The organism is Chitinophaga sp. W3I9 (assembly GCF_050434025.1).
Lineage (GTDB): Bacteria > Bacteroidota > Bacteroidia > Chitinophagales > Chitinophagaceae > Chitinophaga.
This window is the reverse complement of record NZ_JBNPWC010000001.1, coordinates 3,770,769-3,828,439: the sequence shown is the minus strand read 5'-3', so window position 1 is coordinate 3,828,439 and position 57,671 is coordinate 3,770,769. Positions and strand designations below refer to the sequence as shown.

Annotated in this window: 44 protein-coding genes and 1 pseudogene (2 of these 45 cut by a window edge); 4 read left to right on the top strand and 41 right to left on the bottom strand. The window is 47.2% G+C overall.

The window, feature by feature from the left end:
* The 3 genes from QFZ51_RS15820 to xylA all read right to left on the bottom strand — a co-directional run.
* Positions 1–2,971: the 5' portion of a SusC/RagA family TonB-linked outer membrane protein gene (locus tag QFZ51_RS15820; RefSeq protein ID WP_429047075.1), read on the bottom strand. It extends 167 nt beyond the left edge of the window; only the first 2,971 of its 3,138 coding nucleotides appear in the window; its start codon is at positions 2,969–2,971; its stop codon lies off the left edge, out of view.
* 416 nt (positions 2,972–3,387) lie between these two features.
* Positions 3,388–5,364: a family 43 glycosylhydrolase gene (locus tag QFZ51_RS15815; protein WP_429047072.1), complete on the bottom strand. Its 1,977-nt coding sequence runs from the start codon at positions 5,362–5,364 to the stop codon at positions 3,388–3,390.
* Positions 5,365–5,542: 178 nt separating this feature from the next.
* Positions 5,543–6,871, bottom strand: coding sequence for a xylose isomerase (gene xylA / locus QFZ51_RS15810; protein WP_370912973.1), 1,329 nt, complete (start codon positions 6,869–6,871; stop codon positions 5,543–5,545).
* 137 nt (positions 6,872–7,008) lie between these two features.
* Here xylA and QFZ51_RS15805 point away from each other — a divergent pair, with 137 nt between their 5' ends.
* On the top strand, positions 7,009–7,848 hold the full coding sequence (locus tag QFZ51_RS15805; protein ID WP_429047069.1) for an AraC family transcriptional regulator: 840 nt from the start codon (positions 7,009–7,011) through the stop codon (positions 7,846–7,848).
* A gap of 5 nt (positions 7,849–7,853) precedes the next feature.
* Here QFZ51_RS15805 and QFZ51_RS15800 read toward each other — a convergent pair whose 3' ends face one another.
* Positions 7,854–8,609: an SDR family oxidoreductase gene (locus QFZ51_RS15800; RefSeq protein ID WP_429047067.1), complete on the bottom strand. Its 756-nt coding sequence runs from the start codon at positions 8,607–8,609 to the stop codon at positions 7,854–7,856.
* 71 nt (positions 8,610–8,680) lie between these two features.
* Positions 8,681–9,061 carry a helix-turn-helix domain-containing protein gene (locus QFZ51_RS15795; protein WP_429047065.1) on the bottom strand — a complete coding sequence of 127 codons (381 nt, stop codon included), beginning with the start codon at positions 9,059–9,061 and terminating at the stop codon, positions 8,681–8,683.
* 142 nt (positions 9,062–9,203) lie between these two features.
* Between QFZ51_RS15795 and QFZ51_RS15790 the strand changes: the two genes are divergently transcribed.
* Positions 9,204–10,694: a hypothetical protein gene (locus tag QFZ51_RS15790; protein ID WP_429047064.1), complete on the top strand. Its 1,491-nt coding sequence runs from the start codon at positions 9,204–9,206 to the stop codon at positions 10,692–10,694.
* A 144-nt stretch (positions 10,695–10,838) separates the two neighbouring features.
* Here QFZ51_RS15790 and QFZ51_RS15785 read toward each other — a convergent pair whose 3' ends face one another.
* From QFZ51_RS15785 to QFZ51_RS15725, 13 genes and pseudogenes are all read right to left on the bottom strand, one after another.
* The gene (locus QFZ51_RS15785) at positions 10,839–11,315 is read right to left on the bottom strand and encodes a hypothetical protein (RefSeq protein ID WP_429047062.1); all 477 of its coding nucleotides are present in this window, start codon (positions 11,313–11,315) and stop codon (positions 10,839–10,841) included.
* 104 nt (positions 11,316–11,419) lie between these two features.
* On the bottom strand, positions 11,420–12,034 hold the full coding sequence (locus tag QFZ51_RS15780) for an alpha/beta hydrolase (protein ID WP_429047060.1): 615 nt from the start codon (positions 12,032–12,034) through the stop codon (positions 11,420–11,422).
* A 2-nt stretch (positions 12,035–12,036) separates the two neighbouring features.
* Positions 12,037–12,999 carry a ring-cleaving dioxygenase gene (locus tag QFZ51_RS15775; protein ID WP_429047058.1) on the bottom strand — a complete coding sequence of 321 codons (963 nt, stop codon included), beginning with the start codon at positions 12,997–12,999 and terminating at the stop codon, positions 12,037–12,039.
* Between the two features lie 99 nt (positions 13,000–13,098).
* A complete protein-coding gene (locus QFZ51_RS15770; RefSeq protein ID WP_429047057.1) occupies positions 13,099–14,496 on the bottom strand; it encodes a RagB/SusD family nutrient uptake outer membrane protein in 1,398 nt (465 codons plus the stop codon).
* A gap of 11 nt (positions 14,497–14,507) precedes the next feature.
* Positions 14,508–18,128 (bottom strand): SusC/RagA family TonB-linked outer membrane protein, encoded by a 3,621-nt coding sequence (locus tag QFZ51_RS15765; RefSeq protein WP_429047055.1) that lies wholly within the window; start codon positions 18,126–18,128, stop codon positions 14,508–14,510.
* Positions 18,129–18,307: 179 nt separating this feature from the next.
* On the bottom strand, positions 18,308–19,429 hold the full coding sequence (locus QFZ51_RS15760) for a FecR family protein (RefSeq protein ID WP_429047053.1): 1,122 nt from the start codon (positions 19,427–19,429) through the stop codon (positions 18,308–18,310).
* Positions 19,430–19,483: 54 nt separating this feature from the next.
* Complete coding sequence (locus tag QFZ51_RS15755; protein ID WP_429047051.1) at positions 19,484–21,760, bottom strand: Gldg family protein; 2,277 nt, start codon at positions 21,758–21,760, stop codon at positions 19,484–19,486.
* A 7-nt stretch (positions 21,761–21,767) separates the two neighbouring features.
* On the bottom strand, positions 21,768–22,694 hold the full coding sequence (locus QFZ51_RS15750; protein WP_429047050.1) for an ABC transporter ATP-binding protein: 927 nt from the start codon (positions 22,692–22,694) through the stop codon (positions 21,768–21,770).
* Positions 22,695–22,801: 107 nt separating this feature from the next.
* Positions 22,802–23,386: an RNA polymerase sigma factor gene (locus tag QFZ51_RS15745; protein WP_429047049.1), complete on the bottom strand. Its 585-nt coding sequence runs from the start codon at positions 23,384–23,386 to the stop codon at positions 22,802–22,804.
* A gap of 145 nt (positions 23,387–23,531) precedes the next feature.
* Positions 23,532–24,116 (bottom strand): annotated as a pseudogene (locus tag QFZ51_RS15740) (alpha/beta fold hydrolase); the annotation flags it as partial.
* 15 nt (positions 24,117–24,131) lie between these two features.
* Positions 24,132–24,824, bottom strand: a complete 693-nt coding sequence (locus tag QFZ51_RS15735; protein WP_429047047.1) for an alpha/beta hydrolase — start codon at positions 24,822–24,824, stop codon at positions 24,132–24,134.
* Between the two features lie 44 nt (positions 24,825–24,868).
* The gene (locus QFZ51_RS15730) at positions 24,869–25,429 is read right to left on the bottom strand and encodes an alpha/beta hydrolase (RefSeq protein WP_429047045.1); all 561 of its coding nucleotides are present in this window, start codon (positions 25,427–25,429) and stop codon (positions 24,869–24,871) included.
* A complete protein-coding gene (locus QFZ51_RS15725) occupies positions 25,392–25,868 on the bottom strand; it encodes an alpha/beta hydrolase (protein WP_429047043.1) in 477 nt (158 codons plus the stop codon). The genes QFZ51_RS15730 and QFZ51_RS15725 overlap by 38 nt, the downstream gene beginning before the upstream one ends.
* A 160-nt stretch (positions 25,869–26,028) precedes the next feature.
* Here QFZ51_RS15725 and QFZ51_RS15720 point away from each other — a divergent pair, with 160 nt between their 5' ends.
* A complete protein-coding gene (locus QFZ51_RS15720) occupies positions 26,029–27,711 on the top strand; it encodes a sigma-54-dependent Fis family transcriptional regulator (protein ID WP_429047041.1) in 1,683 nt (560 codons plus the stop codon).
* Positions 27,712–27,713: 2 nt separating this feature from the next.
* Here QFZ51_RS15720 and QFZ51_RS15715 read toward each other — a convergent pair whose 3' ends face one another.
* The 18 genes from QFZ51_RS15715 to QFZ51_RS15630 all read right to left on the bottom strand — a co-directional run bounded on the left by QFZ51_RS15715 (position 27,714) and on the right by QFZ51_RS15630 (position 51,515).
* Positions 27,714–28,331, bottom strand: a complete 618-nt coding sequence (locus tag QFZ51_RS15715; RefSeq protein WP_370912954.1) for a TMEM175 family protein — start codon at positions 28,329–28,331, stop codon at positions 27,714–27,716.
* 23 nt (positions 28,332–28,354) lie between these two features.
* A complete protein-coding gene (locus QFZ51_RS15710; RefSeq protein WP_429047039.1) occupies positions 28,355–29,719 on the bottom strand; it encodes a sigma 54-interacting transcriptional regulator in 1,365 nt (454 codons plus the stop codon).
* A gap of 12 nt (positions 29,720–29,731) precedes the next feature.
* Positions 29,732–31,990 carry a tetratricopeptide repeat-containing sensor histidine kinase gene (locus QFZ51_RS15705; RefSeq protein WP_429047037.1) on the bottom strand — a complete coding sequence of 753 codons (2,259 nt, stop codon included), beginning with the start codon at positions 31,988–31,990 and terminating at the stop codon, positions 29,732–29,734.
* Positions 31,987–32,682, bottom strand: a complete 696-nt coding sequence (locus QFZ51_RS15700) for a YoaK family protein (RefSeq protein WP_429047035.1) — start codon at positions 32,680–32,682, stop codon at positions 31,987–31,989. The genes QFZ51_RS15705 and QFZ51_RS15700 overlap by 4 nt, the downstream gene beginning before the upstream one ends.
* Before the next feature lie 33 nt (positions 32,683–32,715).
* Positions 32,716–33,189 (bottom strand): Dps family protein, encoded by a 474-nt coding sequence (locus QFZ51_RS15695; protein ID WP_429047033.1) that lies wholly within the window; start codon positions 33,187–33,189, stop codon positions 32,716–32,718.
* Positions 33,190–33,194: 5 nt separating this feature from the next.
* Positions 33,195–33,629, bottom strand: coding sequence for a DoxX family protein (locus tag QFZ51_RS15690; protein WP_429047032.1), 435 nt, complete (start codon positions 33,627–33,629; stop codon positions 33,195–33,197).
* 10 nt (positions 33,630–33,639) lie between these two features.
* Positions 33,640–35,520 carry an amidohydrolase gene (locus tag QFZ51_RS15685; protein ID WP_429047031.1) on the bottom strand — a complete coding sequence of 627 codons (1,881 nt, stop codon included), beginning with the start codon at positions 35,518–35,520 and terminating at the stop codon, positions 33,640–33,642.
* An 11-nt stretch (positions 35,521–35,531) separates the two neighbouring features.
* Positions 35,532–36,296: a M17 family peptidase N-terminal domain-containing protein gene (locus tag QFZ51_RS15680; protein ID WP_429047030.1), complete on the bottom strand. Its 765-nt coding sequence runs from the start codon at positions 36,294–36,296 to the stop codon at positions 35,532–35,534.
* 21 nt (positions 36,297–36,317) lie between these two features.
* The gene (locus tag QFZ51_RS15675) at positions 36,318–37,667 is read right to left on the bottom strand and encodes an alginate export family protein (RefSeq protein ID WP_429047028.1); all 1,350 of its coding nucleotides are present in this window, start codon (positions 37,665–37,667) and stop codon (positions 36,318–36,320) included.
* Positions 37,668–37,732: 65 nt separating this feature from the next.
* Positions 37,733–38,365 carry a hydrolase gene (locus QFZ51_RS15670; RefSeq protein WP_429047027.1) on the bottom strand — a complete coding sequence of 211 codons (633 nt, stop codon included), beginning with the start codon at positions 38,363–38,365 and terminating at the stop codon, positions 37,733–37,735.
* 132 nt (positions 38,366–38,497) lie between these two features.
* On the bottom strand, positions 38,498–39,829 hold the full coding sequence (locus tag QFZ51_RS15665) for a MutS-related protein (RefSeq protein WP_429047025.1): 1,332 nt from the start codon (positions 39,827–39,829) through the stop codon (positions 38,498–38,500).
* The gene (locus QFZ51_RS15660; RefSeq protein ID WP_429047024.1) at positions 39,826–41,175 is read right to left on the bottom strand and encodes a MutS-related protein; all 1,350 of its coding nucleotides are present in this window, start codon (positions 41,173–41,175) and stop codon (positions 39,826–39,828) included. Before QFZ51_RS15660 ends, QFZ51_RS15665 begins: the two co-directional genes overlap by 4 nt.
* A gap of 27 nt (positions 41,176–41,202) precedes the next feature.
* Entirely contained in the window at positions 41,203–43,503 is a 2,301-nt protein-coding gene (locus QFZ51_RS15655) for a Gldg family protein (RefSeq protein ID WP_429047023.1), read from the bottom strand.
* A gap of 7 nt (positions 43,504–43,510) precedes the next feature.
* Positions 43,511–44,443, bottom strand: coding sequence for an ABC transporter ATP-binding protein (locus QFZ51_RS15650; protein WP_429047022.1), 933 nt, complete (start codon positions 44,441–44,443; stop codon positions 43,511–43,513).
* A gap of 32 nt (positions 44,444–44,475) precedes the next feature.
* The gene (locus tag QFZ51_RS15645) at positions 44,476–45,858 is read right to left on the bottom strand and encodes a RagB/SusD family nutrient uptake outer membrane protein (RefSeq protein WP_429047021.1); all 1,383 of its coding nucleotides are present in this window, start codon (positions 45,856–45,858) and stop codon (positions 44,476–44,478) included.
* Between the two features lie 18 nt (positions 45,859–45,876).
* Complete coding sequence (locus QFZ51_RS15640) at positions 45,877–49,413, bottom strand: SusC/RagA family TonB-linked outer membrane protein (protein WP_429047020.1); 3,537 nt, start codon at positions 49,411–49,413, stop codon at positions 45,877–45,879.
* 213 nt (positions 49,414–49,626) lie between these two features.
* Positions 49,627–50,844: a FecR family protein gene (locus QFZ51_RS15635; protein WP_429047019.1), complete on the bottom strand. Its 1,218-nt coding sequence runs from the start codon at positions 50,842–50,844 to the stop codon at positions 49,627–49,629.
* Positions 50,845–50,909: 65 nt separating this feature from the next.
* The gene (locus QFZ51_RS15630; protein WP_429047017.1) at positions 50,910–51,515 is read right to left on the bottom strand and encodes an RNA polymerase sigma factor; all 606 of its coding nucleotides are present in this window, start codon (positions 51,513–51,515) and stop codon (positions 50,910–50,912) included.
* A gap of 722 nt (positions 51,516–52,237) precedes the next feature.
* Here QFZ51_RS15630 and QFZ51_RS15625 point away from each other — a divergent pair.
* Positions 52,238–53,191 carry a hypothetical protein gene (locus QFZ51_RS15625; RefSeq protein WP_429047016.1) on the top strand — a complete coding sequence of 318 codons (954 nt, stop codon included), beginning with the start codon at positions 52,238–52,240 and terminating at the stop codon, positions 53,189–53,191.
* Positions 53,192–53,269: 78 nt separating this feature from the next.
* On the opposite strand, the gene QFZ51_RS15620 is transcribed toward QFZ51_RS15625, so the two are convergent.
* The 5 genes in view from QFZ51_RS15620 to QFZ51_RS15600 are tightly spaced (at most 31 nt apart) and all read right to left on the bottom strand, a layout consistent with a single transcriptional unit that may run on beyond the window.
* A complete protein-coding gene (locus QFZ51_RS15620) occupies positions 53,270–54,367 on the bottom strand; it encodes an amidohydrolase family protein (protein WP_429047015.1) in 1,098 nt (365 codons plus the stop codon).
* A 15-nt stretch (positions 54,368–54,382) separates the two neighbouring features.
* Complete coding sequence (locus tag QFZ51_RS15615) at positions 54,383–55,198, bottom strand: glycoside hydrolase family 16 protein (RefSeq protein WP_429047014.1); 816 nt, start codon at positions 55,196–55,198, stop codon at positions 54,383–54,385.
* A 31-nt stretch (positions 55,199–55,229) separates the two neighbouring features.
* Complete coding sequence (locus QFZ51_RS15610; protein ID WP_429047013.1) at positions 55,230–55,949, bottom strand: carbohydrate-binding family 9-like protein; 720 nt, start codon at positions 55,947–55,949, stop codon at positions 55,230–55,232.
* Positions 55,946–57,403 (bottom strand): RagB/SusD family nutrient uptake outer membrane protein, encoded by a 1,458-nt coding sequence (locus tag QFZ51_RS15605; RefSeq protein WP_429047012.1) that lies wholly within the window; start codon positions 57,401–57,403, stop codon positions 55,946–55,948. The genes QFZ51_RS15610 and QFZ51_RS15605 overlap by 4 nt, the downstream gene beginning before the upstream one ends.
* Before the next feature lie 11 nt (positions 57,404–57,414).
* Positions 57,415–57,671: the 3' end of a SusC/RagA family TonB-linked outer membrane protein gene (locus QFZ51_RS15600; RefSeq protein ID WP_429047011.1), read on the bottom strand. 2,797 nt of this gene lie beyond the right edge of the window; the window shows 257 of its 3,054 coding nt (coding positions 2,798–3,054); the start codon falls outside the window, past its right edge — the gene reads right to left on this strand; the stop codon is at positions 57,415–57,417.

Genomic DNA, 57,671 nt, shown 5'->3' with positions numbered 1-57,671 from the left:
GTTTTATAAATCCTTTATCGAGTGTGTAGGCAATTTCAGCGTTCTTTAAGCGCAGGTAGGAACCGTCGTACATATATTGGGTACCGCGGTAATAGCCTGCTGGTGTGGATAGCCAGCGTGGCATGGGCACATCTCCGTTGGTATTGTCCTTCGACCAATAACTGCCTTCGTTATAAACCGTGTGACCCTGGGAACCTAAACTGTTGAATACCACCTGGCGGGTTACGTTATTCACCCCATAGAATTGTACAAAAGCAGTGAGCCCTTTCCAGTCCACGCCAAACGTGGCGTTGTAAGTATTGGTGGGCCATCCGCTATGACCATAGGGAATGTTATCGCTCGCGTCGATTACACCATCGCCATTATAATCCACGATGTAATAGTTGCCTGGCAGCTTCTGATTGTCGTTGGTATTATGCATGGTGCTGCCATAAAGTTCATCCCATGTGTTGTAGTAACCCTGGCTCACATAAGAGTAAGCCTGCCCGATCTGCATGCCCTCCGATTTCTGGTAAGCCGGCAGCAGCTCAGGATTGTCGGCTTCAATCACCTTATTTTTGGTATGGGTCATGTTCAGGTCTGACCACACCCGCAGCTGTTTTGTGACAGGATAACTGAAATGTAACTCCACCTCATAACCCCGCGATGTTACGCGGCCAAGATTTGCTACCGGGGGAGTGGTGCCGTAATAAGACGGCACAGACGACCTGTTGGCAAGCAATATTTTGGAACGTTTATCTTCGAAGAAATCCACTTTACCTTTTACGAAACCTTTGAATAATTCAAAGTCGGCACCAACATTCATTTTCTCCGCCTGCTCCCATTGCACATTCGGATTTCCAACGGTAGATTCACGGTACCAGTTAAACGGACTTTGCTCCGCACCTTCGCCGGTAGTTCCAAGCCGCGAGCGTCCACCATATGCCCATTCTGTCATGTACAGAAAACGGCCTGCTACGTTGTCAAAACCCGTTTGTCCATAAGAGGCACGGAACTTCAGCAGGTCCAGGAATTTTATATTTTCCATGAAGTGCTCATTGGATAAAATCCAGTTTACACCGCCCGACGAGAAGAAGGCAAACCGGTAATCAGGTGCAAACTTCTCCGAGCCATTATAGGCGCCATTGTATTCGAGGGTGTATTTGTTTTTATACGTGTAAGTGGCACGGAATACCCAATCTTCGCGGTACGAGGGTATCATGCTGCCGTTGGCGGTAACATTGCGGTTCAGCAATCCCATGGCAGTTACCTGGTGATCGTCCGCAATAGTTTTTGCATAATTTAACTGCAACTGGTAAAACAGTCGCCGTTGATTATCCGAAACCGCACCTGCTGCCGGTGTCCACTTGATGCCTTCCTGGAAATCGAAATTGGTGACCCCATCAAAGGCGCTCTTATAAAATACATTTCCTGTTGCAGGATCAATCCACTTGCGTTGTACATCGTGGTAAAGGTCATTCACTCCCCTGTCGCTTTCAAGGAAGGTATTATCCATTGAAATGGTGGCGTTGAGTTTCAGTCCGTCCACGAGCATATCCAGGTTCTGTTCTACGGTAAAGTCGGTGGTGATGCGTGTAGTGGTCTGGTATTGAATACCGCCCACTGCCAGGCTTCTGGCCGAATTCTCCGCCCGTCCCTCATTTGGCGCATAGTAGCCCCAGGAACCATCCGCATATACCGGCAGAAATACATCCGGCGCGGTAGTGTAAGCGTCGATCCAGGAACCATACTGATTACCCGAAAATCCCCAGGGACTTTTCCGCACACCATATGATCCGGAGAGATTTACCTTGAAGAGTGTAGAGGGCGTTAATTGAAAATCCAGGTTGGACCGGACATTTAATCTTGTAAAACCAAAACCGGGTTTGTATCCGCGTTTGTTATCGTATATTCTAAAGAGATCGCCTTCATGCAGAAAATCTGCGCTGGTGAAATATTTTACGAAACGGGTACCGCCGCTGATATTGAGATTAGCATTTTGCGACGTAGCATAATCCTTGAATAAGGTTTTTGCCCAGTCGACATTAGGATAACGTTCGGCTTCTTCCAGGTTGGCGGGATTCCGGTATTTATCCAGAATTGCCTGTGGGTAATAGTTATTCCAGCTTTCAGGTTTTAATGCCAGCTCATATTCTATGGCTTCGTTAACAGTACGCAAAGCGTCGTACGAATCTGCCTTTCCGGGCAGTTTGGATGGCGCTTTCACGACATTGTTCACCGTAGCCCGGATAGAAGCTTTGCCGAGCTTTCCTCTTTTTGTGGTGATGAGGATAACGCCATTGGCGCCCCGTGAACCGAATACCGCCGTTGCCGAAGCGTCTTTTAAAACCGTCACCGTTTCTACGGAGCCGATATCGACACTGGACATGGGCCGTTCCACACCATCCACTAATATTAACGGGTTACTGTTATTCCAGGTACTAAGACCGCGGATGATCAGTTGAGGATCTTCCTCACCGGGCAGGCCGGTACTTTGGGCAGTGATAAGACCCGGTACATTGCCGGTGAGGGCAGCGCCGATATTTGACACGCCTCCGGCCCTTTCCAATGTTTTACCGGTAGTTTGGGAAACGGCGGCAACAACGCTTTCCTTTTTCTGCCGCCCATAACCTACTATCACCACATCTTCAAGACCAAAAACATTGTCTTTCAGGGTAACGGCGATGGTCGACTGGTTACGGACGTTTACTTCCTGCGGCGCCTTTCCTATAAAACTGAAAATAAGAATGTGTTTGTCGGCAGGAACGCGGATGAGAAATTTACCATCATTATCTGTGCTGGTACTAATCTTCGTTTCTTTTATCTGTATGGTGGTACCGGGAACAGGCGTCTTTTTCTCATCCAGCACTACTCCCTGTACTACCCGTGTATCCTGGGCCTGTAAGGAAGCACAGGTGAGCGTACCTGACAGCATTACTGCTGTCACGACAAGCCATTTCCACGACTTTTGCGAAAGAATCATTTTAAACATGGAATTCAAAATATTTAATGTTAGGGCAATGAGGGGTTCTGACAGCCAGTACATGACTATCACGCCGGCACACCCAGCGGGAACAATGAGATGCGATAAAAAGCAGAACCCCTAAAGTAATTATCGGATGCTACCCATTAAGTGATGGAACTGAAAATGATTATATCGGGACGTGGTACCCCGGGGGACATTCAAATTTCATAAGTAATCATTTAGTGTTAAATTGACAATTTTTCATAACGGTAATGCGTAAGCCTATCAGGTGGAGCTGAAAGGAAAAGCAACAGACGAATCTACAATAGCCATGTATATATGAATGGCACGAATCTCCAAAAGGATGGAAATAATGTCTAAATAAAGCGCAGATGGCCCTGTCAGGAGCTGCGAAATCAGTTCGCTACAAAAAAACGGGATGTTTATTTTCCTGTTTTTAGCAGCCGGATACTTTTAATAAATATCTCCTGTGAGGCGCCTGCGGGAAACCAAATAAAGAGGTCGTGCTGACCGGAAATATCCTTATTCAGCAAAGGAGCATGCCCGGAAAGTTTACCTGGTTTGATGGGAACGCCTGCAATTTGCCGGCCGTTCTTCAGGTCATCTATCCATACCTTCAGTTCACCGCTTTTAGTTGCATCAGCTGTGATTTCAATCGCTTTGGCATCTCCGGCGGCGCCGAAGTCCACTCCTGATATCATCAGCCAGCCACCGTGTGCGGAAGCGTTAGTGACTACCCAATCATCTCCCCGTTTTACTTTATAGGTTCCATAGTGATTGCTGCTTCCTGCAGCTGGCAGGGCAGAAAATCCATCTTTACAAACAAAAAAGTCGAAATCAACCGGACCGCCCTCCGCAAACAAACCAATGCTGGTGCCTACCCAACTGTTATAATTAGGTTGGACTTTATCCAAAGGCACTGCACTGACAGCGGCGCCAACGGGTGTCCAGCTTTTACCATCGGAGCTGAAAAAGCCGGTCAGCTGATGTTCCAATCTTTCCAGTTTAAGCCAAACCTGGCGTCCTTTATTATAGGGCAGCTCCCTCAACGCGGAATCCAATTGAAATACAATGCGTCCGTTGGAATAGTAAAGACGGGCAAACACACTTTGGTTGCCATTGGTGAGGTAGATGCCACCATGTGCTGCCGGCTCGCCCCCGCCAATGTCCACCCGGGTGACTGCCGAGTAGAAATGGTCGGTTTCCTTTTGCAGCAGATGCGTTCTGCCGCTGTCGGGAGATAAACGGATCCAACCTTTCCGGTGCGCCAGTGAGTAGTGCGCAGCAGCAGGCTTGGTTAAAAAATGCCACCAAAGGCCCAGGCTATCAGTATTAAAATGATCGGTATGCACGCTGCGCCAGGGAGTATTATTGTTATCCAGTGCAGGCTTTACTACTGGTCCGCTTACCGGTGGGGCGCCCCAGGGGCGGTCGCCCTCCCATAATACCTGGTACAAAGAAGTTTGCCTGCCCATACCTGACCAGTCGTCGCTACCTCTTTTCTGGTAACTCTGCCCGATCGTCCACCAGGTACCATCCGCCAGTTGAACGGGCGCTGAAATATGATTAGGACGGGGAAAAGTATTGTCCGGGTCGGGACTTGGTTTGAAAAAATCCCCTAACCGCTCCCACCTGGTGGAATCAGCCGTGAGGGCCGTTGCCCGCAAAACGTACTGTCCGCCGGATACATCGCCGGCTGGGAAGTAATAATAATACCCGTTACGCTTACACATCACAGGACCTTCCGCCCAGCTGTATTGCAGGTTCGCATTGATCCAGTCGAGGTTGATCACCGAGTCTGTAAGCTGGCCATCCTGCCCCAGCGCTTGCAGCCGGTTTACCTTCTGGCCGTTTTTAATTACCATGTATGGCTTTCCGTCATCATCCACAAAAATGGAGTTATCATATCCCAGCGGCCCTGTTTCCCGGTTCTCCTTCACCCGCACGGGGGCAGTCCACGGGCCCTCCGGCGCCGATGCTTTGGAAAACCATTGTCCGCCTGAAGAAAAATAAATCCAGTACGAGCCATAAAAATAAGTGATGGCGCCCTGCCATACACCGGCGCTGGGACGATCTGCCACCATACCGGCATGTGCCGGCGGCAATACACGGCTGATCACTTTCCAATGCACCAGGTCTGTGGAGTGGTAGATGGGCAGGTAGGGATTGAAATGAAAAGAGGAGCCACAGTGATAGAAGTCGGCGCCAACTTTCAGCAGGGTTGGGTCGGGATGATCTCCCGGTAAAACAGGGTTGACATAGGTATTTACCTCCGAATAAAAACGTGTGGAATCTGTTTCAGCGGGCGGCTTCCTGCCAGGACCGCCTTGCCGGGCAAGCCCGTTTTGTATCGTCAGGCTAAAAAATAAAAAGATAAGAACAATAGATTTTAGTAACATTTGACAAACGTGGTTTTTTGTAGTGGTAAGATAATTCCGCGCTCCTCCAACCGGCAGGTACAAATGTTGAAATGAAGGGTAAAAATGTTTTGACCGGTTGTTTGTTACTCATTTGCAGGCAAAAAAAACTCCGCCGGGTAATACCGGCGGAGTCAGGAAGGTGTTTTATAAAAACGTTCTATAGATAATTATTGATAACATTTTCCAGGTACTCTTGTCTGCCGCTCTTCACTGCTGGTTCTCCCTGGGCAATTGCAAAGGCGCGCAGTTCTTCCAGGCCGGCCTGTCCTGATTCAAAAGCTTTGGCTGTATCAACATTGAAAGAGGCGTAACGATCCTGGCGTATTTTCCGGTAGTCGCTTTTCTCCAGGATAGCATCGGCAGTGATCAGTGCGCGGGCGAAGCTGTCGACGCCACCAATATGCGCATAGAAAATGTCGGCGGGATCGGTAGAGTTTCTCCGGATTTTCGCGTCGAAGTTAATGCCACCGCCTTTAAAGCCACCACCTTCGAGGATAATCAGCATGGCCTCGGTAAGTTCGTTGAGGTTGGTCGGGAACTGATCTGTATCCCAGCCATTCTGGTAGTCGCCCCTGTTGGCATCCATGCTTCCGAGTAAACCGGCGTCTATGGCTACCTGCAGTTCATGCTGGAAAGTATGGCCTGCCAGTGTTGCGTGGTTTACTTCGAGATTGAGTTTGAAGTCATTCAGCAGGTCGTACTGACGGAGGAAACCGATCACCGTTTCTGCATCATAATCATATTGGTGCTTGGTAGGTTCGCAGGGTTTAGGCTCAATAAAGAAGGTACCTGTAAAGCCATTTTTGCGTGCATAATCTCTTGACGCCTGCAGGAACCTGGCCAGGTGTTCCTTTTCCCGCTTCATGTCTGTGTTTAAGAGGCTCATATAGCCTTCACGGCCGCCCCAGAAAACATAGTTCTCTCCTCCGAGTGCGATGGTAGCATCGAGCGCGGCTTTTACCTGGGCGGCGGCGTGGCTGAGCACGTGGAAATCGGGATTGGTAGCGGCGCCGTTCATATAGCGGCGATGACTGAACAGGTTGGCGGTACCCCACAATAACTTAACGCCGCTCTCCTCCTGCTTCTGCTTCAGATACTGCGTAAGCGTTTGCAGGCGCTTTTCATTATCTGCGATGTTGTTGGTGTAATCAACCACATCTACATCATGAAAGCAATAGTAAGGCAGATTGAGTTTGGTAATCAGTTCAAAAGCGGCATCGGCCTTGTCTTTTGCGCGCTCAATGGGGTCGGCGTTTTTATCCCATTCAAAAATATGTGTTGCTTCGCCAAAGGGATCGGCGCCGGTTCCGTTAAAGGAATGCCAGTAGGCGACCGCAAAGCGCAACCACTCTTTCATGGATTTGCCGGCTACGACTTTGTTTTCATCATACCAGCGGTAAGCTAAAGGATTATCTGTACGTGGTCCTTCGTATTGCACGGCAGTAATGCCGCTAAAAAATTCTTTCTTTCCTGTAATTATTTTCATATCCGTGTTTTAATACGCAAATATTGCCTGAATTTAAAAGGTTATCAACCGTTATTTTTGAAAGAAAATATGCTATCTTATCAATAATTTGATAAATTCAGTCATTTATATGATAAGATGGGTTATCTTAAGCCTGCATGAAAACGATTCTTCAAAAAATCACCAATGACTCCAGCCAGAGTTTTGCCTGCCGTATTTATGAAACGCCGCAGTTTGAAACCAACTGGCACAAGCATCCTGAATATGAATTGATCCTGATACTAAAAGGACATGGAACCGCCATGATCGGGGACTATGTAAGCGACTACACGGTGAACGATGTATTTTTCATGGCGGGTAATCTTCCGCATTGGTTCAGGAAAAGTCATCCTAAAATGAAAGGGGCCGCCCTGGTTATACATTTCACCAGGGATTGCTGGGGAGAAGGGTTGCTGCAAATGGCAGAAATGAAAACGATCCAATCGTTGCTGCAAAAGAACAACGGCATACAATTGGAATACGCCCTGAAAAAGGACGTATCGGAAAGCATGCAGCAGATACACCACGAAAAAGGGTTTGATAAGCTGATGCTTTTACTGCAATGCCTGCATCAGATAGGTCATTCCACCCACTATAAAATACTGACAGAAGATTTCACCGACACCGGCAATGTGCTCAACCCGGTTATTGAGAAAATTATTGATTTCTCTTTTAAACACTATCTCGAAAAAGTGACCCTGGAAGAAGTGGCGGCTATTGCCAACATGAGCGTGCCTAACTTTTGCCGCTTCTTTAAGAAAAATATCAAAAAAACGTATTTCGATTTCCTGAGGGATTTACGGATCAGCCATGCCTGTAAGCTGCTGACATCCACTACGCAGCCGATACTGGATATTTGTTATGAAAGTGGTTATAAAAGCTGGGCGCATTTCAGTAAACAGTTTAAAGAAGTTAAAGAACAAACGCCCAGCGAATACCGGAGAACATATTTGTATTGATAAAATTATCGTGTCGTATAGCCACCATTCGCAAAAATGGTTTGCCCCGTAATCCACCAGCCGTCCGTAACCAGGAACTCCACCAGGGGAGCGATATCTTTGATATCGGTAAGTCCACCTAATGCGGAAGCTGATTTATGATACGCTACGGCCTCCGCGCTTTCTTGTCCGTAAAAAAACGGGGTATCCATTGGCCCGGGTGCCACCGCCGTTACTGAAATACCACGGCTGCCAAACTCTTTTGATCCGGCACGGGTGAAGTCCTCCACTGGGGCTTTCATCCCGGCATAAGTGGAATAGTATCCTGTAAATGCGGCCAGCAGAGAGGTAACGATGGTACATATCTTACCATTGGCATTCAATTTTTTACCCGCTTCCTGGATAAAGAAATAGGCTACTTTGGAGTTGATGTCGGACATGCTGTCGTATTCCGCTTCAGTAGTATCTATATAAGGTTTCTTCAATACCTTACCAACAGTATTGATGGCGATGTCTATTCCGCCAAATTTATCAATGGCTTCATCAAAGAATTTAACAATGTTATTTACATCAGTGAGGTCTGCCTGGAACAGGAATGCCTCCGCTCCCAGGGATTGTAGATCCACCAGTGTCTTTTCTGCGTCAGCCTTTGTGTTTTCGCTGTTGTAGTGAATGGCCAGTTTGGCGCCCTTTTCTGCAAAATTACGGCTTAATAGTCCGCCCAGGTTCTTCGCTCCACCTGCGATTAAAACCACTTTTCCATTTAAATCGTTTCTTGCCATATGAGTTGTTTTTAATTATGGCAAAGATCTGCAGGTCCGGCAGGTTTATCATGGTGAACTTTTCGGAACTTTCAATCCGGCAGGTTATTTTTCCGCCACTGATCAGGTGTTAACTTTACATACTTTTTGAAGAATTTTGAAAAATTAGATGGGTCGTAGGTCAGGGTGATGGCGATATGCGCAATAGACGCGTTGGTTTCCTGCAGCAGTTGTTTGGCTTTTTCAATAATTTTCTGATCGTAGAAGTGGCAGGGATGAGCCCCCATTGTTTGCCTGATGGTATCGGTCAGGTGCTTATGTGAAACGCATAACTCAGCTGCGATTTCATTCAGCTCCATCATTTCCGTCGCTCTCCCCTTCACCAGGTCATCGAGGTGCTTATCCAACAGCGTGAAGTATTGACTGGTTATTTCCTCACTCCGTTTTATCCGTTTGGTACCAATATCAGCCATTATTACTTTTTTACAAATTTACTATCTAAAGATTATAAATCCATACCTGCAACATGGTGAACTTTCGGGGAAGTATATCAAATTTTTTTTGGGCAATCCTAACTATTAAGTTAGCTTAGGTCAATACTTTCTTTTAACAACTATGAAAAAACACCTGGTTATTTTATTCGGCATCCTTTCTTTGTTTTCCCAGAGCTTTGCACAGAAAACCCAAACGCCTCCCATACAAACGCTTTCCATAAAAGACCTGGAAAGTACTTTCAATGCCGGCGAGAACGTTAAACAATACCTGGCAAAAAAAGGATTTAAAAACGCACACCTCCTGGACAATAATGATTACAACGAAGACACGGTAGTAACCAATAATGCAAAAGGTGATAAGATCCTCCTGGTGTATTATTACGGACGTGTTACCGCGTTGTTATTCCAAACTTATTCTTTCCCAACGGCAAAAGTGGTATTGAGCAGTGCTGCCTCCCGCTATCAGTTGACCGACAGCGCCGCACTGGCAAAAGGTCCTGGCAACAAAACATTCCTGCAAAAAAGATATGCTTACCTGGAGAAGCGGAACACCGCATTATCAACCACTCCGCCATCACCCTATCCGGAGGGAAGGTTTGTTTTTTGTTTTATCAATCCTTCAGAAGGAAATGAGAAGAAACAGTATACCATTCGTTTCTGGCAAACGCAAACAACGGCAACTTCCGATGTAATGATAGAGATGCCGGATCAACAGAACCGGCCAACAGCGCTCAATTCATATCAATATGACCGCTTCCAGATCGATTCACTTAAAATAGAACGGTATATACATCCTGCCAAAATCAATCCTATTGCCCCCGGTGTACCCGGCCAGATGAACGAATTTATACTTCACCATATTTTTGAAGATCATTACCTCCCCCTTCAATTCCTGGATTACGCCAACGCACAATCAATTTTTATAAGCCCGGATAATGAAAAACAACGTTCATTGGAATACCAGTTTAATACTGCCGGACAATTAACGGCTGTTTTATTAAAAAGACAACAACCTTCCGCAGAAAGGGACTGGGAGCGTTATATTCCTTTCGATGCGGAAGCATATTCAACTGTTACCATCACCGATAACAATCAGGCAAATTTCGGGTTTGATACGAGGCAGCATGCCATAACATACCAGCAGACCATTCCCGTTAAAGCAGGCAATGTGTCGCTGGACTACCATATGGATACGATCATCGCATATAGTCCCAACTGGTTAAGGGTTTATAAAATGCTTAATAAAACGTTCTTCCTGATTGAAGAATACCATCTTTCACCGGAAAGTTACCAGAAGAAAAAGTTAAATACCGGCCTTGAATTTACACTGGAAGAAAAAGATGGAAATGTATATTACTCCTGCTTCAACAAGGAAAAGGACCGCATGTTGTTTAAACGGCGCTATTCTAATACCGGTTGGCAGTTGCCCTTAACTATTACCGATTACGACGAACGAAGCGCTGCTTATGGCCGTTTATTTGAAAGCTACCAGCAAAAACAGACCGGAGAAATTATAAAAGAAACCCGTCAGCATGGAACTTATACCTACACCATAGAACATGCTCATTTGAGCGGGGTAACAGGGTGTAAGGTGATGTATAAAACGTATTAGGACATCGCAGCATAGACCCTGACGGCTGCTTGCTGATCCAATATGGCTGGTAAAATCTTAAAGCCTTACAGTAATTACTGTAAGGCTTTAAGATTTTATGATCTTTTTGGCGGCCCTACATAAACTGCTTTATGACGCCATGGTTTACTTCACTGGCTGCTTCACTTTAAAAAACTGCAGTACCAGTCCCACCACCAGTAATCCCAGCAACACCTTAATGCAGTTCTGCACAATTGAAGAAGTAGGTCCATCGGACAGCGGGTGCCCCACCGGCACACGTAGTAAGGTTTCGTTTATCGCCGGTATCAGGGAAAGGAACATGGTAAGCGTCATGCAAAGCACCTGTATCAGCAACAAACTTCTTTTGCCGGACGCTTTGCGCCCCAGCAAATAGGCCACTCCGAGTAAAATAAGTATTAGTATCCCGATACCGTGCCCGGGATTAAAGCCACCCGCTTTGGAAAGCCCAAAGGAAGTGACCGAGGCGATCACCGTCAGTATGCTATATATTTTGCCCGTATTGGAGAAAGGGTTGATGATACCTTCTTTCAGCAAGGCCGCTACAGCAAATAATAAAGCAACGATGGCGATAATGGTGTGTACAATACCTAAAATACTCATAGGAAAAGGATCTAAAGGGTAAATAAAATGATTAAACGTCTATTCCTGAATTTTGGTTCAATGGCCCTGGTTCATAAATTTAGAAAATCCTTTTTGTAATTACGTTAATCGTGAAAGATCAATTTATTTACCGCTGCTATTTCCTGGCCGCTGATGGTATGTCCCATATTTGGGTAGATGATTTCGGTTACCTTCGCTCCCATTGCTTCCAATAAGCTGGTACTTTCCTTCACCCGGCTCACCGGTACATGAAAATCCGGATCACTGCTTCCAATAAAAATGGGTGTACCATCAAAATCACCATTATAATTACGGTGGTCAACATGGTCACCAATAACCCCGCCGGTAAAAGCCACGATGCCACCAAACCTTGCTGCATTGGATGCCGCAAATTCCAGTGTCAGACATGCACCTTGTGAAAATCCCAACAGGAAGACCTGCGATTTTGAGAAACCTTTTTCTTCAAGATCTTCCACTATATCTCCCAATACCTTCAGGGAATCAGAAAGAAACGGTTCATTTCCTTCCCTTGGCGCCAAAAAAGATTGCGGGTACCAGCTATTACCTTTCGCCTGGGGAGCAATAAGTGCAAATGCCACAGTATTTAGCTCCGCCGCCAACGATAAAATATCCTCCGCTGATCCGCCGCGGCCATGTACCATGATCAGCACCTTCTCTGCCACATCAAGGCGCTTTCCTGCTGTCAATATTTCCTGCATAACTATACTAATTTTGGAAGCACTTTCTCTAAATCTCCTCTCAGATGCGCATGTTGATGAGGCAACATCAGGTGGGTACCCAGTTCATTCAAAGGTTCATCAACTGTAAAACCCGGGTTCTCTGTAGCGATTTCAAAAAGGACGCCGCCCGGCTCCCGGAAGTACAGCGAGAAGAAATAGTCCCTGTCAATTTTTGGGGTAATCTGTAAATTCCTGCTTAATACTTTTTCCCGGAGCTCCATTTGCACCTGCTCATCTTTTACACGGAAAGCCACATGATGGTTCGTTCCTGCAGCATTTATCCCTCTCTGGCCATCCGGAACTTCCAGTAGATCTATGATTGCTGCTGTGTTTACGGTGTCTGTAATGAAGCGGTACCGGTTACCCTCCTGAGAAAGAAAACGATAACCCAGGATATCGGTCAGCACTTTCGCGGTTTCGTCCATTTTCCGTAAGGTAAGCGTGGTACTGTGAAAACCCCTGGTAGCAGTATCTTTCTTAATCTCGTCCGTTACCCAGGGTACCCTGTTATCTTCCGCTTTCGGAACAATGAGGCTGAGCGACAATCCGTCCGGATCACGGAAAGAAAGAAACTGCTCACCAAAACGCTCCGCAATTTCGCTGGTCTTCACCTGCTTCTTTGCAAACCTGTCTAACCAAAACTCCAGGCTCCCGGCAGGAACCGCATACCCAATTTCAGTAGCCATTCCAACACCTTCACGTCCCTGTCCAATTCCTTCCCAAGGAAAAAATGTAAGAATCGTTCCGGCAGATCCGCTTTCATCACCATAGTAAAGATGATAAGTTCCAGGATCGTCGAAGTTGACTGTTTTCTTCACTAACCTTAAACCCAAAGCTTTGGTATAAAAATCTAAATTTCCCTGCGCACTTCCCGCAATAGCGGTGATATGGTGCAATCCTAAAATACTGTTGTTCATAATGATGTACTGGTAGTCAAGAAGCATACCACTGCATATTTCCCTTTAAATCAGCACTTTATCACAAAACCCTTTTTCAAAAAAATACTATATATCGTAAATTTATGAATTCACGTGAAGCATTAGCTAACGGATGTTTTGTGCAAGTTTGGAATTGGTGATCACTTCCTGCGGTATGAGCAACGTATAACGGGCATCATTGGCAGGCAGACTGTATACCGTTCCATTTACGGTACGGGAAAGGTTCTTTGCAAAACGGGTGTCTTTATTAAGCCTCCGCAGATCCGTCCACCGGAGTCCTCTCATCAACAATTCCTTACGCCGTTCCAAAAGGATCTTTTGAAGCGCATCAGTTGCGTTGCTTACAGTAAAGCCGGGATAAGTTCCCGTTGACCAACGGGTGGCGAGTAAGGTATTCATATCGTTCACCGCATTAGCGGTTTGCCCTGCGCGTGCGTAACATTCTGCCCGTACCAGGTACAATTCATCTACCGCAAGACCATTAAACAAAGCGGATGAACCCACTGCTCCTTCATAGTTACCGACAAAGCGATAAGTACCTGAAGGTACCGGCACATCCAGGTTCTCCTTCACCAACAATTGTTTACGAAGATCATCGTTCTGATACGCGCTGATAATCACGGGATCGATCAGCGCTTTGTTTTCATCGCCAAAACCTACTTCCAATACACTGTTTTGATAGTCAATAACTGAATGGAATATTACTTCTTTATTGAAACGCAGAAAAGGATTATAACTGCCCAACTCGAGTGTGTTATAATCAAGCAGGCCGCTTTTGAGCTTCAGCGCTGCATCGGCAGCGGATAAGGCATTGGGATAATCTTCCATCGACAAATAAACGCGGGCGAGCATGGCCAGTGCTGCTGCTTTGTTTGGCCGGGAAGATATACTGGAAGTATTGTTCAGTAAACCCGCCGCCCGGGTAAGATCATCAACGATCGCATCATAAGTTTCTTTTACGGTGCCCCTGCCGGGAACATCGTTGATATCTGAACGCTTATGGATAGGAAGGCCCGGTTCCTGCATGGTAGCGGCGCCATAAGGTTTGATATACACTTGTGCCAAAGGCCATAAAGCATAGGCACGCAGAAATAAGGCGCTGCCCTGCAGGTTATTGATCACTGCCGGCTGGTCTGTGTCCTTAATTTTTTCCAGGGCTTCCAGCACCAGGTTACAATGATAGATCTTATTGTAAGAGGCCACCCACTGAGTTGACGCGGCACGAATAGCATTGGGCTGCCAGGTATACAGCGCTTTATCTTCCAGTGTAATCGCATCTGAATTATAACGGTTATCATCCAGGTAATAATCATCAGCGGCAATCTCCCCGTCTATCGGGTAATTGATGTTGAACAGATCATAATTATCCAGTATCAGCTGGCAATCTTTTGTTGTTTCAATAAAAGACTGCGACCCACTTTTTTTGATGTCTACATATTTCTGACAAGCGGTAGCCGTAAGCACACACACTATCAAAAGAATATATTTTATATAATTTTTCATGACTCGTTCAATTAAAAGTTAGTTGAAAATCCCAGGCTGTAAGTACGCGGCAAAGGATAATCGAATACTTCCGGATCTATCCCTTTATCGTTGGCGCGCCAGATAATACCCAGGTTGCTGATGTTGGCATATACTCTTGGATCTTTAATACGGCATCCAGGCTTTACTTTCAGGGTATAAGACAGATTGATCTCCTGTAATCTTACATGATCCCCTTTCACTACATTGATGGCCGAGTAATAGTAAAAATTATCCCTGTTGGGGTTACCCGTCGACATGACGGCCGACGGCACATTAGTGCCTGTTTCATCGCCGGGGCGCTGCCACCTGTTGTTATATTCTTCCCCCTGCAAACTGTTACCGGAATACAGGTTGCCATAGTTAACCACCTGCGCTAAAGGCCGGCGTACATAGTAGCCGAGTTTGTAAAGCAGGTTGGCCGACAGCGCAAAAGAAGCGTAGGAAAATGTATTCCTGAATGACCCATAATACACAGGAACCGCGCTGCCAAAATATTTCAGGGTACCCAGCGGGGCATTCTGAATAGCTTTGTAATTGTTGTCGCCCTCGGGGGAATTAGATATGGTTACGATGTTACCATCCAGGTATCCCCGCGGATCGCCGGTTTTAGGGTCCAGGCCCGCCCACTGATATCCAAACAACCGTGACAGGTCGTAGCCTTCGTTATAGGAACCGGTGCTGTTACTCACCGCCGCGCCGGCCTGGCTGGTAGCCGTGGCAAACAGCTTCGTTACCTTAACCCGGTTGTAGGCAAACAACAGGTTGCTGTTCCATTTGAACGCCCCTGCACTTACGTTCAGCGAGTTTAGTGTGAGCTCTACCCCATGTCCCTGCAGGTTGCCTGTGTTGTAATTGATATTGGTGTATCCTGTGCTGGGATCAAGCGCGCCGCCGGCAATCAGGTCGGTCGTTTTCTTGCTGTAGTACTGGATATTACCGGAAAGCCGGTTGCCTTTAAACTGGAAGTCTACACCTATATTGAGCACGCCTGTCCGCTCCGGACGCAACTGGCTGTTAGTGATGCCGGTGCCGAAGGAAGTATACGCATACGGAAGATTATTGGTGCCATTGAGCGTGGAATAAGTGATCAGTGGCCTCGCAATAATCAGCGGGTTTACGTTTCCGTTATAACCATAAGTTGTTCTCAGGGTCAGTGAAGGCACCAGGCCCCAGTGATAAAAACTTTCGTTGTGAATATTCCAGGCGCCGCCTACAGAATAAAATGGTGTCCCTTTCTGGTTGGTGCCACGGCCAAACTCACTGGAAAGATCCTTGCGTATACTGCCTGAAAGCGTATACCTGGCGTCATACGTATAGGCAGCATTGGCATAGTAACTGAGGGTGCGCACTTTATTGTCGATAAACCCGGTTGAAAGATTAGGAATATATTCACCATTGTACCCGCTGAAGTCTTCTGCAAAAGCAATTGGTATCATGGTTTTAAAATCCAGCTTGTTATTGGTATACAAGGTGCCTTCATCATAGCCGTAGTAACCGTTGCTGGCGGCAAGACTATAAGACTGGGCCATATCAAAACCTGCAATGGCCGATAACTGGTGCTTTTCTTTCCAGGTATGGTCAAAGTTCAACTGTCCCCTGAAGGTATGATTGCCGGAGGTAGTTTGCATAATCGTGTACTGGCCTCCTAAGGGCAGTTGACGGTTATAAGGCTCCACTGGTTCCAGTGTTCTGGGATCTACAGACGCGGGCGAAGTGGTGAAATAATTGAGCAGGTTCCTCATATAAAATGAGTTTTGCCGGTAAAGGGTATTATCATTATTTCTGCCGGTGTTATAATTATACGTCAGCTGTGCGGTAAGCCCGTTTGATATCCTGTAATTGGCGTTGATGCCCAGGTTCAGGTTCTGCGATTTCAGCTTGTTGTATCCTTCATTGATATCGTTCAGCGGCACATAGCGGTAGCTTAAAAATTTATCGGCATATTCCTTTTCCACCGCAGCGGCAAAGCCCTGGCGGTAAAGTTTGGCAAGTTCCAGGTAGTTACCCTGGTCATCGGCTAAGCGTGAGTAAGGATAAAAGTTGGCATCAGTAGCGCCGGTGATCCTGTTTTGCGGGGCTTGTTCGTTGTATTGCTGAACATTGTAAGAAATATTTCCCTGTAGTTCGAGTTTTTTGAGCGGTTTAACGGACATGGAATAACCGAGTGCGATCCGGTCGTAGTCCGAATTTTTTGTATTGTTGATGGTCTTGTCCCATCCGCCAGACAAGCGGTAGTTAAAGCGTTCGCCGCCACCATCTACTCCTAAGGAATAACTTTGGGTAACTGCATTTCTCAGAAAATATTTATCATAATCTTTCCTGATGTCATTGTTCCTTAAAGCATCCAGTTGCGCGTTGGCCTGCGCGTCGGTCAGTGTATGTTTAAACTTCCAGGCATCTACAATTTCTGCTACCGGTGATTTTATTTCCTGCCCGTATAAGTGGGAGATGCTCAGATCCGGCAATGGCCGGTTCTGCTGTTCAAAATAAGCTGCCTGTGCGTCGATGTAATCAGAAACGCTCATTGTTTTATTGTAGAACAGGTCCACCTTTTCGGTGACATTAATATTGCTGTTAAAGGTTACCCGTGGTGCGCGGTTATATCCCCCACGTTTTGTTTTAATAACAATAACGCCGTTGGCAGCGCGGGAGCCCCAGATAGAAGCGGCGGCGGCATCTTTCAGGATGGTTACGCTCTCTACATCATTAGGGTTCACCCGGTCGATGGAGTACGGACTGGCAATACCATCGATCACCACCAGCACCTGTCCGCTGTAGTTACCGTTCAGGTCTGCATTCACTGCGTCATTCAGGGTATTTTTACCACGGATGGTAAGGTTGGCCAATGGAGACTGCCTGGCATTAGGCGAAGCTGAATTGATAGGACGAAGATCGTTACGAAAATCCAGCGAGGTGGTAATCCCTTCCAACCGCCGGATCAGGTTGGGATTGGTGGTGTGTTGAAGCTGCTCCTTAGAAATGACTTCAAAAGATCCCGTGGCTCTTTCTCTTGGCAATTCCTGCAAACCGGTTGAAACGATGGCCACACCCTTCATTTCAATGGATGCTTGCTTCAGCAACACATTGATGGCTGTTCTGCCCTTTACGGCAATAGTATCGGACTGGTAACCGACATAAGAGAATATCAGGCGGCCATCGTCGGGTACTCTGAGTATTTTGTACAGACCGCCCTGGTCGGTTGCCACTGATATGGGAGTCCCTGACAACCGGATGGTGGCCCCGGGAAGGCCCACGCCCTGGTCGTTGGAAACGAATCCCATAATATCAACGAAATTGATCGCCGGCGCGACGGCGCCTACCGGCTTTTCTCTTAGTATAATGGTATTATCATCGATAGTATAGGACAGTGGCTGGTCTTTTAAAACCAGGTCCAATACGGTTCTGATATCAGCCGCTTTTATATTGATACTTACTTTGTGGGTATTTTCCAATAGCTGGGTAGTGTACACAAATTCATAATTGCTCTGCTGCCGGATCTTTGTAATAATCACCCGGATAGCCACCTCTTTTTCCTTGAGTGATATCTGCTGGGCAAAGGCTGCCGACACGCTGAAGAGCATGATGAACAGTAAGCAGGACGTTAATCGCATGATCCGCCGGATTTTACGGACATACAAATGATGCATGCCGGATTTCATCGCATAATTTTTATACATTTGTCTTGTTTGGTTGATAGTTGATACAATCAGGAATTTTATTGACAATACTGCCAGGCGCCAGCCAGTTGTGTGCAACCACATCTGGCTATTTTTCGCCCTTCAGTAACTTATTATTTGGTGACGATAATTGTTCTTCCCACAATTTTAAAATGCACTTTATTGGTCAGTTCCAGTTTTCTTAATACCTGTGAAACGTAGGCACGGCTGCTTACGCGGCCGCCAAAATCATCGGTTGGCAATGTTCCTTCATACACCACTTCCATATCGTACCAGCGGCTTATTTTACGCATGATCGACTGGATCTTTTCATCCTGGAAAACGATATAATTGTTTTTCCAGCCGATGGCTTCCTCTGTATCTACCAGGATGGTTTTAATTCCGGCGTCACTTTTCTGCGCCTGCTCTCCTGGTTTCAATACTACATTACCGATACGGATACTGCCTTCCAGCAGGGTTGTTTTGGTGATCGACTCATCGGTATAGCTGCTGATATTGAAATGTGTTCCCAGCACTTCCACTTTTTGCCCACGGCTTTTTACGACAAAGGGTTGCGCTTTATTTTTTGCCACTTCGAAGTAACCTTCTCCCTGCAGCTCAACTTCCCGCTGTTGTTGTCCACCAAAGCTGGAAGGAAAAACCAGGCGCGAAGCTGCATTGAGCCAAACGACAGAGCTGTCGGGCAATACCAGCCGGTACGTACCTCCTTTAGGCGTTTGCAAGGTCAGCATCCGGATACCATCGCTTAAAGCGGCATCCCCCTTGAGCTTTGTATTATCATCATACCTTACATCGCCGCTGTTCACCACTATGCCCGTCCTGGAAGAATCCAGCACCATCGTACCACTGCCGGCAACAGACAAGGTTGCTTTGTTTGTGGCGGGAGGAATATCATTCTTACTCTCCGCCAGTTGGTTGACAGAAATTGCCGGTGTATGCGCCGGGCGGTAAAGAAAATAAGCGCCTATCCCGATCATGAAAGCTGCAACAGCTGCTGCGGCCACCAGGTTACGCCGCCATCCAAACAGGCGTTTGACCGGACGGTATTCATTTTCCAGCCGCTCCCATACCTGGTCAACGGCAGCAAGCCGCGCTATCATATCAGGCGCGGCCGCCCCTTCTTCCCGGTAGCTTAAGTACCATGACTCCAGCAACGCCAATTCCTCCGGGGTGGCCTCTCCCAGCCTGTAATGCTCCAGCATCTCCCGGATTTGTTGTTCAGTTAGTTCGCTCATAACCCGCGTATATTATGTAAGACAATCAACACCTCCCCAGGAGGTATATTTTTTTTATTTTCTTTTCCTGCTGATCAAAAGCGCTGCTGCACAGGCGATCATTAATGCAGGTATTCCCCATAATGTTCCTGACCGGTAAACCGATAATTGCTTTCTGCTGGTTAAAATGGCATCGTCCTGCGGCGCCGGGCGGCTCACCTTCACCGGGAACCGGCCATCGCTGAACCATCTAAAGATGCCATTAATAAATGGGAAATTGTATGCCTGCGGAATGGAATTATTACTCATAAAATCGGCATCTCCGCTGATCAGGATCTTTTGCTCCCTGTTGGCTATTTTACGTTTGAGCATCAGGACCAGCGGTTTGCTTCCCTTCAGATCTCCCAGCTCGGGCTGGTAGGATACCGACGACGATGAAGGATCAAATCCATTCTTCCTGTTCCAGCCCAGGGCGCTGCTTTGCAGCACGGTATCCGCGGTGAAAACACTGTCTGTTACCTCCAGCATGGCCGCAGAAGGCATGGCCACAGCCGCATTCATGTACATCAGCTGATCCAGGTATTCGTTATTTTCTGTGGCAATGCGCCCCTGGATAAGATCGGCAGGCGCATTTTTATCGGGGTTCACCATCATGCCCGGGGACAGCTGCACACCAAACTGACGCAGGAATGGATTGATCACCTCCCGGTGCGAAGGTTCTGCTGTAATCAGCATATCGCCTCCCGTAGCTATATAACGGCGCACACTGGAGTCGGCACGGTGGCTCAATGGCTTGGCCGGATCTGCCAGTATAAGCAGGGTTGTGCTTTCCGGCACATCCGCTACATCCAGGTTTACGCTTACTACATCAAAGCCCTGGTTGATCAGCGACTTCCTGGTTTTCCTGGCGTTACTGAACAAATTGTAACTCCGGTCCCCTTTTATCCGGATACTGCGTTCATCATCTCCTTCTATAAAAACAATCTGCTGGCGTGGCGCCATCAGCCTCTTTATAGCAGCCGTAATTTCCGCTTCTTCCGGGAACTGGTTATTTTCATTATACAGCCGGAGAAAGCTGGTGTTGCCGCGGTAGCTGAGCTGCCGGACAAATGTATTTTCCTCTGGCGCCAGGTCAATAATTTGATGGATCTGGTCAGGCGTTAAAAAATCGTCAAGGTCAACTCCTATATTGTCCGCCACTTTTTCAGCCACTTGCTTTGTATTCAAACCGGTAATATCTCCCTGGTAAATCATATTTGGATTACTGGCGAGATCGGTAGCATCATAATAATAAACATAGTTCATTTTGATACCAGGTATAAACCTGCGGAAATCTTCAAAACGCGACAGATCCGTGTTTCGTGATACCGGCAGCCCGGCGTATACATGCTGATCCAGGAGGTTTACGTAAGTGGTGATTATGAGGGGGCCTTCCATCTGTTTGGCAACAGCCTGGCTGGCCGGTGTCAGCGTCTGGGACTTTTGCGCGGTAACATCCAGGTAGAAGATACCGGAGGGTCTTGCACTTAAATATCCTGCCAGCAAAACAAATGCAAGGAGCGCAACATACTTGCCTGCCTGTATGGCCAATGGTTTAGACTCACGGCTCACCTTAAACCGCAGCATCGTAAGACCCAGGAAAAGTAAAATAATGAGCAGGTAATAGATGATATCCCTGGAGGTAATCAGGCCATTCAAAATACTTTCCGTTCGTCCTGATAAAGACAGAAAATAGGTAAGGTCTCTTACAAAATCAATGCTTTGTCCTACCGTTCCAATATACTTCAGCACCGCAAATACAGCAAGGGTACTGATGGCAGCAACCACCTGGTACCCGGTAAGGCTCGACATGAACAGGCCAATAGCCGCGTAGGTGGCTGTTAACAGGAACAAAGACAACAATCCAGCGCCGATCAATCCAGCATCCGCATCTTTAATTACACACATACCAATCAAACAGTAAATGCCTAAAATAGCCATCAGCATCAGCGCGTAATAAATCATGGCGAGGTATTTACCCAAAATGATTTCACTGATTTTTACCGGCGACGATAGTAATAATTTGATAGAACCGCTGCTGATTTCCCGGCTTATCAGTCCCATGGTAAGCAGCGGGATATATAAATAAAGATTTTGCAACACTTTGTCGAACAGCCCATTGGTAGCGGGAAAGAGAAGCTGCGTTAAATTATCTGCTTTTTCTCCCATCATAAACAACTCCTGGAAACTGCCCAGCATTCCAAAGAAACCCATCCCTGATTGCACCATAAAAATCACCAGCACGAGCCAGGCTACAGGGGAATAAAAAAGTACGCTGAGCTCCAGCTTAGCTATTTTAAATATTTTAGTCATAACAGGTTCAGGAAGTTTTGTTTGATAACTGTGCAAAAATTTCGTCCAGGCTGCTTTTCTCCAGCATGATCTCTGTGAGCTGCCAGTTATCGTCAACGGCGAGTTGAATAATAGTAGAAGACACCAATGAAGTAGTGTCAAAATGCATCCTGAAACCACCATCATTCAGCAGTTCTACATGGGTGATCCCGGGGATGGCCGCCATTGTTTCAATTGGCGGCGGATTGTTCATATAAACACGCAGGGAATTTGGCAAAATGTAATTATTGAAAGCCTTCATGGTATCCGCAAATACCATTCTTCCGCCTTCAATCATGCGTACATCATCGCAGGTGGCCTGCACTTCCGATAAAACATGAGAAGAAAAGATAACGGCCCTTTCCGTGGCGATTTCTTTGATCAGCTTGCGCACTTCCAGTATCTGGTTAGGATCCAGTCCGTTTGTTGGCTCATCCAGCACAACAAGTTTGGGCCGGTGTATGATGCTTTGAGCGATGCCCACCCGCTGCCGGTAGCCGCCACTGAGGTTGTTGATAAGCCTTTTGCGGAAATGGGCAACCCCGCATTTTTCCATCGCCGACGCTACTGCCACCTTTACATGCCGTTTATCGATGTTGCGCAGGTAAGCGCAATACGTTAAGTATTCACTAACCGTCAGATCAAGGTGCAGCGGGGCGTTCTGAGGGAGGAAGCCTATCCTCATTTTGGCTGCTTCCGGCTGCTGCCGGATATCAATCCCATCTATCTCCACGGTACCTTCTGTCTGGCTCAGTACCCCGCACAGGATGTTCATGGTGGTTGATTTGCCGGCGCCGTTTGAACCCAGTAAGCCCAGTACGCCCAGCTTGCTGATTTCAAGGTTGATATCGCGTATGGCCCAGTCCCGGCTGTATTTATGAGACAGGTGTGATACTTTTACAATGCTGTTGTCCAATTTTCTGATGATTAGCTTTAAAAAAGTGCTTTATACATCATAAGACAGGCAGGAAGACTATAAGTGGTATAGCCGGGAGAAAAATATTTTAAGCGGACCATCCCCACCTAGTGCTTTAGCATCCAGAGCAGGTAGAGATAAGCAAAGAAACCTATTTTTTTACGGAGATGTTTTAAGGCATTAGACATTTGCTTTTTCACCGTTTGCTCGGTAGTGCCCATGATTTCAGCGATCTGTTTATGGCTCAGGTGCTGTTTCCGGCTTAACTCAAACACTTCCCGCATTCTTGGCGGAAGGTCGGCTATTTCTTTCTCAATTGCCTCTGCCAGCATAGATTCGCGCACCTTGTGATCGGTAACGGCCGTTCCATGTTGGGAATAATGTTGTATGGAGTCAATATATTTCTGCTGAAGTTGTTTTTTCGCAAACAGGTTCAGGATATGATTCCTCACACTGCTGTATAGGTAACCTGATAAATTACTTTCAATCTGAATGGCCTCTCTTTTTACCCAGAGATTAGAGAAAATCTCCTGGATCACATCCTGCGCATCAATGTCGTTGCGGGTTTTATTCCAGGCGTGATGGTGAAGTACCAGTTTATACCGGTGATAAATTTCTGCAAAGGCATTCCGGTCTCCTTCCTTAAGTAATAAGACCAGATCAGGATCAGAATAATTGCTATAATTAACCATACGCGTACGCTGGTAAGGAGGAACCAGTGCTGCAATTATAATAAATATATCGTAAACCCGGCAGAATTTTTCACAATCAGAGAAGATGTTTAATGTAACGGGGACTACGTCCAATGGCTTGTCCCCGTTACATTAACTACCGTTGCTATTCTTTGATAAATTTGATCAACTCAGCATTGGTCTTATCTTTTTCTTCGATAAATGCGGCATGCCCGCTTTTCTCAAAAGGCACCAGTGTTGCATTCTTTATACCTGCCTTCATCTGTTCAGCCAATGCGTACGACACGATGCTGTCGTGCGTAGCGTGCAGGATGAGCGTAGGTATCTTTATTTTGGGCAGGTCTGATCGCAGATCCTCGTCCCGGAGTGCAATAAGCGCCTGTTCTGTGGCGTATGGCGAAGACTGTGCTTCAATACCTCCCAGCCAGTTACCCAAACCTGGTGTCAGCGAAGTTGGCGACAGCGTGAACTTTGCCGCTACGGCATCAAACAATACCAGTTTTTTTACATGCGCCGCATTAAATTTGGCGACATAATGCAGTGATATCGCTCCGCCCATCGAATGACCGCCAAGAATGGCATCTTTAATGTTTAGCTTATCGAGTACTGTTTTAATATCCGTTGCAAACTGATCGTAGTTGTACTTGCCATAAGGCTTGCCGGATAAACCAAATCCCCGCAAAGTAATGCCAATAACCCGGTAGCCGGCCTTTACCAGGGCATGGTACTGGTATTCCCAGCAGGTTTACTGAAGTATGGAAGCGGCTACAATCACGTCAGCCACTTCTCCCGGATGGGTCATGAACAGTGTATGACCACCTTTCATTTCCACTACCTTGCTGCCCGCCCTTTGATACATGGTTCTTTCCAGTACAGGATTGATGGTGCCATCGTCGGTGGGAAGAATAGCATAGGAAGGTTTAGTTTTCCAGGCCGCCGCGGTTACTTTATCAACGAAGGCTGTCACGGTTAAAGGAATCTGCGAATCATACATGAAGTCAGATTTCTCTTTGCTTTGTCCCGTGGCAAATGTTTTGTTAAACTTATCCTTATCCAGATACACCAGCCCTTTTTCATCCGGGGGCAGAATACCATTTACTTCCAGGATTGGGGCCGACTGAACAAGGGCCAGCGTTGATTCATCGACATCAGGAACAAAAGCAGCCACATACACCAGGCTCACTACTTTAGGATGTACACCCGCTTCAGTGATAACAGTACCGCCCCAGGAATGACCTACCAGCACGGTGGGTCCATCCTGCCGGTCCAGCGCAACGTTGGTCGCTTGCACGTCGTCTTTCAGTGTAGAGGTAGGATTTTGTACCAGGGTAACATTATATCCTTTTGATTTTAAGATATTGTAGGCAGCTTCCCAGCCGGAAGCGTCTGCGAAGGCGCCGTGTACAATAACGATATTTTTTACAGAAGAAGCACTCATGTTATGATATTATAAAGATGATGGAATGGATAAAAGGCGATCTTTTACTTTAACCCCAGGTATTTTTTGAGTTCCGCTGCGGCCTGCACAAAAAGCGATTTTGTTTGGGGAATGTTTGCCAAAGCATTCAGTAATCCGAAGTCGTGGATCATTCCATTGTATCGAACGGTGGTTACCGCTACGCCGGCTTCATCGAGTTTGCGGCCGTAAGCCTCACCGCCATCACGGAGCACATCCGCTTCGGCTACCTGTATTAGGGCAGGAGGAAGTCCTTTTAACTGATCGATCGTAGCGTTAAGTGGAGATGCGTACACCTGCTCACGTTCTGCAGGATCCGTAGTGTACTGATTGTACATCCATTTCATTAAAGGCGTGGTCAGAAAACGGTCCTGTCCGAATCTTTTGTAGGTATCATGTTCAAAGCCGGCGTCAACAATCGGCCAGAACAGCACCTGTACAAGGATCTCAGGGCCTTTGTTTTCTTTGGCTTTGATCGCTGTTACGGTAGCCATATTACCACCTACGCTGTTGCCTACAATGGCAAGGCGACTGCCATCCACACCAATTTCAGCGCCATGCTCCGCTACCCATTTGGTGGGCTGCATAAATTTCATTCACCGCCTGGGGATAGCGGGCTTCGGGTGACGGTGTGTAATTCACAAAAACGCCTGCTGCACCGGATAACACCACCAGGTCCCTTACCATTCTTTTATGCGTGGGATAATCGCCCAATACCCAGCCGCCGCCATGGATGAAAATGAATACCGGGAGTTGTTCTTTGTTTCCTGCTGGTTTTACGATATTTAATTTGATCGAAAAACCACCGGCGCTGATCGTCTTTTCACTTTCTTCAATACCGGAATAGTCAACATCCGCAGCCGCCTGCGCATTGATCAGCACCTGGCGGGCTTCACTTACGGAAAGTGTTTCCAGTCCCGGTGCTCCCGGTACATTCAGCACACTTAAAAAAGCTTTGACGTCTTTTGAAATGGCCGGATCATTTGCTACCGCAGGCACCTGCTGTGTAGTTTCTTTTGTGCTCATAGTTATTGGTTTGTTTTGCCCAGGCAAGTCAAACGGTGTGCCCAGTTTTAATCAATTAACAATCAAATTCTTATGAAATTAATTAGTTTTAAAAAATACGACATGTCGTAATATTATGATATCGCTTTCTTGTCCGGCTCTATGAAATTCAGTACTTTCGATGATGCAGAAAACCAATCATACGGGTCCGGTGGATATAGAACAGGGCAGTCATGTGGACAAGAATGCCATCTTTGAAAATCAACTTATTCAAAAAGAAAATGAACAGGCAAGTTTGCTTTGCGTAGCCGGCAGAATTGCTGCGGTGCGCAGCCGGGCCGACCTGTGGGATATCATCAATAATGAAATACTCGACCTGTTTAACAGCCAGTATTATACTTTATGTTTATTGTCTGAAGACGCTACGACGCACTATCCGTTTTTGCATAGCCGGGATAAGAAACTGGAAAATGGTAAGGTGGACAGTCCCATTATTCACCGCCAGCATCCTGTGAATGACGGGGTTTTTAATCTCGCGTTGTCCGCTGATCAGCCGGTGATTTTTCAACTCGCTGCACTCACCAGGCAAAAGGATATTGCGCCCTATGTTCACTATTGGTTTAAACTCGGCATCAAAGAAATGATGCTGGTTAAAATCACCAATGCCAACGAGGACAGGGGTGTGTTATTTCTTTATTCAAATAAGGAAGGGGCCTTTTCAGCTGAAAAATTCAACCTGCTCGCCGGCGTGGCAGACCTTTTAGGAACCGGTATGTGCAATGTGCTGGCCAATGAAAAGATAGAACAGCAGATGGAGGAAATAGACCGGTACAGGCAACAGCTGGAAGAAGAAAAGGCTTACCTGATAGCCGAACAATCGGCCAACCGCTTTTCAGGCTTCATTGGTCATTCACCCGAAATCCAGAAGATTTTCCGTTTAATTTCGCAGGTAGCGCCATCAGATGCTACCGTACTTTTACTCGGGGAAACCGGCACCGGCAAGGAGTTGGTTGCCCGTGCCATACATGAGGCGTCTCCGCGCCGGGGGAAGCTCATGATCAAAGTGAATTGTGCTGCATTGCCGGCGAACCTCATAGAAAGCGAATTATTCGGCCATGAGAAAGGAAGTTTCACCGGTGCGTCCGACCGCCGTATCGGGAAGTTTGAACTGGCGAATAACAGCACCTTGTTCCTCGATGAGATCGGAGAATTGCCACCGGAGCTCCAGGTGAAATTATTAAGGGCATTGCAGGAAAAAGAAATAGAGCGGGTGGGTGGTGGAAAAACCATCAGTGTGAATGTAAGGATCATTGCCGCCACCAACAGGAACCTGGAAAAGGAAGTGTCGCAAAACCGCTTCCGGAGCGACTTATACTACCGGTTAAATGTATTCCCTATTACCTTACCTCCCTTACGGAAACGAAAAGAAGATATTCCCGCCCTCACCTCTTATTTTATAGAACGGTTCTCCCGGAACTCCGGGAAAAAAATTTCGGGCATCTCCCAAAAAGCAATGGAAAAATTAATTTCCTATGCCTGGCCGGGTAATATCCGTGAACTGGAACACCTTATTGAACGCGCGGTATTGCTGACTAATAAGAGCATCATTAAAATGATCCAGCTTCCTGAGCAAATTGGTGCAGAAAGCAGTTTAAATGACAAAGCTTTTAAGATCCTGCCGCTGGAAGAAATAGAACGGGAGTATATTCTGAAGGTGCTTAAAATATGCAGGGGAAGAATTTCAGGACCCAATGGCGCTGCTACAAAATTAAAGATGCCGGCAACTACCCTGATATCAAAAATGCAGCGGTTAGGCATTAAAAAAGAACATTTTGTTACCGGCAAAGAAGACGGGGAAGCGTGAAACTATTTTCCTTTAAGATCGAGCTTACCGGAAGTGTAAGCCCAGTAGATCCACAAGGCCACACAAAGAAACAACGCAGCTGTTGGTTGCACAAAGGAAAGGATAAAGGCCAGGGTATGCACCGGGATGCCGTACAGGTAATTCCTTTTTATACGCTTAATACCGTCGTCGGTGATGTCTGGTCTTAACAGTTGCCGGTCCTGGCTGGCGATCCACCAAAGCAGGTTGAATGCCAGGTTAATGCATACAAATAAAGCGGTATAAATGGCCACTACAATATGAACGGAGGAAGTATGGTAGTAACGGGAGAGTAATGCCGTAGGATAGGAAACGCAGGTAGCCAGGAACAGGATAAGCCCGTTGGCGAACATCAGCGGGGTATTGCGCCGGTAGATCTGTTTGAAGATTTTATGATGGTTGACCCACATAATGAAAATACTGAAAAAAGACAGGCTGAAAGCCAGGAAAGAAGGCCATTCCGCGGCCAGCTTTTTCAACAACGAATCTCCTTTCCCGTTTTCTTCCATCAACGGCACATGCAGTTCCAATACCAGTAAAGTGATGGCAATGGCGAAAACCCCATCACTGAAAGCTTCTATCCTTGTTGTTTCTTTTTCCATGTGACGGCATTCAAAAAATAATACTATTTGTAACCCGATTCAATTCCATGTTTTTTCATTTTGGAGTATACAGTTTGCGCAGGTAACCCAAGCATTTCGGCAGCGCCATTAACGCCAGAAACCCGGCCCCTGCATAGTTTTAATGCGTTCATAATATGGTTCCGCTCCATCTGCTCCATCGTTTCAAAGGAGGTGGAACCCGGATTTTTTTCCAGGTGTACCGGCAAATCAAAATCAGTGATCTCATTGTTCATCGTCAGAATAACCTGCCGTTCAATGACATGCTCTAATTCCCGGATATTGCCCGGCCAGCGGTGTTCCAGCAGTGATTGCATGGCTTCCTTACTCACTTCCGGTACCTGTTTTCCCAATGCCAGTGCAAACTTTTTAAGAAAGTAAGCGGTCAGCGGCGGAATATCTTCTGCCCTTTCGCGTAAAGGCGGCAACGCTATCGGAAATACATTCAGCCGGTAATACAGGTCCAGCCGGAACCTTCCTTCGGCCACTTCTTTTTCAAGATTTCGGTTGGTTGCCGCAATCACCCGCACATCTACCGGCACTGGCATATCGCCGCCAAGGCGGTGAATTTCCCTTTCCTGTAATACGCGCAGAAGTTTTCCCTGCGCTTCTAAAGATAATTCACCGATTTCATCCAGGAAGATGGTACCTCCACCCGCCTGTTCAAACTTACCAATCCGTTTCTGACCGGCGCCGGTAAAGGCTCCCCGCTCATGACCGAATAATTCCGACTCTAAAAGAGCCAACGGCAAGGCAGCGCAATTAACCGTTACCAGTGGTTTGTTTTTCCGGTTGGAAGCTTTGTGAACGGCCTGCGCAAACCGTTCTTTTCCTGTTCCGCTTTCTCCCAGCAGCAATACGGAGCTGTTACTGCGGGCTACTGCACGGATTTTTTCGAGGGCCTTTTTCAATGCAGCTCCTTTACCAATAATGTCGGGAAAGCTGTTGTCGTCATCGCTTACAACGGTCGTATTATTTTCAGCAACACCATGCTCCGCGCTATAACGGTACCGGGCAATGTCCAGCATCACCAGCAGGTCGCGCTCGCGGAAAGGCTTCACCAGGAATCCATATGGCTGTGTTGTTTTTGCTGCTTCCAGCGTAGCCTGGTTTGTATTTGCAGAGATAAACAAAAACGGTTTTTTCTGCAGAAATAATTCTTTGGCCAGTTCAATCCCCGACACCGGCGTCTTCAACGTAATATCGAGCAGCACCCAGTCGGGATCTTTAAGCGCAATTAACTCGCGGGCCTGCTCTACAGAAGAAGCAATCCCACACATGGTATAACCGGCTTTCGCCAGCATAATACGCAGATCATTGGCAACGATAAATTCGTCTTCCACGATCAGTATTTTCTCTTTTAAACTCATCCTGCAGGCGTTTTAACTGTTTATAGTACTAAAGGTCCTGCATTGAAAGGATAACCTGATTCTTACGCCGGCTCCCACAGCAGCCGATATATGGAAATTGCCATCAAGCTGACCGGAAAGGCCGTGCATCAGGCTCATTCCCAGCGATGTGTTCTCCGGATCCTGTTCCTGCAAAAAGCCAATACCATCATCTGAAATCAGCAGCAAACAACCGGCTTCGTTTGTACGTTTCAATGAAACATAAATATTGCCTCCCTGGTCTCCCGGGAACGCATATTTGATCGAATTGCTCACGGCTTCATTAATGATCAGCCCAATGGGCACTGCCTGGATAACATCGAGCAGCAACGGATCAGTTTCCGTAGTGAAAGAAATCTTATCTGTTTGTTCAAACGACTCCTTCATATAACCAATCAATTCCCCCATGTACCATTTCATATCTATTTTCCCAAGATTATCAACCTGGTAAAGCCGCTGATGAATGAGCGACATCGCATACATGCGGTGCTGACTGTTGCGGATGGCAGCTATTGCATCTGCGTTATCCAGGTATTCAGACTGCGTATTGAGCAGGCTGATCACAATCTGTAAATTATTTTTAACGCGGTGATGTACTTCTTTCAATAACCACTCTTTTTCTTCCACCAGCTTTTTCAGCACTTCGTTCTGATCATTTATTTCCCGTTGTTTACTTTCCAGCTCCAGGTTAGAACGTTTTTTCAGCCGGTAACGGTTATACATTAATGTGGAGAAAAGCACCAGCATGGCTACACCTGCGGCAAATGCATTGCGGAATACTTTCTCGTTTTGCAACAACACCTCCTGCAGCGCACTTTTCTGCGTAAGTAATTCTATATTTTTATCTTTTTGCCTGGTTTCAAACTGTAATTGCAGTACTCCCAGTTGTTTCGCCTGGGCAACACTGGTTAAAGAATCGGAAAGCAATTTATATTGCCTGAAATGGCTGAAAGCTGAAGAAATATTACCCATTGCCGAATCAGTTCTGTAAAACAGGTACTCTCCTTCCACCTTCCGTACAAGCGCCAGTGGTATGCTGTCTTTGTAGTGGGCATAACTCCGGAGATAGGGAATCGTTTCCTTATAACGGCCCACCGACTGCAGGTAATAAATAATCGCCAGGCGCAAAAGCTGGCTGGTTCTGTCAGGTATCCTGCGCTGCTGATAGCTGCTTACCAGGTTCCTGAAGTAATGATCTGCTTTGTCGAACTCCATGAGCGCCATATAGTCCTTCATATAGATCATTGGTTCCAGCATCCGTTCCGTTTCACTCGCAGACGGCCCATATTGCGCGCTAACCAACAAGGTGTCGAGGCTTCTCCTGTATCCGCCCCTATTGCGGCAGGCGTCTGCAATATTGACAAGCATGGTTTTAATACTGCCGGTGTCCCGGTTACTCCGGGCCAGTACTAATGCTTTATTGAAGTAATCAATTGCCTCGTCATAATATTTAATACTATAGTAATTCAGCCCAACACGGTTATATACGGTCGTCATCACCGGTCCTGTATCGCCTGTTTTTTTTCCGGCTTCCACGGCGAGTAAATTATACCGGAGCGATTGAGTGAAATTGTTTAACTCGTGATTGATTTCACCCATTATCGAATAAATTCCCTGTAAGCGCGGGTATCCTATTTGCTGGTAAACGGATAAAGTGGCTGTGAGTACTTCCAGCGCCTCCGTATACTGACCGTTCAGCTGCAGCAGATCTCCCCTGAACTCATTAAGTTTGGCCGCAGAAAGACTGTCGCCCAAGCTTTGATAAATATCGATGCCCTGCTTGTATAAACTGATCTTTGTTGGAAGGTCTTCCGCCGAATTGGAATAGCTGCCGCCCAGCTCCAATATTGCTTCCGCCTTTAGCCTGGGTGTTCCATAAACACTTAAAAGGCCAACCGCTTCCTCACTTGTCTTTCTGCCTTCAGCGGAACGTCCGGATTCCCGGTAGGCTTTTGCCAGTAACAGTTTACTCAGCCCAAGTCCTGCCGGGTATCTCAGCTCCTTACTTAATTTTTCCATTTGGCCGGCGATCTGGAAAGCCATTTTCATATCTGGCTCCAGTGACCCCGGTTTGTCGAGGAACGATTCTCCCCGCTTCATCCAGGCGGTGATAGTAGCGGTATCTCCTTTACTGCTTTGAACCAACCGGCCTATGGTTTCAGGGCCGGCAACGGACTGCCCATAGGCTTCCCCGGTAACCGCCAGTCCCAGCAACATCCATATCCATATTTTCCCCCGGATCATTTTCCTCATGGCGCAAATTTACGCGCCAGCACCTCTCCCTGCAAATAACAAACAACAACGGCCACTCCCGGCAGTAGGATAGCACTGAGTCCCAGCCATTTAGCCATCATTGCGCCGATCACGCAACCGGCTAAAAATCCCCCGATGGTGAACACCTGGCCCTGGAAATCCTTCCACGCCAGGGCATCGCCGCTCCGGCCCTTCCTGATCAGGTTTCCCAGATCCAGCGAGGCCTGGGTAACGTTGCCGGTCATCATGGTGGTTGGTCCGTGTGTTTCTTTGGCAAATAATTTCCCAAAAGCATTTTGCAGCCCCATTGCTGCTGCAGTAGTCATCACAATTGAATAGATCATTACTTTCTCTTCCACTCCCGTTAGCATAGGCTGCAAGATAGCGCCAATTCCGCAAATCATGAGTACGATGCCCTCCACGAGGAGTATTTTATACTTTTTCTGCGTTTTCTCAACGGCCCATCCGGCGGCCATTACAGCGAATACAAATACAGGAAAGGTGATTAGTTTCATCCAGGACTCCATGTGATCGCCACCCGTTGCCACCTGCGCCGCAAACACAATAAAATTGCCGGTCACGTGTGCAGAAAAAATGCCATCTCCCGATACAAAGGTGGCGGTATCGCAAAAACCCGCCACCCATGCAAGTAAAAATGTTACCCAATTGATATTGTGTGTAGCTTCTGTCATGTTTTAATTTTGTGGTGTTTAAAACCTTTTTTGCTATTCAAGATGCGCCCTTAGCATCCAGGCCATTTTTTCATGCTTTTCCATCAGCCCTGTGATATAATCACTGGTTCCTGCATCATGGAATGCGGTTACGTAGCCGTCAATGTTTTCCCGCAGGCGGATCAGTATACTTTCATGGTCCGACAGCAGTTCTTTGATGTGGCCTGTTGCATCATTTTTTTCTCTCGACTGCTCCGTGAGGTGCGTCAAGCTTAAAAACTCCTTCAGGGTTGCGGGCGGGAAATGGCCAAGGGACCGGATCCTTTCTGCCACATCATCCACTATTTCTTCCATCTGCCCATACTGGGACTCAAAAAACAGGTGCTTGCTGTGAAAATCAGGTCCTGTTACACACCAATGCGCTCTGAGGGTTTTGGTGTAGAGAACGAATTCGTCTGCCATTATTTTTCCCAGCGAATGGGCTACGGCAGAAAGGTGTTCTGGTTTAATACCAATACGTGTAATCATCTTTTTTAATTAAATAATTGAAGCAATAAAAAGGTATCCAAAGAATAGGTACCGGCGCCCAGCGCCAGTAAAAAAAGTAAAGAGAGTGTGTACATATAGGGCACATCGCGTACCTCCAGGTCGTCGTTACGGTGTACCACAAAGTAACCGATGGCGGTTACTCCAATCGTCGGCAGAATTACCAGCCGCGTACCGATGCCCAGCATTACCAGGAAAGGCACTACCGTATCTGAAAACGTAGCCACCAGTGCGTTGAGCTTTTCCGGTAAATGAAGCGGATTGGGTACATGCTCTTTTTGCCCGTTCACTACGCGGAATTTTTTCATGCCATGTACCCTGAACAGCTCCAGTGCCAGCAGGCAGCGGAATACCAGCATAGCGGCGTTATTCCAGGTGCTGCCCAGGTCGGAGTAAAGTATGGAGATGATAATATCGTTCATAATATGCGCGTTAAAATGCAAAACAGGAGCAACCAAATGCCCCCCAGAATGCGGTGTAATTGTTAACAGGGATGTTGCTCTTACGGGCAATATCGTGATGATGCCCGTGAACGTCGCAACTGCCTTTGCAGCTATGTATCCCGGCAGCAGCAACTGCTTCGGCAGCTGGCGCCTTGGCAACAACCGCAGCATCTTTATGGTAACCCGGATAGTTTTTTACGGGTGACCAGTCGGGCAACACGGGTATTGTTGGCGGTGCGTGGGTAGCGAAATCGTCTTTGGCGTATACCACCTTTCCGTCAACAATGGTGAGGATGGACTCAATAGATTTGATCGCTTCATCATCCACTTCAAAAAAGTCGCGGTCCAATACCGCCAGGTCGGCAAACTGCCCTACTCTGATACTGCCTTTCTTTTGTTGCTCCCCGGAGAACCATGCACTCCCTTTTGTATACAGTTCCAGTGCAGTTTCCCGGCTTAATTTATTCGCATCGCCGTATAGTTGCAACCCTCCTACGGTTTTGCCGGCAGTAAGCCAGTACAGGGCTACCCATGGATTATAACTGCTAACCCTGGTGGCATCGGTACCTGCGCCAACGGGTACCCCTGATTGAAGCATTTGTTTAACCGGTGGCGTATGCGCCGCTGCGGCAGGCCCATAACGATCGGCAAAGTATTCGCCCTGGAAAGCCATGCGGCTTTGAATGGCAATGCCGCCGCCAAGTTCCCGAACACGGTCAATGTTGCGCTCATCGATGGTCTCCGCATGATCGAAGATCCAGGGAAGACCGTTAAAAGAAATCTCCCGGTTTACTTTCTCAAAAACATTTAAAAACCGGGTGATACTTTCGTTATAGGTAGCATGTAAACGGAAAGGCCAGCGTTTTTCTACCAGCAGCCTCACTACCCGTTCCAGCTCCTCCTCCATTGTATCGGGCAAGTCCGGCCGCGGCTGGAGAAAATCTTCAAAGTCGGCCGCAGAAAACACCAGCATTTCGCCGGCGCCGTTGTGACGATACATATCGTCTCCCTGGTGAAGGGTAACGGAGCTGGTCCAGTTTTCAAAGTCTTCCCGCTCCTGTTTAGGCCGTTGTGTGAACAAGTTGTAGGCGATACGAACGGTCAGTTGCTTTTTCTCATTCAGTTCACTGATAACTTTATAGTCGTCGGGGAAATTCTGAAAGCCGCCACCGGCGTCTATCACGCTGGTGATGCCAAAGCGGTTTAACTCCGTCATAAAGTGACGGGTAGAATTTACCTGGTGTTCATACGACAACCGCGGTCCTTTGGCGAGTGTGGCATACAGGATGAGTGCATTGGGCGCTGCCAGCAGCAGTCCGGTGGGATTGCCTTTGGCATCTTTCTCCAGGCGGCTTCCCGGCGGCGCCGGCGTGTCTTTTGTAAATCCAACTGCCTGCAATGCTGCACGGTTTAACAGCGCCCTGTCGTACAGGTGCATAATAAACACCGGCGTATCCGGCGCAATGGCATTGATCTCATCCAGGGTGGGCATTCGTTTTTCAGCGAACTGGAATTCAGTCCAGCCACCTACCACACGCACCCACTGCGGCGATGGTGTTAGTGCCACCTGCACTTTCAGCATGCGCAATGCATCTGCCAGGGAAGGGACGCCATCCCATCTTAATTCAAGATTATAGTTCAGGCCACCGCGGATTAAATGGATATGCGAATCGTTTAATCCTGGTATCACCCTTTTGTTTTTCAGGTTGATCAATACCGTGCCGGTATCCTGAAATCCGTTCAGTACCGTAGCGTCGTCTCCCACTGCAATGAATTTGCCCTCTTTGATCGCCACTGCTGTTGCTGAAGGCTGGTGCCGGTCTACGGTATGGATTTTACCGTTATAAAGAATTAAATCGGCCTTTTTCATCGTCGTCAGTTTTAGTTATGAAATGAAGCAATGGCTTCTTTGATTCCTTCGCCGGCAGTGACGAAAAATGCGGGGCCTGCAAGCAGTATTACTTTGGTTATTTTTTTCGGGGCGGCTAAATTATTTTTATGGAGATACAGCTGCGTTCTGTATGCCTCAATAATGCCTTTGGTGACGTTACCTGCAACGAGGGCCGTCGGTGAATCGATACCGCCATCTTTGATATCGCTGGCGAAAGAAAAACTGGTCACGCCTAAATTCAGTGCTTCACGCATGGCCACAGTTGCCACGGAGGTCATAAGATCGGGCGTGAAATTATTCCGGTTGCCCATACCAATCAATAATAAACGCGGGGATTTCAATGCGCCTTTGGCGGGCGTAATCAGAATCGTTTCCAATGCATGCCCGGCAAACCTGCCTGTTTTGCGCAATTCTGTAATTTGACCGTGCAGCGCCTCATCCAAATGAACCATGCCGTTCAGCGCGGCGGGCAATGCAGGAGGATTAAAAATATCCCCTTCCGTGTACTCGAACACACAAGCCACCTGTAAAGGCGATTCGGCGGCTGAAGGCCCCTGGACCAATCCCTCGATGGCGATCCCATCTACCTTTCCCCAGATCTTTGAAGTGCCGATCGCAGTTGTCTTCACAGTGGTATCCGCGGTTGCCGCTTGTTGGGCATATGCTGTGGTTCCTAGCAGCAACGCAAAGGCTACCGGCAACAGGCTTCTTATTTTTGTTACCCAAAGACTTCCATTACGCTTATAATTTCTCATGATGAATAGTTTATTTTCCTGTTAAAATTTGAATGCAATCCTGGTGTTGATGAATAATCCGTCTTTATGATCTTTGATCAGATCATCTACAAAAGCGCCTGTCTTAAAATATTGTATACCGGCATTCAGCGAGATAAACCGGTTCAGTGTGTATACTGCACTTGCGAGGTAAGCGGTACCTATATATCTTTTTGCTGAAGAAGCACCTGCCAGGTTAAAATTGCCACTGGGGCGATATACACCATCCTGCAGGGAGTAACGCCAGTTGAATACCACATCTGCCTGCAACAGCAGTTTAGGTCCCGGGTTCACAGTAGCATAAGGATGGATATCAATGAGGTTTACAGGGCCTATTTGCGGACTGAATCCGAAATATCCTCCTTTGGGATACAACGGGTTAAAGGTGCCCAGTTTTCCGTCGCCTTTGTTACGGTCTCCGGAGATGTAGTCATTACGTAAATTGATCGTTGGCCGGCCTTTCACAGATTCAAACATATAGCCGATATCTGCGGAAGCAGTCCAGGCGCTGATATCCGCAACGCCAAATTTTCCGAACTGCCATGCCGCCTCGAAGTTGTAAATGAAGCCGCCGCCATATTTCCAAAGCCTGCTGCCCAGTGTATGTCTTACTTCCTTTTCAGCTCCATCTTCGAAAACTGCCAGATCCCGCCGGACACCCAGGTAATACACATCCAGGTTACCAGCCCGGGGGAAAATACGCTTCGCATATAGCCCCCAGAGGTTTACCTGTTTGCTGATCTTATTGTCGAATGCGCCTGTGTTCACGGTGTCTGCTGCCATTACAAATGCGTCTGCGGTAAAACCTGCGGCGGCATACATTAATTTAAGTCCATCAAAATAAAGCCGCAGGTTGGGGCCTTCGCGGACAGAGATCAGCCGCCCGCTGCCATAGTCCAGCTCCTGGCGGCCGGCACGGACAGTAAGGCTGTTTGTGTTACGTTTATACAGCTGTGCATCAATAAAGAGGTTCTGAATATTCAGGTGATCTTCATCAATAGGCCTGGGACCGTTTTTACGACCTCCTTCCCAGGCACTTCGCAGCTGCGTGAACACCCGGATGCGTTCTCCGAGGTGAACATCCGCATGAAGGTCGTAGCGCTGCAATAAGAAATTATTGTGACCTGTTCCCAGCCGTCCCCAGTCTTCATTATTAAAATCAACATATTCCCACCTCGCCGATCCGCCGAAAGAAACGTAGATGTTATGTTCAGCAGAAAGGGAAGTATATTTTACCTGGCGATAAAAGGTGGGTGCAGAATCACGCAGGTAGGCATAATTCTCATCAAAACGCATCCCTTTAAATGATTGTGTGAAACCTGCATGGCTGATCAGCAGGAGCATGATCGGCATTGCTGACTTTTGCCATAAACAGAAATTGGAAACTCGCAAAGCTGGTAGAGGATTTTACAGAAGAATCAGTGTTTAAGCATATGATGAGCATAATGAATGCCTATGCCATAAGAACCGCCATACTTTTTCATCAGGTCGGTAACTGCTACATACGTTTCCTGTCTGGCCCAATCTCTCTGCAATTCCAGCAGGTACTGAATAGCGGTAATGGGTTTAACGCCTGCGTGCACCATGCGTTGCACGGAGCGTTCATGCGCTTCGGGGCTAACGTCGCCACAGGCATCGGTAATAACATACACGGTATAGCCTTCTTCAATGGCCGACAGCGCAGGACCTACAATACAAACGCCTGTCCACAGGCCAGCAAGTACCAGCTTCTTTTTGCCGGCGCCGGTAATGGCTTTATACGCAGCTTCATCTTCCCAGGTATTCATGGAGGTACGGTCGATGTACCCGGAAGTAGCCTGTGGGTAAAATTCTTCAATTTCAGGAAATACAGGGCCTGAAAAGGTTTCTTCGGCAACTGTTGTTACAATGGTAGGGATATTAAAGATCTTTGAAGCGCCGGCAACAATAGCGGTATTGGTACGCAGTTCACTGAGCGGAATACTCTTGGTGGCAAAAGCCATCTGGCCTTCAAAATCAATTAATACTAATGCGTGGTTCTCCGGTGATAACAGATTCGGTGACGGTTTCATAAATTTAAATAGTTTCCGCCCGGTAAGACAACAAAGATGCCACCTCGCAATCATCTCATAATCAACATCATAAGCGAAACTATTTAATAAAAAATATACGACATATCGTAAATTTATGATCGTACATAAAACTCACTCCCGCTTACGGATCAATGCTATTAATCCTTCATTCCCGATAATAATCATACCATGACGATCTGCGGTAATACCCTCTTTCAATTGATAAGTATACCTGGGCACATTTCCTTCCATCACCGTTGGCAGGTATAAAAAACGGTAACTTCCATCCTGTTTTTTCAGGGCCTCGCCCACCTCGATAATATGCGAGGATATAATAAAGAAACAATTCCTGTGTTCCGAAAAAGCAGCGGTAATAGCGAGCGTAGCATCATAAGCATCCTTTACATTGGTGCCTTTAAATAACTCATCGAATATAACTACGAGATCTTTTGACGCTCCAACCTGCTCCGCTACACTTTTCACCCGCAATACTTCCGCATAAAAGTGGCTATAGCCATGCTCCAGGTTATCGGGGACATTAATTGTAGAAAAGAGCCCGTCTTTTACAGAGAACTCCATTTCCGCTGCCGGCACCGGGAACCCCATATGTGATAAAAAAACGGCAATGCCAAACGACTTCATAAATGTTGACTTCCCCGCCATATTTGCCCCGGTAAGAAAAGCAACATTCGATGCCGGATGAAATGAAATATCGTTAGGCACGGCATGCTCCACTGAGGGGTGAAACAATCCGCTGATATTGATTACATTTTTATGTTTGGGTAAAGCCCTGGCGTAACAAAAGTGCTTTGTCCGCGCAACAGTGGATACGGCTATATATACATCAAACTGGTAAATAACGTCTATCACAGTCTTCATCTCCTCCAGGCATCCTGTTCTTAACTGGTAGTCGTATTTTATAAGCTTTGGCAGCGGAATATTCTTTACATCTGTTTCTTTCCGGAGCCACAGCAGCCGCCGATCGTTAAAGATCTGCCGGATTTTTTCGACCTGTTCCTGAACAGGGCCATAGGCGCCCAGCTCGGCTAATTTGTAAATGAAATCACGAAAGGCTATTAACAATGTGATCGTTTTTCCCAGCCCTGTTACAAGCAGCTCATAGCTGTTATCGCGGATCACTGTTTTAAGTAACTTCCTGTATACTATGTTCCATGCAGCGGCCGGCATGGTAGCACTGGCGCCAGTGGTAAGATAATTTTCTGCTATGCTGAATGATTCAGCACTGAAAGGCAGTACAGCAGGGTTGCTGTCAAAGTATTGAAATATACTGCTGCGTTCATTGATCGCAAGATGATCTGTTAACGGATACCGGAACATATCATCCAGTAACTTTCTGCCACCGCCGGTTATAACGTTGTCGAATATACGGTAAACGGATTTGTTGTTGTACCTCCCGGGAATGTTCAGATCATCAAGCGTTTGTTTGTCTGCGAGAAAACTCATACGTCCTTATTTTTATCTTTCTTTTTGCCGATGATATCCAGGATACCTTCATTTTTGATAATAATCATCCCATGCCGGTCGGTGGTAATACCATTGGCTAACCGGTAGGTATAAACGGGTTTGTTGTTTTCCATGCGGGTAGGCAGAAAAATGAATTGAATGTTACGGCACTGCTCTTTCAGCACTTCTCCCGCCTCGGTGATATGCGTTGAAATGACAAAAACACCATTCTCTCTTTCTGCAAAGGCAGCGGTAACTGCCACCGTACCTTCATAGGCGTCTTTTACATTGGTGCCCCTGAAAAGTTCATCAAAGATGAGCAACAGGTTCCTGGCTTTCGACAGCTCCCTGGCGATCTTTTTTATCCGCAATACCTCCGTGTAAAAATGGCTGCTTCCGGAGGAAAGGTCGTCCGGTAAATTGATAGTGGTGTAAATACCATCCCTTACGGCAAACTCCATTTTCTCCGCAGGAACGGGAAAACCCATATGCGCCAGGAACATGGCTATGCCCAGTGATTTCATAAAGGTGGACTTACCCGCCATGTTGGCGCCGGTTAAAAAAACCACGTTGCTTTCCGGGGTAATATGTATCGTATTGGGCACCGCCTTCGCTACCTGGGGATGGTAAACGCCCTCCAGCCGTATATGGTGACTACCGGCATCCAATGCAACCGGGAATATAAACTTTCTTTGTGCCGCCACGTTGGCTACCGTGATATATACATCTAAGTGATAGATCAGCGACAACATTTTGCCCAGTTCATTTCTGAACCGGAACCTGAGCAGTTGATCATAGGCTACTACTTTGTCGTAAGGCAATTTAGTTCCCGCCGGCTCCTGCAATACCGGCTCCAGTGCCGGGTCTTGCAGGAGTTTTTTCATTTCAGCGATATCCGGCAGGTATGGGTGATCAGCGGACATTTTTGTCATATCAATAAAAAACCCTTGCAGCGTTTGCAGCATTTCTATCACCGACCGGACCCCATCGCTGACCGTTTTAAAATTAGTATCGGCCGCTATCAGGTGGTTGAATTTCCTTGCCAGGGTATTGCCCTCCGGCGATAAACGGGTCCGGTCGTCCTGCACTGCCAGGTAGCCTTCTATTACGTCGAACAAACCGCTGCTGAAGGGGAAACGGGCATCAACAGACTGAAGAAACCGGATCTTGCCGCTTCTATTGTTGATAGCGGTTTTTTCCGCAAGCGGGTACCTGAACATATCTTCCAGCACAGCGGCGCCACCGCGTGTGCTGGTATGATTAAAAACAGTGTAGATGGAATCCGCTCCCGGTTTCCCCAGTATATTGAGATCAGTAAGGGTTTGCTTATCGGTATTAAAAATCATCTTATAAAAAATTAAAACTATCCCTGACTATTTCCTTTTCCGTCTGATGAGCAATATGGCGCCGAATGCCAGCAGGATGCCGGGCAATACCCACAGGTAAATAATCCGCAGGAACTTCACCTGGTCTTTTGTTAACAGTACGGCTGTATCTTCCGGCTTGGGGCGGGTGCTATCGATCGGGAATTCGCCATAACTGAGCCAGCTGAACAAAGCGGTATTAAAAACAAAATTGGCGGCTCTTAAATTAAAACGCTGCAGCTCCGCGTTGCCCATGAAATCGGCATCACCGGTCACTATAATGCGTTGTTCTTTGTTATTGATCTTCCGTGTCAGGGAAACCGCTGTGGCAAAAGATTTGCGCTCGTCGCCCCTTTCCGGTAAGAAAACCACTTCCGCAGAATCGGTTACGAGGTTATCTTTCTTCAGCCAGCAGTTTCTTATATCCGTTACCAGCAATGGCTTGATGGTGAATGCACCGGTATCGCTATAAGAGAGGGCTGTTGCCCGCGGCATGGAAGCCATAGCGCTATCGTGGTGACTATGTGCCAGCGCCGGATAAAACGATGCGACCGTGGCTGTGAGATAAGGCGTGATCAGCTCCGGTTGCAGGTCTTTGCTGGTTTGCACTAATATACCATCCATCAATTGCACGCCCAGCTGCCTCAGAAAAGGATTCAATATGGCCTGCTTGCCCGGCTCTCCGGCCACCAGCAAGTTTCCGCCGTTGTTTACATATCGCTGCAATTTCTCCATACCAGCCGTTGTGATGGCCACCTTCGGATCGGCCAATACCAGGGCGGAGATATCAGTGGGAATATCCTGCGACTCCAATGATAGTGTATCCACGTCAAAACCCTGGTTCAGCAATGAGTTACGGAAGGTAGTGAGGTTCGTGAGCACTTTATATTCCCTGTCTCCCAGCTTATTTATACTTCTCTCCAGGTGCCCTGTCAGGAAAACTATTTTGGGCATTTTTGCCTGCAGCAAACGCTTAAATGCAGCCGATACTTCCGTTTCGCCCGGCCATTCCTGGTTGTCATCAAACACCCGCAGGAACGTGGTTTTCCCTTTATACTTCAGTTGCATTACGTACCGGTTCAACTCCGGTTTCAGGTTAATCACCTTCCGCATTTCAGCCGGCGTTTTAAACTGATCCATTGAAAGATCCCTGCTATCTGCATATTGCTTGGCTATCTGGTCCAACGTTTTGCCCTGGTAGTACCGGTACATACCGGGATTTTCATAGGACGAATCATAATATAAAACCGTTTTAAGTTCAATATTATGTTTGAACCGGGTATAGGGTTCCCAACGGCCCAGGTTCCGGTTATATGAATCGGGGCTGCCCAGGTCCCAGTGGCGTCCCAGCAGGTTATTATATGCCGTCACTTCCAGTGGAGCATCTCCCAGTTCCTTTATAATTTTCTGCGCATTGGGTGTCAGCGTTCTTTGCTTGCCACGGCTGGCGTCATAATAGCCCACCATTGAAGGGATGGAGCTAAAGTAGCCAACGGCCAGTGTGGACACTATCACAAAAGCATATCTCCCGGTTTTTACAATAGCCGGTTTGGATTCCATGCCGGCTTTCAGCTTATAGATACTGAGCCCGAGGAAAAGATAAACGATGGCCAGGAAATAGATCACATCCTTTGAAGTAATGAGCCCCAGCAGCATGTTCCCCGTACGCCCTGAAATAGACAGAAAGTAAGTCAGGTTCCGCACAAATGCAATATCCTGCCAGAGCGTGCCTACATAGGATAACAGGCCTATCATTACAAAGGTGCATACCGCAGCCACCACCTGATAAGTGGTGAGGCACGACATGAACAACCCGATGGCCGAATAGGCGCAAAGCAACAGGTAAAGCCCCAGCATAGCGCTGAACAGCATACCGGTATCCGGCGATTTAATCTGGAACATGCTGGAGGTAACAAAGATCCCAAAGATCATCACCAGCAACAAGCTGTAGATCATCATCGCCAAAAATTTCCCGAACACAATTTCCCTTACCCGGATAGGCGAAGTATACAACAGTTTAATAGTGCCGCTGCTGGTTTCACGGCTGATCAGGCCCATCGTGAGCAATGGAATGTATAAGTATAAATTGCGCATTACGCCGCCTAATACACCCCTGTTACTCAGGAAAACAAATTCTCCTACACTGCCGAAAAATTTCCCGCCCGCATCCTGGTCCCTTGCGATGGCTTCCATTACGCCGAGGTACGTTGCCCCGCATTGGATGAGAAATACAATCATTAAAAACCAGGCAATAGGTGAGTAAAACAGGGTGCGTAACTCTGTTTTGGCTATTCTGAATATCGTCTTCATTAATCCGTTATTGTTTTGATGATGGATGGGATAACTGCTTAAATATTTCGTCGAGCGCGCTTTTATCAAGGCTGATCTCCCGGAGTCGCCAGCCATTATGTACCGACGCAGCGATGATCCTTTCCGTGATCTCCTGTTCACCATTGAAGTAAATGCGCAATTGTCTTTCTGTAAGGAATTCCACCTGGGTAACACCATTAATTTTTAGCAGCTCTGCTTCTACCGGGGGATTCTCCATATGTACCAGCACACTGTGTGGTTCTACATAGTTGTTAAACGTGTCCATTGTATCGGAGAAAACAATTTTCCCGTTTTCGATCATCCTGATTTCTTTACAGAGTATCTGCACTTCAGACAGGATGTGCGAAGAAAAAATCACGGCCCTGTCGCGGGCGATTTCTTTGATCAGTGACCGTACCTCTATGATCTGGTTAGGATCCAGTCCGTTGGTAGGCTCGTCCAGCACTACCAGTTTGGGTTGGTGTACAATGGCCTGTGCAATGCCCACCCGCTGGCGGTAACCGCCGGAAAGGTTCCGGATCAGTCTTTTGCTGAAATGATCTACCCCGCAACGTTCCTTGGCTTCCTTTATGGAGGGTTTCATTTTATCTTTTGGCAAATGCCGCAGACCGGCGCAATAGCTGAGGTATTCATCGACCGTAAGATCCATGTAAAGTGGGGGATGCTGCGGCAGGAAACCGATATCCCTTTTGGCCTGTTGCGGATGCTCTTTCATGTTAACGCCGTTAATATAAACATCGCCTTCGGTCTGGTTCAGTGCCCCGCATACAATATTCATGGTGGTCGACTTTCCCGCACCGTTTGAGCCCAGCAAACCGACAATACCTGTTGGGCTTATTTCCATATTAATATCACGGATGGCCCAGGAAGTACTGTACCGGTGGGACAACTTTTCAATTCTGAGAATACTTGATGCCATTTATTTTATATTTTTTTTTGCAGATGTACAGTCTATGGATTTTGTTCCATTTCCGGGTTCTGGGTGATGAGTATATTGGCCAGTGGAAATACGTAGCCGCTGCTGTTGGGCGCCAATGTGTACGTGTTACCATTGAATGACCTGGTAACAGTTTTAGCAAACTGCGGATCCTTGTTCAGCCGGCGCTGATCAAACCAACGCAGCCCGGTGCCGAAGAATTCGCGACGGCGTTCCTCCACTACCAGTTGCAATGCTTCTGCTGCAGTAGCAGCGGTAAGGTCTGCATAATCGGCGGCCAGGAAACGGAATTTACGGAGTGTATTCAGCATACCCACAGCTTCATCTGTTTTGCCTGCACGGGCAAGGCATTCTGCTTTTATCAGCCAGGTTTCATTTACGGATAGGCCCACTGCGGGCTTATCCGGGGCGCCTGAATATTTTTCACGCGACCAGAAACCCAACCCGGTAAATGAAGGATAAAACGAAGTGCCGGTTTTTACAAAAAGCTGATAGCGCAAATCCTTTGTTCCGAGCAGGTCCAGTATTGCCTGACTTAACTGCGGAGCGCTATACATTCCACGGGGCACTTTCCGCAGCAGGATCTGCTTATCGTTGAACTGGGAAGGAAAAAAATAGGTACTTCCGGCAACGGCTAAATTATAGTCGTACAAGGTACTTGATAACGCCAGCGTACTATCAGCAAAAGCAGCGGCATTGGTGAAGTCGCGCATGTTAAGGTATACTTTGGCTAACAGCGCATAAGCCGATGCCTTATTGGGCCTGAAATTAATATCCTGTTTGAGTGGCAGCATGGGAATTGCCGCCGTGATGTCCTTCAGCACCTGCTCATATACCTGTTTCACCGTGGCCCGTTTTAAATCCACAAAAAGAGCTGCCTTTAGTAATACCGGCACAGCAGGATCGGTTTCCGCAGTAGCAGCATCATACTGCTTTCCATACAGGTTAGCCAGGTTAAAGTAGGTAAAAGCCCTTTGCATCAGCGCCTCCGCCAGGATCGTTTGCTTCAACAGCTGATCTCCTCCTTTACTGTCCATTACGCCGTCAATTACTACGTTGTAAGTGTACATACCGGCATACAGGGAATTCCAGTCATTGTCCTGCATAAGATCCGTGTAAACGGGTTTACGCCAGGTATAGGTGGCCGTTTGAACAGTGTTACCTTTAATATTATCCTGGATCTCCGGCGCACGGAACTCCACGTCATCACAGCTCACAAGCGGGGCTGAACCAAAGGCGCTCTCCTGCTGATCCCGGTTATTCATTAAAGCGCGGTAGTCTTCTGTATACACCAGCACACGCTGGCCCTGTATGGGCACTTCTTCCACATATTTACGGCAGGAAACCATGCCGGCACCCAGTAATAAAAAAACAATAACTATTGTATAGTGACGCATACTTTTCGGTTTAATGAATTAGAAACTCAGTGCAACTCTGAAAGAATAATTGGTTAATGGAGGAAGCTGGTAGTTATTGCCGGTGGTATAGAGATAATCGGGGTCCAGCTTCTCCTTATTGGCTGCCCAGATCATTCCGAGGTTGCGTGCGAGCGCTGAAACGGTTAAGCTTTTCAGTCCTGCTTTCCCCAGTAAAGTAGCAGGAATAGCATAAGACAACATCACCTGCTGCAATTTGATATTACTGCGGCTTCTTACCAACAGATCTGATTCCCTGTAACGGCCAGTGCTGGTATTGAAGTTGGTATTAGCGCCGAACGCCAAAGCCGGAACGTTGGTGAAGGCTTCATCCCCCGGCTGTCTCCAACGATTGGCCAGGTCCCCATTTCTTCCTACAAAAAGATTATTACTGAATCCGATATCCTGGATAGAAGGTTTCAGGAAAACACCACCAAAAGCGCACTGGAACTGTGCGCTCAGGTCGAAGCCTTTGTATTGCACGGAATGACTGAAACTTCCAAACCAGGGTGAGGTAGTGCGTCCCGAATAAACCCGGACGTTTTCATACGGAAACTCCGCTACAGAGTATTTTTTCGAATGGTCTTTACCGTTGTAGATCAATGCCTGACCGGTATTATCCAATCCTGCCCAGGCGTAGGTAAACAGGTAATCTGTGGGATAACCTGAATAAAGCATCTCCGGCGCAAAGTAAGTAGTCGGTTTTTCGAAACGTGGATCTTTGATAATGTTCGTATTATAAGACATATTGATGGTGGCTGTCCATCTCCAGTTTTTGCTGAGAACCGGCACTACATTGATTCCCAGATCCACTCCATGACCTTCCAGGTTGGCGGTGTTAAATAAAGTAGATATAAAACCGTAGGTACCGTTGATCGGCAGTTGCCAGATGATATCTGTCGTATATTTCTTATAATATTCTGCAGAACCGAATACCCTGTTTTTAAAGAGGGAAAAATCGAGCCCCCAGTTCATCATCCTGGTTTTTTCCCATCCAAGGTTTTCCATAGCGGGAGTGGCAATCACACCATAAGGGTAGTTGGTATAATAGTCAGCACCGAGTATATTGATAGTAGTAACCGGCGCATAACCCTGTGGCGCGTTTCCGCTGAAGCCATAGGTAAAACGTGCCGACAGCTGATCTATCCAGGTAATATTACGGAGAAATTCTTCCTTGCCCAGGTTCCATTTCGCGCCGGCAGACCATAAAGGGATGGCTCTTTTACGCCGTTCCACACCCAGTAAATTATAGTCATCAAAACGTGCACTTCCGGAAACGGTATATTTATTGTCGAATGTGTAAGATCCGTTCGCGTAGTACGACAGCGCCCTGGTGGTTTTTTCTGTGACCGGCCTGGTAGTGGCGCCGATACTCTGCGTGATCCCATAGATATCTGTATATCCGACAAAAGGATTCACGCTGCGAAAAGCGTTGATAGACTTATCATAACCGTAGCGCATTTCCCCGCTGTTTTTACTATATGATTCCCTGATTTCATTACCTGCCAGTAAATTCAGCTGATGCCGGTCTTTCCAGTTCTTGTTTACATTGATCTGCCCACGCAGGTTGTAACTTCTTCCCTGCCCGTTGGCCAGATCCAGCCTGCCGCCCGGAGGCACGCCATACACACGGGTGCCCGTGGAACTCAAACTGGTAGCCTTATTCACCAGCATCCTGGCGTCGTAGCTGTCCGGTTCCCAGTACTGCTCGTATTCCGTAAACATCCTGCCTACATTTCCTGAAATATTAACTCCTAACCAGGACGTGATATTACCGTTCACCGCCAGATTCAATGCCACGTTATTAGCGGTATTATAACTGTTGGAATACTGCAGTTCGTCGATGGGAGAATAACGAAACGGAAGATATCCCTTGTTTTCAAGGTACCTGGCTGTTGACGGAATAGTCAGCAGATCATAATAAATATTGTTACCAGAAGCATCTTTGAGCATATCGTAAGGCCGCATACCGCCCGACACAGTGCTCATTGCCTTTACAGCGGCGTTGTTTATCTTATCCTTTGTATTCCCGAAAGTCAGATCTGTACTTATTGTAACGCGTCCATTCAACAAACTGGAGGTGTTCCCTGCTTTGAGGGAATATCCCCTGTTCGTATTATTTCTGTAAACACGGTCTTCCTTATAAAAATAACCCGACAGAAAGTAAGAGCTGTTTACTCCGCCACCGGAAACAGAGAGGTTATATTGCTGGGTAGTGGGTGACTGGATCATGTATTTTTCCATCTGCGAGCGGTTGTCGTTTGCGCCCAACGCCGCCAGCTGTGCGTTCATCTCGGCATCTGTTATTTCTCCGCGTTTGTTCCTGAAATAAATAGCCTGCACCTGGCTGCCATTCTCCGGATAATAGCTTCCCGGTGTGCTACGGGGAACCGGATCAGAATATCTTCCTTTATCCAGCAGTTCTTTTTCCAGGTCAACGTATTGTGATACCGACATCATTTCTCCATATCCAAGAGTAGGTTTACTGCTGGTCCCCATCGTAGTGGAGAAACTGAAAACCGGTTTGCTGTTACGTACTCCTCTTTTTGTGGTGATCACAATTACGCCGTTGGCTGCCTGGATGCCCCAGATAGAAGCCGCTGCCGCATCTTTCAGAAAAGTGATCTGGTCAATATCATCTGGATTAAGCAGGTCCAGCGCGCCATTGGCAATAGACACTTGCGAAGGGAATCCGTCTATGACCAGCAAAGGATCTAAACTTACTTTGGTGTACTCACTTTTAATAGTAGACAGGCCCCGGATTTTTACCGACCCGTTACGGCTTTTACCCGCCGTGGTTTTGGTGGAAATTTCCACGCCCGGCACCATGCCCTGCAACCGCTCCAGGATGCTTACTACCGGCACCTGTGCCAGCTGCTTCCCGGTAACCACGCCGAATGATCCGGTAGCCCGTTCCTGTGGAAGCGCCTGATACCCGGTATTCACCACTACCTGTACTTCCCCGAGTTTTCTGATGTCCGCATAAAGCCGGAATGTAACCGCGCTTCTTCCCTCCAGCTTTAATTCTTTTCGCTGATAAGCAATATTAGTGGCTACCAACGTAGCGTTCCGGGGCACATTTACAAAAGAGAAATCCCCCTGGATATCGGTAACGGCCATGAGCTTTGTATTGCGTACCGCCACTGTAACATCCGGTATCGGCAAACCGGTGGAATCCAGGATCCTGCCTTTCAGCAGGGGAATCACCGTAGAATCTGAAAGCGTGGCAGACTCCTGCTGGTAAGGCTTTTCAGAGAGGAAGATGGTTTTACTGTCGATAGAAAAAGTTAATGGTTGGTTTTTAAATACGTTTTCCAGGAACTCCTGCAAAGGGATTTCCCTGGCGTTAATGGTAATAGGGATCGCACGTTCCATCAACCGGTCGTTGCTGAATACCACGAAACCGGTTTGTTTGTAAACGGCGTCAAAGATTTTCTTCAGAGGCATATCCTTCCCCGAAATAGTGACCGCCTGGGATAAAGATTTTGCGGAAACGTGCAGTAAGGAGGCGAAGAGGCAGAAGGTAGTAATTCTCATAATCCGCAATATTTGTATAGGGACCGGCAATAGAAATCCCTTTCGTTCTACATGAGCGATTTTTTGCATAAATTTGGTTGTGGTTTGGTTGATAAAAAATTCGTTACACCGAAATTTTAAGTTTAGCCGGCTACCTGCCGGAAGCGCTCCTACTGCTTCCGGCTTTTTGTTTTTTCGACTAACCCTGTTTGATGATCTTTTTTATGATGATGATTATTGTGTGACTACCAGTCTTTTTCCTTCTTCAATGTTCAAATGTACCCCGGTGCTGTTCAGGCCTTTGATCAGGCCAGCCAGACTTATGTTCCTGCTGATCTTTCCATAAAATTTAATATCGGGCACAGCCCCTTTGTATACGATCTCTACATCGTACCATCGTGCGATTTGTTTCATTGCATATTTCAAATCCATTCCATCGAAATCAAAAAGCCCGTTTTTCCAGGCCATGATCTTGTCGATGTCTGCATTGCTGATCACCCTGGGGGTTTCTGACAATTGCAGCTGTTGCCCCGGGCGGAGCACAATGCCCTTGCGGTAGAGGTCTGACGCCTGCGGTTTCAGCGACAGTACTTTCACAGCGCCCTCCAGCAAGGTGGTATGCTGGCTTTCTTCATTTGCGTAGGCATTTACATTGAAATGGGTGCCCAGTACTTCAATACGGACATTATCCGGCACGGTTACCTGGAATGGCATTTGCGCATTTTGTGCTACTTCAAAATATACCTCCCCAGTGATCTCCACATTCCGGTGCTTACCTTCAAATACCGTAGGATAGCGGATAGAGCTGGCGGCATTCAACCACACCTGCGTACCATCCGGTAAGCTTACCCGGAACTGGCGACCATTCGGGGTCGTAATGATATTATAGGCAACTTCATTGTTTTCTTTTCCGCCAGGGCCATACACCAGCCGGCCGTTATCAAATAAGATCCGGGTGCCGTTCTGTGTGGCCACCACACCGTTTTGCAGACTATCCAACGCTATGCGGGAACCGTCGGCTAATTTCAGGATGGCACCATTTTTTCCGGGTGCGATGTCGGTTACCGGTGCATTGCCAGCAAAACCGGCAGGAGCCGGTCGTTGGGACTGGAACCAATAGAAGGTACCTGCCATAAATATAATAGCCGCTGCAGCAGCCGCCCATCTCCATCGTTGCAGGAAATGAACCCGTTCCCCGGGGACTGGTTGTGCGTTTGGTGAATACCTGGCCAGGAACTGCGCCAGCGCTTCGTTCTCATTGTACTGGGCGATCAGCTTTACTGCCGCCTGTTGAACGGCGGCATCATTAATTTCCTCCCATACCTGCTGGTGTTGCTTGTTATCCGCCACCCATGCATGTAGCTTCACCGCCTCTTCCGGCGTCAGGGTTCCCTTTAAATGCTTGCTGAGCAGGGCGGCTATATAAAAGGCATTTGATGTTGGTTCATCCATATTGGCACGGCGCTTTCTCTTATTACGACGTGATATTCTTACCGTACCAAAGCATCCAAAAAAAATCAGGAATGAGTTGTCATCAGCAGGAGAATGACAAAAATTTCAGGCGGGAGCCTGCGTTTTAACAGCATTATTCCCCGGGATTTCTGGTTTTTCACCGTTTGTACAGATAACCCCAGCTCACGGGCAATTTCATCGTTTTTCAACCCTTCTATATAACCCATGCGTATAATTTTGCTGCATTGTTCCGGCAGCTGGTTGATTTCATGATAAAGTTCATTGAATACTTCCAGGCGGATCATTTCAAGATCTGCAGCGGTTTCCCAGTCGGCCTGGGCGCCGAGAAATACAGCCTGGCGTTCTTTACTGTGAATGGCCACCTTTATGGAATCGAAACACGCATTGCGGGTAGATTTGAACAAGAAATCCTTCAGGTGCCGGACGTCTTCAAATGCCTGGCGCCTGTTCCATAACTTCAGGAATACGTCGTTTACCAGGTCTTTCGGATCGGCTGCTTCCTGGATAATTTTTTGTGCGAAAGCACACAAAACACCATAGTATTCCCTGAAAACAACAGAAAACGCGGCTTCATCGGCAACAGCAAGCCGTTGCAGCAGTTCTGCTTCTCCATATGGTTGGTCACGTTCAAACGATTTAATCAACTGCATCCCCGCTTATATGATATACTAAAAAAATGAATAACCACGAAGCCGGCAGTCAATGAGCGCCTTCTTTTAATTAGGATTATTCGTCATGAAAGGAACAACAGGATGGTAACCGGCATTTATTGGTTGACTTGAAAAGATGGACTCCCTTTTATTATTATGGTTGCCGCGACGGAATATCCATCTGCTTATGATAATGAACAGTCACTGTGCTGGTAAAATACTAAATTTTACCAGCCAATTTCATAAATTATTGTCAATCGGACAAATATATTACGTTCAGATGTTATTTGGATATAGCTATTCATTTTATTCATTCTGATTCCCGCCGGGTTTTCATTTTGGTTTTTTGACAAAACTATTTAATTTTAAATATCGACTGAATCCTATGTAACGACCGTAAATAGCTATTCCTAAAACCCTGCATCCTTCACCGGCTGCATAATACAGCATGTTTACCCGCTGTAAAAGTATCATTACCATAAGACATTTACCGTTACCTGAAAAACCAGTTGTTTGTAATCATTTACTCAATTAATAACCATGGAGCGCCTCACCGGTTTCCAAAAACTATCTTATATGCTGTATTGCCGTATACGGGAATAGTTCCTCTTATACAGGTAAACTACCAGGCATTTTTGCAGCCCGGCAAACCACCCGCATCCGGTGGTGGTGATATCCTTTTGCATCCTCAGATAACCATTTAAAACCGAAACATATAAACTATGGAAAGCCTGCAAACAATTAAAAGTGACGATATGGTGGAGATCCAATCCAAAGCGATCAAGTTAACCCATACCGGAAATTCAATCAAAGTATTATCAAAGGAGGAGATCTTTAAACTGATAGACGTTCATGAGCCCTATTACGCCCTGAAAGAGGTACGTGTGGATGAACATAATTTTGTAACTGCCACAATAGAAGCAGAACAACCGCTGGGAGAAGAGATCTCCCCTATTGCCGCGGCTGAAGCATGCAGGCATCTTGCCATCCTGGGATCCGTATGTTGTGCACTGATCAACCCAGTAAAACAAAAACACTACTATCTTGCCCACCGGGGAACCTATAAAAGGGCCGCGGAGAAAATACATTACACCCGAAAGAAATTAGTGGCCACCACCACGTGTACTTTTTTTAGTAAAAGAATGGCTAGCATAAAAGCCTGCCTGCTGGATGAAGACAATCAGCTTATCTGTGGAATAGAAACCAGTTTCCATGTAGTGCCCCATGCCCTCTTCGAACGGCTGTATTACAATTTCCATAAAGAAACACCTGATTTCGGCGTAACAAATCCGTATCATCAAAAGAAACCACTTTTTGATGTACAGTTTTCCGGCTTATCGGCGGCGGCCTCATTAGGTAAAATCCAGGATAATTATTGTGCAGGGCATTTCCCTCACTTCCCGGCGATGCCGGTGGCTATCCTGATGAATACGCTGCTGGACCTGGCGGCCAGGTATATTCATCACATCACCGCTGACAAATCATTAAAAATGTATGTCAGGGAAATGACGTTGTTGGCCGATAACCTGGGGTTTTCCGGGGAGGCAGTGGTGCTGCATGTTAAACAGGAAGCGTATGTTGATAACCGGTTTAAGCTTCACTGTATCGCCACCTCCACTGACAATAAAAGTGTGGGCGATATTACTGTTATCATTGAAACGGTGAAAGCGTTTTAAACTTCAATCACTAAAAATATAAAAACAGGGATGGCAGTTGCCATCCCTGTATCGATCATCGCATGTGAATTGTTCAGATTACTTTCCCCCGTTGTATAGCCCCAGTATTTTCGAAGCATTCCCGTTATAAATCTTTTCCAATACTTCATCCGGCAGGTACAATCCATAAATCATCCAGCGCGCCTGCATATGATGACTGGGCGACGGATCTATATATTCATCCTTTGTTTCCAGGAAACGGTAATAAATACGATAGGCTGCTGCATCACAAGGTGTGTCTGTGCCAAACAATACCCTGTCCTGGTATTTGATCAGGAAATCGCGCGCGGTATACGGTTGTCGCCCAAGCTCACTGATGCGCGCAGAAATCTCCACATATAAATTGGGATATTTATCCAGCCAACCGGATACCCGCTCCAGTTCCTCCGGCAGGTTGCCTACATGCGCGCCGATAAAAATAGTTTTGGGATGACGTGCAACGATATGATCACGTTGCGTGAGTATGGCCTCTTTGGAGGGAAACTGCGGCCCGTAAAAGGACCAGTCCGGGTGCGCGCCCAGCTCATCATACCGTTCATTATAGCGGTCTGCCGGCGTAAAAAAAGCTTTTGGATCAGACACGTGTATCAGTACCGGAATTCCGAGCTCACCGCATTTCTCCCAGAAGGGATCGATGCGCGGATCATCTACCGGCACCAGCTTCCCGCTTTTGTCCTTTATGATCAGCCCAAGTTCCTTGGCAATTTTTACACCGCGGATGCCCATCTTCACGGCTGCTTCCAGTTTCTTCCCCTCTTTTATACCAAAATCGGGTTCATCGATCCGGCCGAAGTCGGGCCGGAAAAATACGAGGAACCTGTCTTTTGATACGGCTTGTGAAGCCTTCAGATGATCCAGATATTTATCACCGGCAGAATAAGCATCCAGGCTTACACATTTTATCACGCCGGCTTTATCCATCTCCGACAGGTAGTGCGCGGTATTTTTTAATTCGCCCAGGTGGTTGTGAATATCTATCACCGGGAACTTCGGCTTTATCACGCTGGTTTGTTTCACTACCAGCTGACTGCGTGGCTGCCAGTCGAGCAGTTTAAGGTCGCCTTTTTGCGCGAGCAGTATCACGGGCAACAGTAACAAATGAAGCACCGCTATCAGGCGGCTGACATTTTTTTTCATGTTCATTTTTTTTCGTCATTTCAGTTCATATACGCGTACGTAATCAATAACAAAATCTGCCGGGAAGATGGTAGGATCAATGCCCTGTTCTCCGCCCCAGTCGCCGCCAATAGCCAGGTTCAGCAAAAGGTATTGTGGCACATGATAGGCCCATTTGCCTTCGGGTACATCTTTCTTTTCGTAAGAAAAATATTTCTGGTCATCAAAGAAAAAATCGATCCGGTCCTTATACCACTCAATGGCATACACGTGAAAGTTCTCCCAGGGTTTTTCCATGGTGATCTTTCCGCCACGGCTGCCGCCATCATAACCCGGATGGATGTTGGCATGGATGCTGTTGGGATCATGTCCAACAAATTCCATGATGTCAATTTCAGAATACACCTGGGTAGAATCACCGGGACCCCAGGCCATGTTATTACCCAGTGTCCAGATAGCCGGCCACACGCCCCTTCCATGTGGCAGTTTGGCCCGTACTTCCACCCTGCCGGTAGTAAATTCGAAAATATCTTCTGTATTGAGGCAGGCAGACGTAAACTCTCCCCCGCTGTCGGAAGTAACGAAGCTGGTGCCGCCCTTGATCAAACGCAACGGCTCTTCTTTGATCGCCCTGATGATCAGGTTCCCGCCTTCCACATGTGCATTTTCGTAGCGGTTTTTGGTGTAATACTGCGCTTCGCGATGTCTCACAAAACCTTCTTCATATCGCCATTTTTTGGGATCCGGATGCCCGGTATAATTAAATTCATCCGACCATACCAGCTTGCCCTTTTGCGCAAAGGCAATAACCGGCATAACAAAAAAGATACAGGCTACTAATTGTTTCATCATCTTCATACTATTAATAATTTAAAAATTGATTTTATTCAAATACCAGGTAACCGAATTTTTCTATGTCATGAAAACTCTTCCCGGTCAGCTGCCACGACCACTCCGCTTCTCCTTTGTCGTAGTCTACCCGGTACAGGTTTGCCTTCCAGGTAGTTCCCCTCCGGGGGTGAATATTTTGCAATGGCCGCAGGAGTTTAAAAGGAATAAAGAATTCTGCTGTCCAGCTTTTGATTGCAGCGCCGCTTTTCTTTTTGCCTCCCTGTACGGTGGTGGCATGCTGTGTTTTCCTGTCGGCATCATAATGAAATGGCTGCCAGCGCACCAGGTCGCCCTGCTGGTTGGATATCAGAATAGGCAGTTCATAGTTCAACGGAGATATTTCATATTCAAAATAAGCCGGCTGCAACGTGTCCGGCCACAGGAATACTTCGGCAACGTCTTCTGTCCACAGATCCAGGAAATCTGCCTGCATGGAGGCGCTGATCCGTTGGTCCGCGCAAGCAAAGAGGAAGTATATCCCGTTGGGTGAATACAGGGCCTTTACTTTTGTTGATGCAAGCGACTGCCCGCTGCGTTGCGGCAGCGTGATCCACGCCGCCTTGGTCCAACCCGGGTGACTGCCGTCACCGGTTACCTTAAAGTCGCTGGTAGCGGTTACTTTCAGCACCGCGGGTTGCTGCGCAGCTAATGACATGTTACAGCAGATCCCTGCAAGCACCAGTACCCGTTTACAATATAACAGCATGATCATGGATTCTGGGTGAGGTTAGGATTAAGGCCGGTTTCGCGTTCGGGAATATAATTGATCACCTGCGGGTCTGTTGGCTGGATGGTTTGATCATACTGATTACTGCCATGAAAGCCGGGATAGGCACGCACCATGGGACGGTTGTTGCGGTACAGGTCATACGGCCGGTGTGCTTCAAACGCCAGCTCCAGGCGGCGTTCTTCCAGCACTACATCCAGTACAGACGCGCGGCCTTTCAGATTGCCGGTGGTATATAATGCGGTACCTGATAAACCGGCGCGGCGGCGGATCAGGTTTACATCGTCAATGGCGGCTTGCGCATTACCCAGTTTAGCATTGGCTTCTGCGCGGATCAGGTACATCTCCGCCAACCGCAGGATGACCGGTGAACTCAGGTTAGCCACTCCTTCCTGCCAGTTATACTTGTTGATAAAATATACCGGCGTCTGGTTACGTAATTGCATGTTCCCATTCGCATCACGCTGTGGTTCCACAAAGCTGTGGCGCACATCCCCGGGATTCTGGTCCAGCAGCTTTACAAAAGCAAGAGAGGCGTATACCTCTCCCCAGCCGGTGGATTGTGTAACCGGATCATTATAGTACATGGAGCCGATCGCATCTTTACCCCGGTCATCTGCCACCGTATGCCTGATAGCAAATATCGTCTCGGGATTTTCTTCCGGTATTACGCGGAAATACGTTTTATAAGGCTGGGTTTCCATCAGGCGATAACGGTTGGAGCCGATCACCTTATTGGCATATAACAGGGCATTGGCGTTATCTTCCATGTACAGGTACACACGCGATAATAACGCCTCCGCCACTTCTCTGGATGCAAAGGCCGCACTTTTATTTTCTTTCATTAACGTGGCTGCATGTTTGAGATCGGCTATCACAAACGCATATACGTCTTTTACGGAACTCCTCGCAGGGCGGTCATCTTTTGTATTGTCTTTGATCACCACGCCGGGATTGTTGCCCGCGCCCTGCGGGTAGGGTCTTCCGAAAAGACGTACCAGGTCGAAATGCGCCATGGCCCGCAGGTACAGGTTTTCTCCCTTCAGTTGGTCCAGCTGCGGGGAAGTGCCATCATTTATTCTTTCAATAATGGCATTGGCAGAATAGATTACTTTATAAGCGCCCTGCCAGAACTGTTCGGTGTTTCCCATTCCCGGGAAATGAGTATAGGTATAGGTATAAAATACCTGGTCGCCCGTAGCGCCGCTTAATGCCACATCATCACCAGGATATTCACCCAACTGGTTGAGGTTTTTAGTGTACATCCTGTCTACCAGCCCGGAATAAACCCCATAGGTGGCTGTTTGCAGGTCTTCCGGCGTTTCCAGGGCCGCATCGTCCGATTTACCGTTATATGGCTCCAGGTCTTTGCTGCAGCTGCCGGTTATGACTATAATAGCGGCAGCGAGTGTATAATATTTAAAGAGATTTCTTTTCATTGCTGCTGTTTTTAAAAGGTGACATTAATACCAAACAGGACTTTCTTCGCCAGCGGATATTTGGTGCTGTTCTGCTGGAAATTGTTACCGCTTTCTCCTGCCGGCTGCGAATACGGGCGCAGTCCCATTTCAGGGTCCATACCGGAGAAACGGGTCAGCGTCCAGAGGTTATCGCCACTGATAAATATCCTTGCATTGTTCACCTTTATCTTTTGCAGGAAAGATTCCGGCACATCGTAAGAAAGGGTGATGTTGCGCAAACGCAGGT

Coding starts and splice junctions, on each gene's coding strand:
- QFZ51_RS15815 (WP_429047072.1), bottom strand. CDS start 5,364: ATGTTACTAAAATCTATTGTTCTTATCTTTTTATTTTTTAGCCTGACG.
- xylA (WP_370912973.1), bottom strand. CDS start 6,871: ATGAAAATAATTACAGGAAAGAAAGAATTTTTTAGCGGCATTACTGCC.
- QFZ51_RS15805 (WP_429047069.1), top strand. CDS start 7,009: ATGAAAACGATTCTTCAAAAAATCACCAATGACTCCAGCCAGAGTTTT.
- QFZ51_RS15800 (WP_429047067.1), bottom strand. CDS start 8,609: ATGGCAAGAAACGATTTAAATGGAAAAGTGGTTTTAATCGCAGGTGGA.
- QFZ51_RS15795 (WP_429047065.1), bottom strand. CDS start 9,061: ATGGCTGATATTGGTACCAAACGGATAAAACGGAGTGAGGAAATAACC.
- QFZ51_RS15790 (WP_429047064.1), top strand. CDS start 9,204: ATGAAAAAACACCTGGTTATTTTATTCGGCATCCTTTCTTTGTTTTCC.
- QFZ51_RS15785 (WP_429047062.1), bottom strand. CDS start 11,315: ATGAGTATTTTAGGTATTGTACACACCATTATCGCCATCGTTGCTTTA.
- QFZ51_RS15780 (WP_429047060.1), bottom strand. CDS start 12,034: ATGCAGGAAATATTGACAGCAGGAAAGCGCCTTGATGTGGCAGAGAAG.
- QFZ51_RS15775 (WP_429047058.1), bottom strand. CDS start 12,999: ATGCTTCTTGACTACCAGTACATCATTATGAACAACAGTATTTTAGGA.
- QFZ51_RS15770 (WP_429047057.1), bottom strand. CDS start 14,496: ATGAAAAATTATATAAAATATATTCTTTTGATAGTGTGTGTGCTTACG.
- QFZ51_RS15765 (WP_429047055.1), bottom strand. CDS start 18,128: ATGCGATTAACGTCCTGCTTACTGTTCATCATGCTCTTCAGCGTGTCG.
- QFZ51_RS15760 (WP_429047053.1), bottom strand. CDS start 19,429: ATGAGCGAACTAACTGAACAACAAATCCGGGAGATGCTGGAGCATTAC.
- QFZ51_RS15755 (WP_429047051.1), bottom strand. CDS start 21,760: ATGACTAAAATATTTAAAATAGCTAAGCTGGAGCTCAGCGTACTTTTT.
- QFZ51_RS15745 (WP_429047049.1), bottom strand. CDS start 23,386: ATGGTTAATTATAGCAATTATTCTGATCCTGATCTGGTCTTATTACTT.
- QFZ51_RS15735 (WP_429047047.1), bottom strand. CDS start 24,824: ATGAGTGCTTCTTCTGTAAAAAATATCGTTATTGTACACGGCGCCTTC.
- QFZ51_RS15730 (WP_429047045.1), bottom strand. CDS start 25,429: ATGCAGCCCACCAAATGGGTAGCGGAGCATGGCGCTGAAATTGGTGTG.
- QFZ51_RS15725 (WP_429047043.1), bottom strand. CDS start 25,868: ATGAGCACAAAAGAAACTACACAGCAGGTGCCTGCGGTAGCAAATGAT.
- QFZ51_RS15720 (WP_429047041.1), top strand. CDS start 26,029: ATGATGCAGAAAACCAATCATACGGGTCCGGTGGATATAGAACAGGGC.
- QFZ51_RS15715 (WP_370912954.1), bottom strand. CDS start 28,331: ATGGAAAAAGAAACAACAAGGATAGAAGCTTTCAGTGATGGGGTTTTC.
- QFZ51_RS15710 (WP_429047039.1), bottom strand. CDS start 29,719: ATGAGTTTAAAAGAGAAAATACTGATCGTGGAAGACGAATTTATCGTT.
- QFZ51_RS15705 (WP_429047037.1), bottom strand. CDS start 31,990: ATGAGGAAAATGATCCGGGGGAAAATATGGATATGGATGTTGCTGGGA.
- QFZ51_RS15700 (WP_429047035.1), bottom strand. CDS start 32,682: ATGACAGAAGCTACACACAATATCAATTGGGTAACATTTTTACTTGCA.
- QFZ51_RS15695 (WP_429047033.1), bottom strand. CDS start 33,189: ATGATTACACGTATTGGTATTAAACCAGAACACCTTTCTGCCGTAGCC.
- QFZ51_RS15690 (WP_429047032.1), bottom strand. CDS start 33,629: ATGAACGATATTATCATCTCCATACTTTACTCCGACCTGGGCAGCACC.
- QFZ51_RS15685 (WP_429047031.1), bottom strand. CDS start 35,520: ATGAAAAAGGCCGATTTAATTCTTTATAACGGTAAAATCCATACCGTA.
- QFZ51_RS15680 (WP_429047030.1), bottom strand. CDS start 36,296: ATGAGAAATTATAAGCGTAATGGAAGTCTTTGGGTAACAAAAATAAGA.
- QFZ51_RS15675 (WP_429047028.1), bottom strand. CDS start 37,667: ATGCCGATCATGCTCCTGCTGATCAGCCATGCAGGTTTCACACAATCA.
- QFZ51_RS15670 (WP_429047027.1), bottom strand. CDS start 38,365: ATGAAACCGTCACCGAATCTGTTATCACCGGAGAACCACGCATTAGTA.
- QFZ51_RS15665 (WP_429047025.1), bottom strand. CDS start 39,829: ATGAGTTTTCTCGCAGACAAACAAACGCTTGATGATCTGAACATTCCC.
- QFZ51_RS15660 (WP_429047024.1), bottom strand. CDS start 41,175: ATGATTTTTAATACCGATAAGCAAACCCTTACTGATCTCAATATACTG.
- QFZ51_RS15655 (WP_429047023.1), bottom strand. CDS start 43,503: ATGAAGACGATATTCAGAATAGCCAAAACAGAGTTACGCACCCTGTTT.
- QFZ51_RS15650 (WP_429047022.1), bottom strand. CDS start 44,443: ATGGCATCAAGTATTCTCAGAATTGAAAAGTTGTCCCACCGGTACAGT.
- QFZ51_RS15645 (WP_429047021.1), bottom strand. CDS start 45,858: ATGCGTCACTATACAATAGTTATTGTTTTTTTATTACTGGGTGCCGGC.
- QFZ51_RS15640 (WP_429047020.1), bottom strand. CDS start 49,413: ATGAGAATTACTACCTTCTGCCTCTTCGCCTCCTTACTGCACGTTTCC.
- QFZ51_RS15635 (WP_429047019.1), bottom strand. CDS start 50,844: ATGGATGAACCAACATCAAATGCCTTTTATATAGCCGCCCTGCTCAGC.
- QFZ51_RS15630 (WP_429047017.1), bottom strand. CDS start 51,515: ATGCAGTTGATTAAATCGTTTGAACGTGACCAACCATATGGAGAAGCA.
- QFZ51_RS15625 (WP_429047016.1), top strand. CDS start 52,238: ATGGAAAGCCTGCAAACAATTAAAAGTGACGATATGGTGGAGATCCAA.
- QFZ51_RS15620 (WP_429047015.1), bottom strand. CDS start 54,367: ATGAAAAAAAATGTCAGCCGCCTGATAGCGGTGCTTCATTTGTTACTG.
- QFZ51_RS15615 (WP_429047014.1), bottom strand. CDS start 55,198: ATGATGAAACAATTAGTAGCCTGTATCTTTTTTGTTATGCCGGTTATT.
- QFZ51_RS15610 (WP_429047013.1), bottom strand. CDS start 55,949: ATGATCATGCTGTTATATTGTAAACGGGTACTGGTGCTTGCAGGGATC.
- QFZ51_RS15605 (WP_429047012.1), bottom strand. CDS start 57,403: ATGAAAAGAAATCTCTTTAAATATTATACACTCGCTGCCGCTATTATA.